42 protein-coding genes are annotated in these 46,523 nt (G+C 42.2%); 36 read left to right on the top strand and 6 right to left on the bottom strand.

Annotation, left to right across the window (positions count from 1 at the left end; all coding sequences use genetic code 11):
• Positions 1-527: 527 nt before the first annotated feature.
• From ACEQ1T_RS02880 to pssA, 18 genes are all read left to right on the top strand, one after another.
• The gene (locus tag ACEQ1T_RS02880; protein ID WP_370221658.1) at positions 528-1,220 is read left to right on the top strand and encodes a FadR/GntR family transcriptional regulator; all 693 of its coding nucleotides are present in this window, start codon (positions 528-530) and stop codon (positions 1,218-1,220) included.
• Positions 1,221-1,281: 61 nt separating this feature from the next.
• Positions 1,282-2,604: an FAD-binding oxidoreductase gene (locus tag ACEQ1T_RS02875; protein WP_370221660.1), complete on the top strand. Its 1,323-nt coding sequence runs from the start codon at positions 1,282-1,284 to the stop codon at positions 2,602-2,604.
• A complete protein-coding gene (locus ACEQ1T_RS02870) occupies positions 2,605-3,963 on the top strand; it encodes a (Fe-S)-binding protein (protein ID WP_370221657.1) in 1,359 nt (452 codons plus the stop codon).
• Positions 3,960-5,420 (top strand): FAD-linked oxidase C-terminal domain-containing protein, encoded by a 1,461-nt coding sequence (locus ACEQ1T_RS02865; RefSeq protein WP_370221656.1) that lies wholly within the window; start codon positions 3,960-3,962, stop codon positions 5,418-5,420. Before ACEQ1T_RS02870 ends, ACEQ1T_RS02865 begins: the two co-directional genes overlap by 4 nt.
• Positions 5,421-5,637: 217 nt before the next feature.
• A complete protein-coding gene (locus ACEQ1T_RS02860) occupies positions 5,638-7,815 on the top strand; it encodes a malate synthase G (protein WP_370221655.1) in 2,178 nt (725 codons plus the stop codon).
• Positions 7,816-7,895: 80 nt separating this feature from the next.
• Entirely contained in the window at positions 7,896-8,675 is a 780-nt protein-coding gene (locus tag ACEQ1T_RS02855; RefSeq protein ID WP_370221654.1) for a fumarylacetoacetate hydrolase family protein, read from the top strand.
• Between the two features lie 44 nt (positions 8,676-8,719).
• Positions 8,720-9,496: an IclR family transcriptional regulator gene (locus tag ACEQ1T_RS02850; RefSeq protein ID WP_370221652.1), complete on the top strand. Its 777-nt coding sequence runs from the start codon at positions 8,720-8,722 to the stop codon at positions 9,494-9,496.
• 255 nt (positions 9,497-9,751) lie between these two features.
• Positions 9,752-11,542, top strand: coding sequence for an L-lactate permease (locus tag ACEQ1T_RS02845; RefSeq protein ID WP_206843465.1), 1,791 nt, complete (start codon positions 9,752-9,754; stop codon positions 11,540-11,542).
• Between the two features lie 160 nt (positions 11,543-11,702).
• Positions 11,703-12,101 carry a GntR family transcriptional regulator gene (locus ACEQ1T_RS02840; protein ID WP_206843477.1) on the top strand — a complete coding sequence of 133 codons (399 nt, stop codon included), beginning with the start codon at positions 11,703-11,705 and terminating at the stop codon, positions 12,099-12,101.
• The gene (locus tag ACEQ1T_RS02835) at positions 12,085-12,981 is read left to right on the top strand and encodes an ABC transporter ATP-binding protein (RefSeq protein WP_370221651.1); all 897 of its coding nucleotides are present in this window, start codon (positions 12,085-12,087) and stop codon (positions 12,979-12,981) included. The genes ACEQ1T_RS02840 and ACEQ1T_RS02835 overlap by 17 nt, the downstream gene beginning before the upstream one ends.
• Complete coding sequence (locus tag ACEQ1T_RS02830) at positions 12,956-14,911, top strand: DUF6449 domain-containing protein (RefSeq protein ID WP_370221650.1); 1,956 nt, start codon at positions 12,956-12,958, stop codon at positions 14,909-14,911. Before ACEQ1T_RS02835 ends, ACEQ1T_RS02830 begins: the two co-directional genes overlap by 26 nt.
• Positions 14,912-14,944: 33 nt before the next feature.
• Positions 14,945-15,466: an RNA polymerase sigma factor gene (locus tag ACEQ1T_RS02825; protein WP_370221649.1), complete on the top strand. Its 522-nt coding sequence runs from the start codon at positions 14,945-14,947 to the stop codon at positions 15,464-15,466.
• A gap of 150 nt (positions 15,467-15,616) precedes the next feature.
• Entirely contained in the window at positions 15,617-16,384 is a 768-nt protein-coding gene (locus ACEQ1T_RS02820) for a 3-hydroxyacyl-CoA dehydrogenase (RefSeq protein WP_370221648.1), read from the top strand.
• Positions 16,385-16,684: 300 nt separating this feature from the next.
• Positions 16,685-17,830 (top strand): acyl-CoA dehydrogenase family protein, encoded by a 1,146-nt coding sequence (locus ACEQ1T_RS02815; protein WP_370221647.1) that lies wholly within the window; start codon positions 16,685-16,687, stop codon positions 17,828-17,830.
• 12 nt (positions 17,831-17,842) lie between these two features.
• Positions 17,843-18,994 (top strand): acetyl-CoA C-acyltransferase, encoded by a 1,152-nt coding sequence (locus tag ACEQ1T_RS02810; protein ID WP_370221645.1) that lies wholly within the window; start codon positions 17,843-17,845, stop codon positions 18,992-18,994.
• Positions 18,995-19,013: 19 nt separating this feature from the next.
• Complete coding sequence (locus ACEQ1T_RS02805; RefSeq protein ID WP_206843494.1) at positions 19,014-20,582, top strand: fatty acid--CoA ligase; 1,569 nt, start codon at positions 19,014-19,016, stop codon at positions 20,580-20,582.
• 20 nt (positions 20,583-20,602) lie between these two features.
• Positions 20,603-21,697 (top strand): CaiB/BaiF CoA transferase family protein, encoded by a 1,095-nt coding sequence (locus ACEQ1T_RS02800; protein ID WP_370221659.1) that lies wholly within the window; start codon positions 20,603-20,605, stop codon positions 21,695-21,697.
• A gap of 245 nt (positions 21,698-21,942) precedes the next feature.
• The gene (gene pssA / locus ACEQ1T_RS02795) at positions 21,943-22,638 is read left to right on the top strand and encodes a CDP-diacylglycerol--serine O-phosphatidyltransferase (RefSeq protein ID WP_206843495.1); all 696 of its coding nucleotides are present in this window, start codon (positions 21,943-21,945) and stop codon (positions 22,636-22,638) included.
• A 118-nt stretch (positions 22,639-22,756) separates the two neighbouring features.
• On the opposite strand, the gene ACEQ1T_RS02790 is transcribed toward pssA, so the two are convergent.
• A complete protein-coding gene (locus ACEQ1T_RS02790; protein WP_206843497.1) occupies positions 22,757-23,131 on the bottom strand; it encodes a nucleotide excision repair endonuclease in 375 nt (124 codons plus the stop codon).
• A 211-nt stretch (positions 23,132-23,342) separates the two neighbouring features.
• Positions 23,343-23,807: a hypothetical protein gene (locus tag ACEQ1T_RS02785; RefSeq protein WP_206843499.1), complete on the bottom strand. Its 465-nt coding sequence runs from the start codon at positions 23,805-23,807 to the stop codon at positions 23,343-23,345.
• Positions 23,808-24,328: 521 nt separating this feature from the next.
• Between ACEQ1T_RS02785 and ACEQ1T_RS02780 the strand changes: the two genes are divergently transcribed.
• The 7 genes from ACEQ1T_RS02780 (at position 24,329) to ACEQ1T_RS02750 (ending at position 32,469) form a co-directional block, all read left to right on the top strand.
• The gene (locus ACEQ1T_RS02780) at positions 24,329-25,099 is read left to right on the top strand and encodes an ABC transporter ATP-binding protein (RefSeq protein ID WP_206843501.1); all 771 of its coding nucleotides are present in this window, start codon (positions 24,329-24,331) and stop codon (positions 25,097-25,099) included.
• Between the two features lie 53 nt (positions 25,100-25,152).
• A complete protein-coding gene (locus tag ACEQ1T_RS02775) occupies positions 25,153-27,060 on the top strand; it encodes an AMP-binding protein (RefSeq protein WP_206843503.1) in 1,908 nt (635 codons plus the stop codon).
• Positions 27,060-27,944 (top strand): branched-chain amino acid ABC transporter permease, encoded by an 885-nt coding sequence (locus ACEQ1T_RS02770; protein WP_206843507.1) that lies wholly within the window; start codon positions 27,060-27,062, stop codon positions 27,942-27,944. Before ACEQ1T_RS02775 ends, ACEQ1T_RS02770 begins: the two co-directional genes overlap by 1 nt.
• Before the next feature lie 3 nt (positions 27,945-27,947).
• Complete coding sequence (locus tag ACEQ1T_RS02765; RefSeq protein ID WP_206843509.1) at positions 27,948-29,009, top strand: branched-chain amino acid ABC transporter permease; 1,062 nt, start codon at positions 27,948-27,950, stop codon at positions 29,007-29,009.
• A gap of 83 nt (positions 29,010-29,092) precedes the next feature.
• A complete protein-coding gene (locus ACEQ1T_RS02760; protein WP_206843511.1) occupies positions 29,093-30,271 on the top strand; it encodes an ABC transporter substrate-binding protein in 1,179 nt (392 codons plus the stop codon).
• Positions 30,272-30,508: 237 nt separating this feature from the next.
• Positions 30,509-31,297, top strand: a complete 789-nt coding sequence (locus ACEQ1T_RS02755; protein WP_009333564.1) for an ABC transporter ATP-binding protein — start codon at positions 30,509-30,511, stop codon at positions 31,295-31,297.
• Complete coding sequence (locus ACEQ1T_RS02750) at positions 31,297-32,469, top strand: phenylacetate--CoA ligase family protein (RefSeq protein WP_206843513.1); 1,173 nt, start codon at positions 31,297-31,299, stop codon at positions 32,467-32,469. Before ACEQ1T_RS02755 ends, ACEQ1T_RS02750 begins: the two co-directional genes overlap by 1 nt.
• A gap of 269 nt (positions 32,470-32,738) precedes the next feature.
• On the opposite strand, the gene ACEQ1T_RS02745 is transcribed toward ACEQ1T_RS02750, so the two are convergent.
• Together ACEQ1T_RS02745 and ACEQ1T_RS02740 are read right to left on the bottom strand one after the other, a co-directional pair.
• Positions 32,739-33,341, bottom strand: a complete 603-nt coding sequence (locus ACEQ1T_RS02745; RefSeq protein WP_370221644.1) for a class I SAM-dependent methyltransferase — start codon at positions 33,339-33,341, stop codon at positions 32,739-32,741.
• Positions 33,342-33,439: 98 nt separating this feature from the next.
• A complete protein-coding gene (locus ACEQ1T_RS02740; protein ID WP_206843516.1) occupies positions 33,440-34,240 on the bottom strand; it encodes a DUF169 domain-containing protein in 801 nt (266 codons plus the stop codon).
• Positions 34,241-34,412: 172 nt separating this feature from the next.
• Between ACEQ1T_RS02740 and ACEQ1T_RS02735 the strand changes: the two genes are divergently transcribed.
• The 7 genes from ACEQ1T_RS02735 (at position 34,413) to ACEQ1T_RS02705 (ending at position 41,299) form a co-directional block, all read left to right on the top strand.
• Positions 34,413-34,829, top strand: a complete 417-nt coding sequence (locus ACEQ1T_RS02735; RefSeq protein ID WP_206843518.1) for an SRPBCC domain-containing protein — start codon at positions 34,413-34,415, stop codon at positions 34,827-34,829.
• Positions 34,829-35,155, top strand: coding sequence for a helix-turn-helix transcriptional regulator (locus ACEQ1T_RS02730; protein WP_206843520.1), 327 nt, complete (start codon positions 34,829-34,831; stop codon positions 35,153-35,155). Before ACEQ1T_RS02735 ends, ACEQ1T_RS02730 begins: the two co-directional genes overlap by 1 nt.
• 118 nt (positions 35,156-35,273) lie before the next feature.
• A complete protein-coding gene (locus tag ACEQ1T_RS02725) occupies positions 35,274-36,644 on the top strand; it encodes an MATE family efflux transporter (RefSeq protein ID WP_370221643.1) in 1,371 nt (456 codons plus the stop codon).
• A gap of 180 nt (positions 36,645-36,824) precedes the next feature.
• A complete protein-coding gene (locus ACEQ1T_RS02720; protein ID WP_370221642.1) occupies positions 36,825-37,838 on the top strand; it encodes a hypothetical protein in 1,014 nt (337 codons plus the stop codon).
• A gap of 72 nt (positions 37,839-37,910) precedes the next feature.
• Complete coding sequence (locus ACEQ1T_RS02715) at positions 37,911-38,597, top strand: response regulator transcription factor (RefSeq protein ID WP_206843528.1); 687 nt, start codon at positions 37,911-37,913, stop codon at positions 38,595-38,597.
• Positions 38,581-40,002 carry an ATP-binding protein gene (locus tag ACEQ1T_RS02710; RefSeq protein ID WP_370221640.1) on the top strand — a complete coding sequence of 474 codons (1,422 nt, stop codon included), beginning with the start codon at positions 38,581-38,583 and terminating at the stop codon, positions 40,000-40,002. Before ACEQ1T_RS02715 ends, ACEQ1T_RS02710 begins: the two co-directional genes overlap by 17 nt.
• Positions 40,003-40,267: 265 nt before the next feature.
• Entirely contained in the window at positions 40,268-41,299 is a 1,032-nt protein-coding gene (locus tag ACEQ1T_RS02705) for an STAS domain-containing protein (RefSeq protein ID WP_370221639.1), read from the top strand.
• A gap of 53 nt (positions 41,300-41,352) precedes the next feature.
• On the opposite strand, the gene ACEQ1T_RS02700 is transcribed toward ACEQ1T_RS02705, so the two are convergent.
• Positions 41,353-41,985, bottom strand: coding sequence for a flavodoxin family protein (locus tag ACEQ1T_RS02700; RefSeq protein ID WP_211202651.1), 633 nt, complete (start codon positions 41,983-41,985; stop codon positions 41,353-41,355).
• A 130-nt stretch (positions 41,986-42,115) separates the two neighbouring features.
• Here ACEQ1T_RS02700 and ACEQ1T_RS02695 point away from each other — a divergent pair, with 130 nt between their 5' ends.
• The 3 genes from ACEQ1T_RS02695 (at position 42,116) to ACEQ1T_RS02685 (ending at position 44,057) form a co-directional block, all read left to right on the top strand.
• On the top strand, positions 42,116-42,517 hold the full coding sequence (locus ACEQ1T_RS02695) for a VOC family protein (protein WP_206843537.1): 402 nt from the start codon (positions 42,116-42,118) through the stop codon (positions 42,515-42,517).
• 288 nt (positions 42,518-42,805) lie between these two features.
• A complete protein-coding gene (locus ACEQ1T_RS02690) occupies positions 42,806-43,279 on the top strand; it encodes a GNAT family N-acetyltransferase (RefSeq protein WP_370221638.1) in 474 nt (157 codons plus the stop codon).
• Between the two features lie 100 nt (positions 43,280-43,379).
• Positions 43,380-44,057 (top strand): NAD(P)H-dependent oxidoreductase, encoded by a 678-nt coding sequence (locus ACEQ1T_RS02685; protein WP_370221637.1) that lies wholly within the window; start codon positions 43,380-43,382, stop codon positions 44,055-44,057.
• A 730-nt stretch (positions 44,058-44,787) separates the two neighbouring features.
• Here the strand turns inward: ACEQ1T_RS02685 and ACEQ1T_RS02680 are convergent.
• Positions 44,788-45,654: an alpha/beta hydrolase family protein gene (locus ACEQ1T_RS02680; RefSeq protein WP_370221636.1), complete on the bottom strand. Its 867-nt coding sequence runs from the start codon at positions 45,652-45,654 to the stop codon at positions 44,788-44,790.
• 364 nt (positions 45,655-46,018) lie between these two features.
• Here ACEQ1T_RS02680 and ACEQ1T_RS02675 point away from each other — a divergent pair.
• On the top strand, positions 46,019-46,523 hold a 505-nt coding region (locus tag ACEQ1T_RS02675), incomplete at its 3' end, for a methyltransferase domain-containing protein (RefSeq protein ID WP_372530232.1).

Here is a 46,523-nt window from a genome sequence, read left to right as displayed (position 1 = left end):
ACACGCTCGTCTACACTCTTTCCCTACACGACGCTCTTCCGATCTTTCATGGATATTCTCTACATCTGTCCGAATGAGCGATGTATTCGGACTCAATTTCACGGATATCCTCTATACCTGTCCGAATGAGCAATGTATTCGGACTTGTTTTCTCGGATTTCCTCTACACCTGTCCGAATGTGCATCGTATTCGGACTCAATTTCATGGATATCCTCTACATCTGTCCGAATGAGCACTGAATTCGGACTCAATTTCATGGATATTCTCTACATCTGTCCGAATGAGCACTGAATTCGGACTCAATTTCACGGATATCCTCTACACCTGTCCGAATGAGGAATGTATTCGGACTCAACCTCCCGGATTTCTTCTACATCTGTCCGAATGAACCCTATGTTCGGATCCTGATAGGAATTTTTAATAAATTCTAAATATTTTATTGATTATTACAATTTGCCGTGATTTAATAGGAAGTAACATATAACATATCAGATATGTGACGTCTGCAAGAAAGGAGGCAAGAGGATTGAATGTAAAAAAGATTTCAACGCGAAAAATTTCTGAAATTGCTGCAGAGCAAATTGAAGATATGATTGTCAAAGGATCCTTTAAGCCGGGAGAAAAACTGCCATCAGTGAGAGAATTATGCGAACTGTTTGGTGTCGGCCGATCAGCTGTCAGGGACGCTCTAACCTCACTGCAAGGCAAAGGAATTGTGCATGTAAAACAGGGAGAAGGCACATACATATCCCGATTTGATTCATCAAAGCTTTTTAAAAGTCCTCATTTGCATCCTGGCATTAAAGACATCCACGAGTTATTCCAGGCAAGAAAAATGGTTGAAACAGGTCTCGCTGAAATGGCAGCCGCAAATCGGTCGGAAGCACAGTTGGCTAAGATGAATAAGCTGATTTCCGATGCAGCCATCCATGGATGGGAGGAAGATTATCAGTTTCATATGGCGATTGCCCATGCAGCAGGCAATGATATACTTATCCAATTTGTGCAATTTATATCTGAAACATTGAAAAAATCCATGATCGATTTCCATCAATATCTTCAAACACGGGATGATATCGCCAAAAAGATTGAAGAGCAGCATCTGGGTATCTATTTGTCTATTAAAAATAAGCAGCCGGATCAGGCACATAAGAATATGATTGAACATTTAGAGCTGGTTGAGAAGCTTTTACAAATAAGTATCCTGCAGGAACAATAACGTTTTTTTGAAATTTATTAGAAACATTGTTTGTTATTACGAAACAAGCGGGGTGTATATGTTGATAGCAGCAGAATCGATAAGTACTTTAAAGACTTATTTTAGAGAAGACCAGATAAGTAAATATGAAGTTTCAAGCCGATTAGGCAACTCTGGGGAATTGCTTGTTTTACCGGAAACAGAAGATGAGATTGCAGCTGTACTTAAGCATGCAGATTTGAATGGTCTAACCATCAACATTATGGGCGGTGGCACAAAACGCGGATTCGGAGGCTTAAATGAAAAAGCAGATCTTCTTTTATCGCTTGAAAAATATACAGGGATTGTGGAACACACACCTGGTGATATGACAGTAACAGTAAGATCCGGTACTCGTTTTAAAGACCTTCAGGATTATCTGGCAAAGCATAATCAAAAAATATCTCTCGATCCTTTTTGGCCCCAAAATGCCACAATAGGCGGAGTCATTGCAGCAAATGAAAGCGGACCCAAAAGATTGGGCTATGGTTCAGCCCGTGATGCAGTCATTGGATTAAGGACAGTTTACCCAGATGGAAAGGTAATACGCTCCGGCGGCAGAGTTGTAAAAAATGTTGCCGGCTATGACATGAATAAACTGTTTATAGGATCGATGGGAACACTTGGTGTAATTTCTGAAATAACCTTAAAGCTTCGCCCAATTCCTAAATGTGAGAGTTTGGTTCTCGTTTCGTTCGCAACAGGAGATCTCGAGGAAATAAAGGCGTTTGCAGTAAAGGTTTTGGATTCTATGATTGAACCGGTTTCGCTTGAGCTGCTGAATCCGGCACTTTCAGATAAGCTTGCCGGAATAAATTCCTACACCGTTGCCATGAGTTTTGAAGATGTGGAGAGTTCAGTTCGTTATCAGGAAGTTTTTGTGGGAAATATGCTGCCGAAAGATGCGAAATTGAGTATAAGCTCTAAGGAAAACGCGGATTTGTTTTGGGACCGCTTTTATAGGCACATCCCTAATGGGGCACATAAAGAATTGCCAATCCAAACTGAAGCCTCCTTTAAAATTGGAACTGTAAATCTCGACGCGGTAAAAGTATTAAAGGAAACTGAACTGCTGCAGGATAAATTCAATGTGAAAATCGAATCACATGGAGGTCTGGGTCATGGATTGAGTCAAGTGACCATTAGAGGAGCAGAGCCAGATGTCGCCAATGCTGCTGTAAATGTAAGGCAGATCGCTGAAAAAGATGGAGGATACGCGATTGCAAAACACCTTCCATTTGAACTTCGGAAAAAAGTGGATGTATGGGGAAATAAACCTTCTTATTTCTTTTTGCTCCAGGGGATTAAAACAAAGGTCGACCCAAATAAAACATTAAGCCCAAACAGATTCATAGGAGGGATTTAAATGAGTGTCCGGGAACTCGATTTAAAGCAGGAACCGCCATGTACGTCGGGATTGGGAAACTATTTATGGAGTGATCCGCCAGATGAAAAGAAATGGGCTGACTGTGTCCATTGCGGAATGTGTCTGGAATCATGCCCGACATATGAACAGACAGGTCAGGAACAGCATTCTCCACGGGGGCGTGTGCACCTAATCAAATCTGTGGCTGAAGGGAAACTTCAAGTAAATGAGCAATTCATGGACCCTGTGTTTCAATGTCTGGATTGCCGCGCCTGTACAACTGCATGCCCGGCTGATGTCGATGTTGGCGGTTTGATTGAGGAAGCACGCGGCCAGATTCGGCAGGCAATGCCATTGACTGGTGTAAAAGGAGCCATCAGCAAGTTTTTTCTTCATGACCTTTTCCCTCACCAGAATCGCTTAAATACGCTAGGCGGCCTTCTGAAAGTCTATCAAAAAAGCGGCATGCAAAAAGCGGTCCGGAAAACCAAATTAATCAATATCATGCCGCAGCACCTTGTCGATATGGAATCCATCATGCCTGAGGTGAAAGAGCCTGTAAAAAAGAAATATAAAGACGTAAAAGTAATCAAAGCAAAAGGGGAGACAAAGCAGGAAGTTGCGATGCTGACCGGCTGTGTTATGGATGTTATGTTCAGTGATATTAACGAATCGACGATAAATGTACTGACCCGAAATGGAAATGATGTTGTCATTCCCCAAAGCCAAACATGCTGCGGTGCCCTGCATGTTCACGCGGGAGACCGTGATATGGGCAGGAAGCTGGCGAAGCAGAATATGGAAGCATTCAAAGACTTTGATAAAGTGATTGTTAATGCAGCCGGATGCGGGTGCATGATGAAGGAATACGCAGAATTATTTAAGGAAGACCCGGAACTGCATGCAAAAGCGGAAGAGTTCTCTAAAAAGGTTGAGGATATTTCAAAATTTCTTCATGATACAGGCTATGAAAAGCCAAAGGCTGAAATGAACACTAGAATAACTTACCATGATGCCTGCCATTTAGCGCATGGTCAGGGAATCCGCCAGCAGCCGCGCGATATTCTCCTTGATATTCCTGGTGTAGACATGGTCCACATGCCAAATTCCGACCGTTGCTGCGGGAGTGCAGGGATATACAATATTACCAATCCGGAAATGGCCAATGCGGTACTTGAAAGCAAAATGGAAAATGTTCCAGATGATGTGGAAATGATCTCAATGGGAAATCCCGGCTGCATGCTGCAAATGGCAATGGGAGTTCAAAAATACGGCAGGAATCAGAAAATTGTCCATACTGTCCAGCTTCTTGACTGGGCTTACCAAAAGGAAGACCGTGTGAAGGAGGGAAAAGAGTGAGAACGAAAGATCGGATTAAATCACAGGACAAACATATCTTAAATTTGGCTGAAATTGTGGGCGGTTCCCGTTCCATTCTTTACCAGAAGGAAGATCTTGTTGCTTATGACTGTGACGGCTTTACGATCCATAAGCACTTGCCCAATGCCGTCGTTTTTCCAAAGAATACACAAGAAGTGGCGGAAATTGTCAAGTACTGCTCGGAAAACAATCTCCCCTTTCTCGCCAGGGGGGCAGGTACTGGGCTGAGCGGCGGAGCCATACCTCTTAATGGAGAAATAATAATCAGTATGGTAAGGATGAAAAAACTTATTAGCGTTGATCTTGAAAATCGCCGCGCCGTAGTGGAGCCTGGATTTGTAAATCTGAAACTCACGAACTCAATATCCGATAAAGGCTATTATTACGCACCAGATCCATCCAGCCAATACTGCTGTACAATTGGCGGCAATGTTGCAGAAAATGCCGGAGGTGCCCATTGTCTGAAATACGGAGTTACTACAAACCATATTCTTGGACTTGAAGTGGTCATGCCTAATGGCGAGATAGTGGAAATTGGCAAAGACGGTATTCCCGATGCTCCCGGATATGATTTGCTGGGTCTGATCACAGGTTCTGAAGGGACCCTTGGAATTGTGACAAAAATAACTGTAAGGGTACTAAAAAACCCTGAAGGAAAGCAGACTGTCCTTGCCTACTTTGATCGGGTTGAAGATGGAAGCCAGGCAGTATCAGATATAATATCTGCGGGTATTGTGCCAGCAGCCCTTGAAATGATGGATAAGACTGCTATTGAAGGGGTGGAAGCTGCTGCTTTTCCGGTAGGCCATCCAAAAGATATAGAAGCAGTTCTTTTAATAGAAGTGGATGGAATTGCAGCGGGAATTGAGGAACAGATCGACCAAATCCTTGAGGTTTGCAGAAAGAGGAATGTCCGTGAAGTCCGTGCGGCCGGAAGTGAAGAGGAAAGAGCAAGATGGTGGGCGAACCGTAAGACAGGCTTTGGTGCCATGGGAGCCATTTCTCCTGATTATCTGGTTCAGGATGGGGTCATCCCTCGAAGCAAGCTGCCTGAAGTTTTGAGCAGGATCAACCAGATTAGCAGTGAATCGGGGTTGAGAATTGCTAATATTTTCCATGCGGGAGATGGAAACCTGCATCCTCTTGTCCTTTTTGACGCAAGGATACCAGGAGAATCAGAGAAAGCTCTTGAAGCTGGGAGCCAGTGCCTAAAAGTCTGCGCCGATGTTGGAGGTACCATAACTGGAGAACATGGTGTCGGCATAGAAAAGAGGGAAGAAATGCGATTTGTTTTCACAGAAGAAGAAATAGCTGCCCAGACAGAAATCCGGGAAGTCTTTAATCCTCATAATCTGCTGAATGCCGGAAAGCTGTTCCCATCGCCAGGCAGATGTGCTGAAATCAAAAAAGAGATGAAGGCCCAGGCAATTTCATAAGAAATGCCCAGCCTTAAATTAGAAGAAGGCTGGGCATTTACCGAATGTTGGAAAATTTTATCAAATCGCAGAATAAAGTTGTGTGAAAATTATTGAAAATTCACTTGGAAACATGCTATTATTTTTTTAAGAGAAAGTTAGAAACGCCGTTTTGTAATAAGAAACAATCGCATTAAACTTAAAATGGTAAAGCAGCAACCAAAGGAGGAAATGAATAATGGGGAACTATGTGAAAACAGGAAGCCTGCAAGTTGCAAGGGAGCTGTATGAATTTATTAATTCTGAGGCACTGCCGGGAAGCGGAGTGGATCAGGAACCATTTTGGTCAGGCTTGGAAGCGCTTATAAACGATCTGACGCCTAAAAATAAAGCATTGCTGGCGAAGCGGGATGAAATTCAGCATAAGCTGAACAATTGGCACAGAGAAAATCAAGATTTTGATTTTAATAGCTATAAGTCATTTTTAGAAGAGATCGGCTATCTTGAGCCAAGGGCCGAAGATTTTAACATTACTACAGAAAACGTGGATGATGAAGTAGCTGTGAAGGCTGGACCACAATTGGTCGTTCCAGTTAATAACGGGCGTTATGCGATCAATGCAGCGAATGCCCGTTGGGGAAGCTTATACGATGCACTTTACGGCACAGATGCAATCAGTGAAGAAAACGGGGCAAATAGAGATGGCGGGTATAATCCTGTAAGGGGAGAAAAGGTTATTGCGTTTGCCAGGGAATTCCTTGATCAAACCGCTCCTCTGTCAAGCGGTTCCCATAAAGATGCTGTTCAATATAAAGTGGAAGAAGATAAGCTGGCTGTTGTACTTAATAATGGCGAAATTGCAAATCTAAAAGAAGAAGCAAAGTTTGCCGGATACCAGGGAGAGAAGGATCAGCCTTCTGCGGTACTTCTAAAGAATAATGGCCTTTATTTTGAAATTCAAATTGACAGAGTCCACACGATTGGAAAAACGGATGATGCCGGAGTAAAGGATGTTTTGCTTGAAGCTGCAATTACTACAATTATGGATTGTGAAGATTCAGTAACAGCAGTTGATGCTGAAGATAAGGTCCTTGTGTACCGTAACTGGCTCGGATTAATGAAGGGTGACCTTTCCGCCAACTTTACGAAGGGCGCTAAATCAATGACACGTACATTAAACCCTGACCGTTCGTATGTTTCTCCAAATGGAAAGGAGTTCTCATTATCAGGACGCTCATTGATGTTTGTCAGGAATGTCGGACATTTAATGTCCATTAATGCGATTTTGGATGCAGACGGAAATGAAGTGCAGGAAGGTATCCTGGATACGGTAATTACCAGCCTGATTGGCAAGCATACATTACTTGGAAATGGCCCATATCAAAACTCATCAGAAGGTTCTATTTATATCGTTAAGCCAAAGATGCACGGTTCCAAGGAGGTTGCTTTTGCAAACGAGTTGTTTGACCGGACAGAAGATCTGCTCGGACTTGAGCGGAATACACTAAAAATTGGTGTAATGGATGAAGAGCGCCGTACATCTTTGAACCTGGCAGCCTGCATCCGTGAAGTAAAGGAGCGCATCGTCTTCATAAACACCGGATTCCTTGACCGGACTGGGGATGAGATGCATACTTCCATGGAAGCTGGCCCAATGATCCGCAAGAATGACATGAAGGCAACAGCCTGGCTAAAAGGCTATGAAAAATCCAATGTCAATACAGGCCTTGAAACAGGATTCCAGGGCCGTGCGCAAATTGGAAAAGGTATGTGGGCTATGCCTGATCTGATGGCTGCCATGATGGAGCAGAAGATCGGCCATCTGAACGCAGGAGCAAATACTGCCTGGGTACCGTCTCCAACTGCTGCCACTCTTCATGCTTTACACTATCATCAGGTGGAAGTTCAAAAGGTGCAAAACCAGCTGCTGGGAGAAATTTCGGACCTTCGTGATGAAATCCTGCAGATTCCGGTTGCTGAAAATCCGCAATGGAATCCGGAGGAAGTCCAAGAAGAACTGGATAACAACGCACAGGGTATCCTGGGATATGTTGTCCGCTGGGTTGAGCAGGGCATCGGCTGTTCTAAAGTTCCAGATATCAATAATATTGGATTAATGGAGGACCGTGCGACATTAAGGATATCAAGCCAGCATGTTGCGAATTGGCTCCACCATGGAATCTGCACGAAGGAGCAAGTGCTTGAGACACTGAAGAAAATGGCAAAGGTTGTAGATGAACAAAATAGTGGAGATCCCGCTTACCGCCCAATGGCTGCTGACTTCGATCAATCGGTTGCATTCCAGGCAGCATGTGACCTTGTTTTTGAGGGCTATGAACAGCCAAATGGCTATACAGAACCGATTTTGCACCGCCGCCGTCTTGAAGCGAAGTCCAAGTATGCTGTTAAGCAGTAGTAGTTTTAGAACAGGGCATGGATATGCCCTGTTTTTCTAAAGATCTGCAGACTTAAAGAAATCGAGGGGAGAAGGAAAAGATGAAATTTACTAGGTTTGAAGTTAATGGAGCAGTATATACAGGAGTCTCAGAGGGTGGCCAATTAAAAGAAATCAAAGGTGATATTTTCGGAGATTGGGAATATACTGGCCAGAGTTTTTCTCAGGATGCTGCTAAACAGCTTGCACCCTTGGTTCCAAATCAGATTATTGGAATTGGAGCTAACTATGTGTCAGTGAAATCAGATTTGCCTGAGACACTCCCGGAAATTCCTGTATTCTTCTATAAGCCTGTATCTTCTGTTATAGGGCCAGATGAGGATATTATCATTCCTGAAGGCATTGAAGAGGTGAAATTTGAATCCGAACTGGCAGTGGTCATTGGCAGAGAAGCTAAAAATGTAGCAGAGTCAGATGTGCTTGATTATGTTTTTGGCTATACAGTGGGGAATGATGTTACTGCACCTCAATTCTTCCATAATGATGGGCATTGGACTATTGGTAAATCCTTTGACACATTTACTCCGCTTGGTCCCGTAATTGAAACAGAACTGGATCCGTTTCAGGTTAAAGTGGAAGCAAAATTAAACGGCTCAGAGAAACAGAACAGCAGCACAGAGTTAATGATTATCCCGATCCGAAAAATGATTTCCTACCTGACTAATGTCATGACTCTGATGCCAGGAGACATAATCCTTACAGGAAGTCCTGTTGGAGCTGAGATGGTTAAGTCAGGCGATATTATCGAATGTGAGATCAAAGAGATTGGGACTCTGCGGAATACTTTTGCAGTGGCACGTGAAAGCGCAAAAACGGTATAATCTATCTGTAATCGATTAAGGTTTTTGCACCAGAGGTGAGTGTTGTGGAAAGAGAAAACATGGTCAAGTCCGTCAGCAGGGCACTGGATATTATTACATTGATCAGCCTGAAAAAAAGCGGTCTTGGCGTAACGGAAATTGCCAATCAGATTGATATCAATAAAAGCTCTGTTTATCGTATTCTTTCTACTCTTGTTCAGTACGGATTTATAGAACAGGATAGCGAGACCGGCAAGTACAAATTAGGGTATAAATTCCTGGAGATCAGTTCAAAACTGCTTGAATCAATCGATCTGCGTGCAGAGGCAAGACCTTTTTTGCAGGAGCTGGAAAATGAAACTAATGAAGTCATTCATTTGGTCGTTTACGATCAGGGAGAGGTTGTGTACATCGAGAAGCTTGAGGGCAATGAGACTCTAAGGATGCATTCTAAAGTCGGAAAACGTGCTCCAATGCATTGCACATCTGTCGGTAAAGCTATTCTGGCTCATCTGCCTTCAAGTGTTGTTGTTGATATCCTTGAAAGAAAAGGGATGCCGGTCCATACAGATAAAACCATTACGGATAAGGATGAATTTATGAAAGAACTGGGGCAGGTCAGGCAAAATGGCTATGCACTTGATCTTGAAGAAAATGAATACGGGATTACATGTGTTGCCGTTCCTATTTTTGACCACCTCGGCAAGGTCATTGCTGCAGTCAGTATTTCAGGCCCGACAATGAGAATGACAAGTGATCGTCTTGATGCATTAAAATCTATAATGGTAAGAACAGGACAAGGGATTTCCGTCCGGCTGGGACATGTCAGCCGAATAAGTTAGGTTTAGCCCAATATATCTTGATAAAAAGATATATTGGGCTAATTTTTTTGTATATACATACAAATATTTTTGTGTAAATACATAGATTAAATTTTCCAAATATTATTGAAATTATGAAAAATGTTTGTATAATAAAAATAAGCTTGGTTCATTGTTGTATAACAAAACAATTATAGTTATATAACATGTTTCGTAGTCCGCAACAAAGTGCAATTATTGTTCGCTATTACAAAACAAAAGGGGGAAAAGTAATTAATGAGTACTGGAATGTTAGCTTTATTATCATTATTGCCAATAATCGCAGTCGCAGTATTCCTTGTCGGACTGAGATGGCCGGCAAGTAAGGCTATGCCCATCTCGTACCTTGTAGCAGTTGTACTGGCGCTATTTGTCTGGAAGGTGTCGGGTGCAAAAGTAGCGGCTGCATCCATTAATGGCCTGGTTGTCGCCGGAACACTCCTATACATTATTTTTGGTGCAATTCTGCTTCTGAATACTCTGCAGGAAAGCGGCGGATTAAAGACCATACGCCAGGGATTTACCGATATCTCTCCTGACCGCAGAATTCAAGTGATTATCATTGCCTGGCTGTTTGGATCTTTCATTGAAGGCGCATCAGGGTTTGGGACTCCTGCAGCAGTAGCTGTACCGCTATTGGTTGGGCTGGGCTTCCCGGCGATGGCAGCTGTAATTGCCGGGATGGTCATTCAAAGCACACCAGTTTCATTCGGTGCAGTAGGTACTCCTATGCTCGTTGGTGTTCAGACCGGCTTATCTGGCAATGCGAGCCTTACAGATAATCTGCTTGGCCTGGTAACGCAAATTGCCGGACAAGTAGCTATTCTCCATATGATTGCAGGCACATTAATTCCTTTATTTGTGGTAGCTTTAATGACAAGATTCTTTGGCAAGAACAAATCATTTACAGATGGGATAAAAATTTGGAAGTTTGCACTGTTCGCATCTTTTGCCATGACAATCCCTTATGTAATTGTCGCAAATGTTCTTGGACCTGAATTCCCGTCTATGATTGGCGGATTAGCTGGTTTAGCAATTGTTGTTTTTGCAGCTAAAAAAGGTTTTCTTATGCCTCCTAAGGATCAGGTCTGGGATTTTGAAGAGAAATCCAAGTGGGATCCTGAGTGGACCGGCAAACTTGAAATCAAAGCAGTTGCTCATAAAAGCGGAAGCATGACCATGATGCGTGCCTGGACTCCTTATGTTTTAGTCGGTCTGTTTTTAGTATTGTCGAGATTGAAATCGCTTCCATTTTTAGGATGGCTTCAGTCGTGGACTGTTAAGTTTGAAAACATTTTTGATTCCGGCATCACCTCAAGTTTCCAGCCGCTGTATTTGCCGGGTACCATTTTTATTCTTGTATCCGTTATCACCTATTTTATTCATGGAATGAATTCCAGTTCATACAAAAAAGCCTGGGCAGATTCAGGAAAGACAACTGTAGCTGCTTCAACAGCTTTAATTTTCACAGTTCCGATGGTACAGGTTTTCATCAATACCGGCGGGGGAGATGCTGGCTATAATCAGATGCCGATCGAACTCGCAAATGGTGCCGCAGCTCTTGCTGGAGAATTCTGGCCATTCTTCGCAACGTTTATAGGAGGTATTGGTGCATTTATCGCAGGAAGTAATACTGTAAGTAATATGATGTTTTCTTTATTCCAATATGATGTTGGTTCGCAGATAGGAGTGGATGCAACCTGGATTGTAGCCCTTCAGGCAGTCGGCGGAGCAGCTGGAAACATGATATGTGTCCATAACGTGGTGGCTGCATCAGCTGTTGTTGGTCTTGTCGGAAAAGAAGGCGCTGTCATTCGTAAGACTCTGTTCCCATTCTTCTATTATGCATTGCTGGCTGGATCAGTCGGCTACTCGATTGTATGGTATTCGCAAAAAGGAATCTTCAATCTTGGTTCCTTCGTTGCGGTTGGCATCGCAGTCGCAGCTGTATATATCATCGCAACAAACAATAGACGTTCCAACATGATTTTGCCTCCGCCTCCGGTGAATGTGAAATCTGCTAAATAAGAATACTTATAACTGGTTTAGCCCTTTGGCTGAACCAGTTTTTTCTTTTTATAAATATTTTTATATTTCCTCTTCTCTTTTCCAATTACTTGTAATATAATCTTACTGTATTAACTGTACTATGAATGATAGTACACTGTATACAGATGGGAGGGTAAGTATGTTTGAATTGGACGTAAGGAGCCGAAAGCCTATATATGAACAGCTGGTTGAGCGGCTTAAAGAGCTGATCATCACCGAGGTCTTAGCAGCAGATGAACAGCTGCCTTCCGTTCGAACGCTGGCCCATCAGCTGACAATCAACCCCAATACGATTCAAAAAGCATACAGGGAACTTGAATCCCAGGGCTATATTTATTCTATAAAGGGGAAGGGCAGTTTTGTCAGTCCAGCGACTCCCAATCTGAACAGTGAAAAAATAGAAAAAGTGAGAAATGAGCTTTCAAAGCTTTTATCAGAAGCTATATATCTTGGAATCACAAGTGATGAATTATTTAAGATGATTCAGAAATTAGAAGCAGCTATAGGGGGTGGGATAGAAGATGATCAAAATCCGTAATGTACGTAAATCATTCGAGGAGATGGATGCTGTCGAAAATGTCTCCATCGAAGTCAATAAAGGGTCCATATACGGCTTGCTTGGGTCAAATGGAGCAGGGAAAACAACGCTCTTGAAGCTTTTGGCAGGCATCTATGCGGAGGATGAGGGGTCTGTTGCTATTGACGGCCAGCCGGTCTTCGAAAATCCGGTAATTAAAGAAAAGATCTTTTTTATTCAGGATCATCCCTATTTTCTTCCTCAATATACAGTTAAGCAAATGGCTCAATTTTATCAAAATATTTACAGCAGATGGGATGACGGCCGCTTTGTGGAACTTGCTGCAATTTTTGAAATGGACATACATAAAAAGATTCATAGATTTTCAAAAGGCATTCAAAGGCAGGCTGCTTTTATCCTTGCTTTGTCTGCCAGGCCGGAAGTTTTAATTTTGGATGAGCCTATGGATGGCCTGGACCCGGTTATGAGAAAAAAAGTGAAAAGCCTGCTTATAGACGAGGTTGCCGAAAGAGAAATGACCATTCTTATTTCCTCTCATAACCTGCGTGAAGTGGAAGATTTATGTGATTTTATTGGCATCATGCATAAAGGGCGTATGATCCTGGAAAAAGACCTGGATGACCTTAAAACAGATACACATAAGATTCAAGTGGCTTTTAAAGGATCTGTACCAGCCATTTTCGATCCGCTGAAAATTCTTCATAAAGAAAAAAGAGGCAGTATTATGATCTGCATTGTAAAGGGAGATGCGAAGGAAATATCGTCATATGTAGAACAATTTAAGCCAGTGATTTTTGATATGCTTCCCCTTACATTAGAGGAAATCTTCATTTATGAAATGGGGGACATTGGATATGCAGTCCAAAACATCCTTGGTTAGGAGGGAAATTCTAAAAACGATTTTCAGAAGTGTCGGCTGGGTTTCCATTGTATATTTTCTCGGTCTGTTCTTCGCTATTCCACTTGATATAATAATGAATTCTTCAGAGGAACAGCGGAAATTTCTGGACATTGACAATCTGTTTCAATACAACTTCCAGATCCAGTTTATTTTTAATATATCAGTGCCGGTGATCTTGTCTGTGTTCTTATTCAGATACACACAGGTAAAACAGTATAGCGATTTAATGCACAGCCTCCCAGTCAAGCGGGATTCCATTTTCCATCAGTATGCTTTATCAGGAATCATGCTATTAATTACGCCTGTTTTACTCATTGCTTTAATAGTCCTGATCCTTTACCAGCCCATGAATTTGCAGGAGTTCTATTCAATTGGGGAGATATTCAATTGGGTGGGCATCACCCTTTTATTTAATATTGTGATTTACCTGGCAGGAGTTTCTGTAGGAATGCTGACGGGATTATCCGCCGTTCAGGGTGCCTTAACGTATATTTTCCTCTTGCTCCCTGTAGGCATGATCATTTTAGTCTCTATTAATTTGCCATTCTATTTATTTGGCTATCCAGACCAATATTATATGGCAAGCAAATTTGAGAAGTTTTCTCCCTTAATTGCATTATCTCAGATGAACATGCGCACTCCCTCAAGCGCAGAGGCTGCTATTTATCTCTTGCTTATTTTGTCTCTGTATTGTCTTGGTTTGCAGATCTATAAAAGGAGAAGGATGGAGGCTGTCTCCCATGCCCTGGTTTTTCCGATTACAAAACCCATCTTTAAATATGGTGTAACTTTTTGCACGATGCTTTTAGGGGGGGGATATTTCGGTGAGATGCGCGGCGGCATGAGCTGGCTTATAGCTGGCTACGTGTTTGGAGCATTGATTGGATATGCGGCTGCCGAAATGGTTCTGCAAAAATCATGGCGTGTGACCATTAATGTGAAAGGATTGCTGGCATACACAGCTTTAATGGCGGCTTTATTCGTCTTATTCCAATTTGATTTTACTCAATATGAAAAAAGTGTACCACGGGGCAATGAAATTGAGCGGGTTCATTTTAGCGAGAGTTTTTACCTTTATAGTGATATCGATCATGAGGAACCCTTATATTTGAAAGAATACGAGAATATAGATTTGGTCAGAAGATTTCATGAGACGATTATAAAGGACGAAAACAGGCTTGCGCAGATTCCGGGCCGCGATTCAGTTTTTATCGTGTATGAACTGAAGAATGGCGAAAAGCTAATCCGTGATTACAGGATTAATAAAAAGGAATACCAGCCATTTCTTAAGCTGATTTATGAATCCGATGAATACAAAAAGGCTACCAATGAAATCTATCAGGTTTCAGCCGATGACACTACAAAGATAACGATTACTCCAACTGGACCTGTTAATAAACGGGCGGTCATTACAGACGATAAAGATCTAAAAGAGGCTATTGAGATATTGACGGAAGAAGTTGATTCTGCTTCCTTTGAAGAGCTCCAGGGAAGTGACGAGCCATATGCGCACATTGAGATTTTTTATAATGACAGCAATAAAGCATATATGCCTTGGTATCCTTCTTATGCAAGGTTTGAGGAATGGCTGGAAGAAAAGTCACTATTGAATGAAGCAAGAGTGAACAGCAATGATATCTCTTATGCTTTGGCTGCAAAAGCGAAGGATATCGATATCAATTTTGCAGCCGGGTACTCGTATGAAGAAGTTTTTGAAGAAATGAGAAATAGCAAATCTGCCGTCAAATTAACGGATAAGGAACAATTAGAAAGCAGCTTGAAAAATTCAGAAGGATTCATTGATGGAGACTATATTATTGCGTTCTATTTTGATGAGCAAAGGACAATTGATATTAAAAGCTTCACAGAAAAAACAGTTCCAGCCTTTATAAAAGAACGGCTCCAATAAAAGGTTAGAAACCTATAGGAGAGGGGGATTAAAGTGATTAAACCTTCAGTGGATATGAGAGAGATCTGCAGGCTATACAATAAACGGCTCTATCATATTGCTTATAATATAACAAGGGATCATTATCTTGCACAGGATGTTGTGCAGGAATCGCTGCTCAAAGCATATAAAAAAATGGACAGCATTGATGATCAGGAAAAGCTGGGGGCCTGGTTATCCTCGATTGCAACCAGAACTGCGATTGATTTTGTCCGAAAAGAAAGAAGGACAAATGAGAGAATACAGGATTCCGTTGATTTTGAAAACTGCATGGGAAATAAATATATTGATGCCGGGCTTGAAGCAGAAGTCAATTTGCTTGAGGAGCAGATATATGCTTATGTAGATTCCCTCTCCTATGAACAGAAAAGGGTTTTCCTGCTTAAAACAAAGCACGGGCTGAAAGAGAAAGAAATAGCGGACATTCTCCATCTCAACCCAAACACTGTCAAAACAAAATTGTATCGGGTTAGGCAGCACCTTAGAGAAATTCTTGGCGATCGGTATTTGGCATAGAAAAACAGCTTCTGAAATGGAGCTGTTTTTTTGTGCAATTACAGGGAATTGATAAATAATCAGCAGGAATTCGGCCACTCAGCAGGAAAATCTGCATTCCTAATGGAAATGTCTTCATAGAAAAACCTGATTAATAAAAGGAGGTTCACTATGGAAGTGAAAGATTGCAGGGCCTTTATCACTGGCGGTGCCTCAGGGCTTGGCGAGGCGACTGTGAGAAAAATAGCCGGCTGCGGCGGAAAAGTTCTTATTGCAGATTTGGCGGAGGATCGGGCAAGCCATCTTATCAAGGAACTGGGGGGAAATGTTCTTTTTTTGAAAACGGATGTAACAAAAGAAGAAGACGTAAAAAGAGCAGTGGCATTTGCATCTGAACAATTTGGCAGCTTTAATACTGCCGTTAACTGTGCCGGCATAGGAATTGCCGCCAAGCTGATTGGCCGAAAGGGAGTCCATACACTGGAGATATTCCAAAAGGTCATTACGATTAATCTGATCGGGACTTTTAACGTCATTCGGCTGGCTGCTGAACAAATGGCAAAGAATGAGCCAAATGAACAAGGTGAAAGGGGCGTCATTATTAACACGGCCTCCGTAGCAGCCTTTGAAGGACAAATTGGCCAGGCTGCATATAGTGCATCAAAGGGCGGTGTGGTTGGCATGACCTTGCCAATTGCCAGAGAGCTGGCGGGTTATGGAATTCGTGTTATGACAATTGCCCCCGGTTTGTTTAATACACCTATGTTTGATTCGCTGCCTGAAGTGGCAAGGAATTCCTTGGGGCAAATGGTGCCTTTTCCTTCAAGGCTGGGATATCCTGAGGAGTATGCCAGGCTGGCAGAGAGTATTTTAGTGAATCCGATGCTGAATGGAGAAACGATCCGTCTGGATGGCGGCATCCGTATGCAGCCAAAGTAATAAAGAGAGAGCTGTTCTTTATACAAAGGCAGTTTCCGCAAGGTTTGTTGCTTTTTGTATATTAATTAATTAGTTGATTGGAGAGAGCAGCCTGGAGCGTAAATCAACGGACAACAATGATAGGCGAAAAAAATTTATACGAAAAAAGACTTTACGAAAGACAGATATTTTAAAAAAATGAATTTTAAATGTTCTAAAAATATAGATAATTATTGTACAATATAATTGTAAGCCTTTACAAAGGCAGTGAATAATACTTTGTGTTATGTCAAAAAAATTTTAGATTCGGAGGATCATAATATGGCTGCTTCATACATACAGGAAGAGCATGAAATTTTTCGGGAATCTCTGCGTAAGTTTTTAGAGAAGGAAGCATATCCGTATTATGACAAATGGGAAGAGGACAGGATCATTCCCCGGGATTTTTGGCACAAGATGGGGGAGCAAGGTTTTTTATGCCCTGATATTGATGAAAAATATGGCGGAAGCAATGTTGATTGGGGCTTCTCAGTAGTCATTAATGAAGAACTTGAACGGGTTGGTTCAGGCATGGTGGGAATTGGGCTCCACAATGATATTGTTGTTCCTTACATTACTGCTTATGGAACAGATGAGCAAAAGGAAAGGTGGCTGCCAAAGTGTGCAGAAGGTGAAATCATTACTGCTATCGCAATGACTGAACCTGGCGCCGGATCTGATTTAGCCGGCATCAGAACGACAGCAAGGCTTGATGGGGACTATTACATAGTGAATGGTGAAAAGACCTTTATAACCAATGGAATTCATGCCGATTTAATCATCATAGCCTGTAAAACCAATCCCAATGCAGTTCCCAGGCATAAAGGAGTAAGCTTGCTTGCGATCGAGAGGGGAACAAAGGGGTTTTCAAGAGGAAGAAAATTAAACAAGGTTGGCCTTCACTGTCAGGATACGGCAGAGTTAATTTTTGAAGATTGCATGGTTCCGAAAGAAAATCTGATTGGAGAAGAAGGGAAAGGTTTTCTGTATTTGATGGATAAGCTGCAGCAGGAAAGACTTGTCGTTGCAATCGCTGCCCAGGTGGCTGCAGAGGAAATGCTTAATTTAACAATGAATTATGTTAAGAATCGCGAGGCATTCGGAAAACCGGTCAGCCAGTTTCAAAACACTCAATTTAAGATTGCCGAAATGGCAACAGATATTGAGATGGGAAGGTCGTTTCTTGATCAATTGATCACAGAGCATATGGCAGGGAAAGATGTAGTTACAAAGGTCTCCATGGCGAAATGGAAGCTTACTGAAAACGCCCGGAATATTGCCGCAGAATGCATGCAGCTTCATGGCGGCTATGGCTACATGGAAGAATACGAGATTGCGAGGAGATACAGGGATATACCAGTTGCCAGTATATATGCAGGTACAAATGAAATCATGAAAACTATTATTGCGAAGAACATGGGTTTATAAGGAGGAGTAAACATGCGTGAAGCTGTCATTGTCGAAGGTGTCAGAACACCAGTAGGAAGAAAAAACGGCTTTTTAAAAGATATCAGGGCGGATGATCTGGCTGCTGAAGCACTAAAGGCACTTGTCGGACGTGCAGGCATAGATCCGCATTTCATTGATGATGTCATTCTTGGATGTGTCTCGCAAATAGGCGAACAAACAGGGGATATTGCAAGGGTCGCAGCATTGATAGCCGGTTTTCCGATTGAAGTGCCGGGGACCACCATTGACCGTCAATGCGGCTCCAGCCAGCAGGCTGTTCATTTTGCAGCTCAGGCGATTTTGGCGGGAGATATGGATATTGTGATCGCAGGCGGTGTCGAAAGCATGTCCCGTGTCCCTATCGGCTCCAGTTATCAGGGTGCAGGATTCAGTGAAAAACTGACAGACAGACATGAAATCATTCACCAGGGTTTATCAGCTGAACGCATTGCTGAAAAATATGGTTTTACAAGAGAAGAACTTGATCACTATTCATTAGAGAGCCACCAAAAGGCTTTAAAAGCACAGGCGGAAAAGCGTTTTGAGAGAGAGATTGCACCCTTAGATGCGACATTGTCTGATGGGCAGCTTATGACGGTATCGGAGGACTCCGGCCCCAGAAAGGAAACTTCGCTGGAAGCACTAGGAAGCTTACGAACTGTTTTTAAAGAGAATGGAGTCATTCATGCAGGGAATTCAAGTCAAATCAGCGATGGGGCCGCTGCACTATTAATTATGTCACGGGATAAAGCAGAGGAGCTTGGAATGAAGCCAAGGTTCAGGATTCTTGCCCGTACAGCAGTTGGCTCTGATCCTACTTTAATGCTGACTGGACCGATACCGGCAACTGAGAAAGTGTTAAAGAAAGCTGGACTGGCTATTGAGAACATCGACGTGTTTGAAGTGAACGAAGCATTCGCTCCTGTTCCGCTCGCCTGGCTGAAAGAAACAGGAGCCGATCCCGCAAAGCTTAATCCAAACGGCGGAGCCATTGCACTCGGCCATCCTCTGGGGGGCAGCGGTGCACGGCTGATGGTTACCATGATGCATGAACTGGAAAGAACAGGGGGGCGCTATGGACTGCAGACCATGTGTGAAGGCCTTGGAATGGCGAATGCAACTATTATTGAACGATTAGACTGAAAAATGGGGAGGAATAAAAATGACTACTACTATTGGGAGAATTTTTGATTTAACTGCCGGAAAGTTTCCGAATAAAGAAGCCCTGTATGATGTCAGGAAAAATCTTCGTCTTACCTATAAGGAATGGAGTCTTGAGATCAATAAATTGGCGAATTCCTTAATGAATGACGGCGTCAGAAAGGGCGACAGGGTTTCAACCTACCTTTTTAATACAGAGGAACTTGCAACAGCATTCTTTGCATGTGCAAAAATCGGTGCCATTTTTAATCCCATCAACTTTAGGCTGATGTCAGAAGAAGTTGCTTATATCCTTCAGGATGCAGATCCAAAAGTAGTGTTATTTGAACAAATGCTGGAATCCGGCATTACCCCAATTGCTAAACGTTTTCCTCATACTGCCTTCTGGTTCATTGATGACAATGCACCCGGATATGCTTCATCCTATCGGGAAAAAGTGGATGCAGCATCGCACGACGAAATCGAAATAGAAATTGACGAAAATGACTTGTACGCGATTATGTACACGAGCGGTACCACTGGTAGACCAAAAGGAGTTGTACACAGGCATCGGGATATGGCTGAACAAAGTTTAATCGTAATAGGAGCCACAAAGCTTGAAAGCAGTGACAATGGTCTTGTGACTGCTCCAATGTTCCACTGTGCAGAGCTTCACTGTGCCTTTTTGCCGAGGGTGCATGTGGGGGCTAAAAATACCATCCTCCATCACTTTGATGCAAAAGAAGTATTACAGTTAATTTCAGATGAGAAGATTACAAAGTTTTTTGCAGCACCTACCATGTGGAATATGCTGCTGCAGGAAAACTTAAGCGATTATAATCTGGAAAGCCTGAAGCTGGGACTGTATGGAGCAGCTCCAATGGCGCCGGCACTTGTGTATGCATGCCGGGAAAAATTAGGCATCTCCCTTGTACAGGCATATGGAATGACCGAGATGGGGCCTGCTATTACGTTTTTATCTGAAGATGATCAGATCCGGAAAGCAGGGTCTGCAGGACAGGCATGTTTAAACCATGAAATAAGGATTGTAAGACCGAATGAAAATGGTCCATCTGATCCTGATGATATGGTGCCGGCAGGGGAAACAGGTGAAATCATTGTAAAAGGTCCATGCATGATGAATGGTTATTTCAATCGGGATGAGGCAAACAGCCTTGCCATGCATGGAGGCTGGTACCACTCTGGTGACATAGGATATCTGGATGATGAAGGCTATTTGTACGTTAAAGACAGAGTCGATGATATGATCATTAGCGGCGGAGAAAACATTTACCCCCGGGAAGTGGAAGATATTTTATATACGCATATTGGCGTACTGGATGTGGCAGTGATTGGCCAGCCTGATGACCGCTGGGGTGAGACGGTCACAGCATTTGTCGTAAAAAAAGATCCGGCACTATCTGAAAATGAGCTGGATGAACTTTGCAGGAATAGTGATGAACTCGCTAATTATAAGCGGCCAAGAAAATACGTATTCTGTGAAGCGCTGCCAAGGAATGCGAGCGGAAAGATACAGAAGTTTATGCTCCGCAAGCAGCTGGAGGATCTGTTCGCTGACGGAAAAATTTAGCCGGAAGAAAGGGATGCATGATGTTAAAAGGCATAAGAGTAATCGATTTTTCCAATTATCTTCCTGGTCCGTTTGCTTCCCAGAGGCTTGCAGAGCTTGGAGCTGAAGTGATTAAGGTTGAATCTTTGACGGGTGACCCCGCAAGGCAGCTGGATATTAAAATACAGGGTACAGGAGCAGTGTTTGCCGCCAACAACCGAGGTAAAAAAAGCATTACACTCAATCTGAAGAGTGAGGAAGGAAGAAGTGCAGCCCTAAAGCTGATTTCTGAAAGTCATGCCGTGCTGGAAAGCTTTCGGCCAGGAGTCATGAAAAAACTCGGACTTGATTATGAGACTGTAAAAAGACATAAACCTGCTATCGTTTATTGCTCCCTTACAGGCTACGGGGAGAATAAAGATTTTCAATATTTAGGCAGTCATGATTTGAACTATATGGCAGTAAGCGGCGCCCTTTCCCAGCTGAAGGACCGCAGCGGCCGTCCTGTTCACCCGTCCAATACAATAGCGGACTTTATGGGAGGAATGGCTGCGAGCGAAAGGATACTGGCAGCCCTGCTTTCCGGCAAAGGCGGGCATCACTCCATTTCCATTGCTGAAGTGATGGCTTCCATCATGGGAAACCATTTGCTGATTGAAAAAGAAACGGGTTATCCAAATGGACTTCCGGTACTAAGCGGGGAAATCGTCGCCTACTCCATTTATGAGACAAAGGATGCGCGGTTTGCTGCACTTGCTGCATTAGAGCCGAAGTTCTGGATAAACTTCTGCAGGAGTGCCGGCAGAGAGGATTGGATTGATTCCCATTTCTCCCGTGCCTCTGGCAATAATCCTGTATTTTTGGAGATGACCGAATTATTTAAAAGCAGGACATTAAAAGAGTGGACTGAATTCGGGCAAAGAGTTGATTGCTGCCTGACTCCGGTATTGGAGACGGGTGAATTAAAAGACTTTCCACTTTTTAGGAGGATTTATGAACGAGACGGGAATTACCCTTTCGTTAAAATGCATGGAGGAATGGACTCGGCAGTGGATGGCCCTCCAAAACTGGGAGAACATAATGAGGAAGTCTTAAACACTATTGCTGGAATGTCAGCAGAGAAATTAAATTTATGACAGAAAATTAAAGTATGTCCTGAAAGAATGAAGAGTCCCTAATCATGAAGATGATTAGGGACTCTTCATGTTTTATGCCTCAAAAATTGTGACACTTGCGAGATTAAGTCGAGTCACTCTTCCAAATGGATTTTAGCCTTTGAATATTCGAAAGAGAGGGGATGCTGCTGAGATTAAATGGTATAATGAAGGGGAATATATATTAAAATAAACTTTTTTCTATTTTTGGAGTGTGATGGTCACTAGTGCGTTTTATTAAAACAATCCCCAATATAGTCACTTTGGGTAATCTATATTGCGGTTTTCTTTCAATCGGAATGGCAGCCAATGGCGAATTTAAAAATGCAGCAATATTAATTTTAATCGGCATGATGCTTGATAGCATGGACGGCAGGCTGGCAAGAATGCTGAAAGCGGATAGTACGCTTGGAAAAGAACTTGATTCGCTGGCAGATATTGTTACATTTGGTGTTGCCCCTTCATTTTTGGTCTTTTATACATATTTTTTTCAATTTGGAATTCTTGGATTGATTGTTTCAGGTCTTTTTCCTTTATTCGGGGCATATCGGCTTGCCCGATTCAATATCAGTCCCCCAAAGTCCTCATTAAATTATTTTATAGGAGTTCCGATAACAGCAGCAGGAGGGATCATGGCCATACTGACCCTTTTTGGTGACCGTATTCCCAATATCATCACAACTGTTGTGTTTACTGCACTATGCTTTCTAATGGTAAGCAGAATTCGGATCCCCAGCTTTAAGGAAGTTCCTCTTCCAAAATACGGGACGATTGTTACCATTTTTCTAGGAAGTGTCCTGTACGTTATTTATAAGGGCTCCTATGGACCATTCCCCGATTTAATTTATATTGCGATTCCGCTATACATTGCATATTTGACCTACCGGTTCATTAAAGGTAAAAACAAAAAAGATATCGATTAAGTAGAAAAGAGAAAGCGCCTTGCCCACCTTCGGCACCTTGAGGGGGGCTGCTTGCGCAGGAAAGTTATCGAAGTTTAAAGTTATACTTTTTTACAAAAAAAAGGCCGGAATGGCCTTTTTATTTGTAAAATACTTTGTCTATATTATATTTTGCATGAAGGGTATTAATGATATAAGTCTCATAAATTTCGCGCTCCATGCTGTCTTCAACGTAAATGACTGCAATTTTATAGACATCATCACGATGATTTTTTATTGGGGAAACATTATCTTCAAAATGCTTTTTCACGCGCTGCCTTAATTTTCGTGCCTTCCCAGCAAAGAGCAGATCTTCATTCGCATCGAAGAACAGAATCATGCCGCCCTTGTCTCTTGGTATCTTATGATAATCTGTGAAACCATAGACACTGCTAAGGTCACTTTCTCCTGCCTGCCCCGTTTGCCTGCTTCTTGTAATGACGAGATTTGGCTCGGGAATTTCAATTTTTATCAATATCATCACTTCCTATTCTAAGATTAAAGAGTACCATAAATTTCATATGTAATCCACATTAAAAGCATCATGGGATTCTGCCTGGCCCCAGAAACCTAGTGAACTGCAGGTTGCCCTCCTATCTTCGGAACATTTAGAACTCGATCATCTAAAGATCATGCAAAACTTGCCGTGCTACATGTACTGCTGAAAAAATTTTTAAATGCTTGGATTATATAGAGTGTAATTGTTTTTGTCTTTCTTTTGTCATATTCAGCAGCACTTCATTATTAAGCGAGCGTGCCATTTTAAGGGTGAGGTCCAAAATCTTCTTGATTCCTTCCTTCTGGCCGTAATCAATAGCTACCCGATCACATTGAACTTCAGTATCTGTACAGATTATATTCTTTCCAGCCGGATAGGTAATATGTCCAATTTCATGCAAAATTATGGCTTCTTTTATTTCTCTGTCTGAACAGAACTTTTCATAATCATAGACGACAATAAACCATTCATAATGCGCATCCAGGGATCGATAAAACATAGTCAGGAGTCTGCAGTCAATATTCCAAAAGCTCAGCCAGTTTTCATCGTTTAGACCAAAGTTTTTTAAAACAGTATGTTTATCTTCTAATATGGCTATTTTTCTTTCTCGGCCGCAATAGGCTAAGGAAAGCTCTTCACACAAACAGATCAAGTCAGATTCTCCTTTTATTTAATTTCGAATTACTAGCATTGTTATGTAAGCGGCACTTTTTTAATCACCAGCCAATAAGAAATTAATGGATCTGTTGCAAACCTGCCATGCTGCAGTAAAATGCCAAAAAAGGGACAGCACATACATTTAAGGAAAATCTGAGAGAGGAAATGATTTAGTCGTGATTTAACTAGTAATCCAAAAGCGGGGCATCAGCAGCCTTCATAATGGGTGAAGCTGGACTAAGACCAAACTAAGCTGGGCACATTGTGTTCAGCTATTCTTCTTTCTATTTACATAAAGAGTGTGCATACTATTTACGACTTAGCTCATAGTGAAAAATACTTACACATAAGGAATTTGTCATATCAATATTCCCAATCACATAGAAATGAAAAATAGCTTAGCACTGAAAAATATTTTAAATATTAAAAGGAGAAAATAAACATGTAAAGAATATTTAAACTATTCATAATTTTATAAAAAATACTTTGCTTATCGAAATAAAGGGGGTTGAAAGATTGGGGATTTTAGAGATAAAAGATGCTACTTTAAGGTTTGGAGGTGTAGTAGCTCTCGATCATGTCTCATATGAAGTGCAGGAAGGAGAGATTTTTTCGCTTATTGGGCCAAATGGGGCAGGGAAGACAAGTATGCTGAATTGCATTAGCGGACTATACAAGCCTTCATCTGGTTCCATCCACTTCAAAGGGGAAGATATTACCCGCTATAAACCTCACAAAAGAGCCAGTATGGGTATTGCCCGGGCATTCCAGAACATCGAACTTTTTCCGCATTTATCTGTTTTGGACAATCTGATGCTTGGCAGGCATGTCAGAATGAAAACCGGGCTTCTTGCAGGAGGATTTTATTGGGGAAAGGCGCAAAGAGAGGAAATTGAACATCGGAAAAAAGTTGAGCAGGTAATCGATTTTCTTGAAATTGAGGATATCCGCAATACTCCCGTGGGAACTCTTTCGTATGGATTGCAGAAAAGGGTCGAAACCGGCAGGGCTCTGGCACTGGAACCTGACATCCTTCTTCTGGATGAGCCGATGGCAGGCATGAATAGTGAAGAAAAAGAGGACATGGCCAGATACATTATCGACATTCATGAAGAAATGAATACAACCATTATATTAATTGAACACGACATGGGAGTTGTTATGGATTTATCCGATCACATTGCAGTTCTTGATTTCGGGAAACTGATTGGCTACGGGACGCCCGAAGAGATTCAGAATAATCCTAGAGTCATAGAAGCTTATCTGGGAGAAGAGAATGCCGTATAACAGATAATTCGGCTAAAAGTTAGTTTTATTTTTTAGGAGGGGGGAGCGATTCTATGAGCATGACATTTACGCAGCTGCTGATTGAAAGGGCTTACACAAAAGGGTCACAAGTTGCTTTAAGAGAAAAAGAATTTGGAATTTGGAATGAAATCACGTATGAAGCGTTCTTGGAGAAAGTTATGAATTTCAGCTTGGGGTTGGCATCTTTAGGTCTGAAAAGGGAGGATAAGCTAGCCATTATTGGCGATAACAGACCTGAATGGGTAATCAGTGAGCTTGCTGTGCAAAGCTTGGGCGGCATTTCAGTCGGAATCTATCAGGAATCCTTACCTGCTGAACTTAGTTACATCATTGATAATTGTGACGCAACTATAATAGTAGCAGAAGATCAGGAGCAAGTGGATAAGCTTCTGGAAATTAAAGACTCCATTCCTAAAGTCAGAACGATTATTTATTATGATTCACGGGGCATGAGAAGTTACCGGGAGGATTTTCTTTTTGAATTTGAAGAGGTTCTGCAAATGGGACGGGTTTATCACACTGAGCAGCCTGATTTATTTGCACAGGAAGTTGATAAAGGTTCTGCAGATGACGTGGCTATTTTATCATATACTTCAGGAACGACAGGCAATCCGAAAGGAACGATGCTTACTTACAGGAATCTGATAGACATGGCTAAAAACCTATCAGACATCGATCCGCTGACTGATAAGGATGAATATGTATCATTCCTTCCGCTTGCCTGGATCGGGGAACAAATGATGACCTTTGCTATGGGCTTATACAATGGGATGACGATTAATTTCCCTGAAGAGCCGGCAACCGTATTGGAAGACCTTCGGGAAATTGGGCCACAGGTTATGTTTTCACCTCCAAGAATATATGAAGATATGGTATCTCGCTTTCAGGTCAGAATTCAGGACAGCGGCTGGCTAAAAAGAAAGATATATAATTTGTGCAAGCCGATAGGCGAGAAGGCAGCCAAAGCACATTTTGAAAACAAACCTGTCAGCACTGGAACGAAGGTTCTCTATAGAATTGCTGATTATCTGATGTTCAGTGCGATTCGCGATCATTTCGGACTCCTGAAGATCAAGCGCGCTTATACCGGAGGTGCCCCTTTAGGCCCAGATGTATTTGAGTTCTTCCACAGCATAGGAGTCAATGTGAAAAGCATTTATGGGCAGACAGAAGTTTCAGGCATATCTATTGTGCACAGGGACGGAGACATTAAGCTGGACAGTGTTGGAATTCCTATTCCTGGAACAGAAGTGAAAATTTCTGATGAAGGAGAAATTCTGATCAAAAGCTCAAGCGTCTGCAAAGGGTACTATAAAAACGAGAAAAGTACAATCGAAACCATTCAGGATGGCTGGCTACATACAGGGGATGCAGGGAGGCTGGATGAAGATGGGCATTTGTATATCATTGACCGTATTAAAGATGTCATTCGCCTTGATACAGGTGAGATGTTCTCCCCGCAATTTATCGAAAATAAGCTGAAATTCAGTTCGTTCATACAGGAAGCGGTAGCAATCGGGAAGGATCGCCCATATGTGGTTGCCATGATCAATATCGATATGAAAAATGTAGGGCGCTGGGCAGAGAAAAATCAAATCAGCTATACAACTTATACCGATTTATCATCCAAACCGGAAGTGCTGGAACTGATCGAAAAACAGGTGCAGGAAATCAATCAGACCCTGCCTGAAAAAGCCCGGGTGAAAAAATTCGTTCTTCTTTATAAAGAACTGGATGCAGATGATGAAGAGCTTACAAGAACAAAGAAAGTCCGCAGGCAGTTTGTTGCTAGAAAATATCAGGCCTTAATCGATGGTCTTTATACAGAGGACAAAAAAATACGGGTCAATGGCACGATCAAGTATCGTGATGGCATGGAACAAACCATCCAAACAACGCTTCAAGTCATTTTTTTGGATGAAGGAGAGGGGGCAGCTTAATGACTTTTTTCTTGCAGATGCTCGTAACAGGAATAGTTGTAGGAAGTGTTTATGCACTTGTGGCACTGGGTTTTGTGCTTATTTATAAATCCAGTGACGCCATCAACTTTGCACAAGGAGAGTTCCTTTTAATTGGAACGTATGTATGTTTAACGCTTATTACAGCCTACAACATTCCGTTTATTGCAGCCCTTTTAATTGCGCTTATGTTCAGTGCCGTTTTAGGATTTGTCATTGAACGTATTGTTCTGCGTCCGTTTATTGGAGAGCCGGTCATATCGATGATAATGGCGACGATCGGTTTATCGAGTGTTCTTGCTGGGATTGTCCATATTATTTGGGGACATGAAACACGTGTGTTTCCAAAAATCTTCTCAGAACAGCCGATTAATCTTGGTGAGATTGTCATTGCACCTGTCTATTTATGGTCACTTTTAATCGTTGTGGCTATGCTTATCATTTTCACCCTCTTTTTCAAATATTCGAAGCTGGGAATTGCGATGAGGGCAACCGCAGATGATCAGCAGGCGGCTATGTCAATGGGTATCAGCGTTAAGATGATTTTCGCAGTTGCCTGGGCAATTGCTGCAATTGTTTCTGCGGTTGGTGGCATCCTTCTCGGGAACATAAATGGTGTTAATGCATCCCTTTCAGCGATCGGCTTAAAAGTACTTCCGGTTGCCATCTTAGGAGGACTTGACAGTATCCCCGGGGCCATCATCGGGGGACTGATCATCGGCATTCTTGAGAGCTTGACTGGCGGATATCTTGATCCATTGGTTGGTGGCGGTCTGAAAGAGGTTATGCCGTTTGTCATCCTCGTATTTATCCTTATGTTCAAGCCATATGGTTTGTTCGGAAAAAAAGAAATCGAGAGGGTGTAACCGATGAGAAATCCTTTTGTAATGGATTGTGGAGAATTCCATGTAAATTATAAACAAGATATGGCCATCTGGAAAATCTCCAGAGTAAGGATGCGGGTATTCATTCTTCTGGCAATATTTGCAGTCTTTCCGATGTTTGCATCCGATTATATCATTGGACTGGCAACGCTTTGCGGAATTGCCGCGATTGGTGCGATTGGCCTGAACATCCTGACGGGCTTTACGGGCCAGATTTCCATAGGGGTAGGCGCGTTTCTCGGAGTAGGCGGATATACGTCGGCCATTCTGACAGCCAAGCTTGGATTAAGCTTTTGGATTGCCATGCCGACAGCCGGCATTGTGACGGCGATTGTAGGCGGACTATTCGGATTGCCTTCCTTAAGGCTAAAAGGATTATATTTAGCCATTGCGACACTGGCAGCACAGGTAATCATTTTGTTTATTATTTCCCGCTGGGATGCGCTGACAGGCGGAACAGCCGGAATGGTTCTATCAAGGCCTGAACTTGGCAGTTTTGTCTTTTACAGTGAGCGGAGCTATTATTATTTGATGTTTGCAGTGCTGATTATTACGGCCACCTTCACCCTGAACCTCTTCCGGTCGCGGGTCGGCAGGGCATTCATAGCAGTACGTGACCGTGATGTAGCAGCAGAAGTGATGGGAATCGATCTGTTTAAGTATAAAGTATTGGCATTTATTGTGAGTTCCTTCTTCGTTGGCATTGCCGGAGCTTTACTGGGCCACTATACCATGGTTGTAAGTCCAGAGCTATACAGCATTACAGTGTCCATCGAATACTTAGCAATCATACTGGTCGGCGGATTAGGGAGTGTATTCGGGTCGATCTACGGAGCTGTTTTCATTACATTGCTTCCAGTTGTTCTAAGATCAGGTGTAGAAATGATGAGCGGGGTTTTTCCAGACTTATCTGCAGTCTTAATAGGTATGAAAGAGGTAGTATTTGGCCTAGTGATTATCTTATTCCTGATTTATGAACCGCAGGGACTCGCGAAAATATGGAAAAATATTAAAGACTACTTTAAACTATGGCCATTTTCTTATTAATTCCCGGGTAATAATTTCTGAAAATTTTGAAAGTAAAACTTTCAAATTTTTATAAAAAAGAGGTAAAAATGAGGGGGAACATTATGAAGAAGGTTTGGAAAGGTTTATTGGCAGCAACATTAATGGCTGGAATGCTGGCTGGCTGTTCAGGAGGCAGCGAGGAAGCATCGGGTGACAAGAAAGGCACAGTCAAAATCGGCGGTATCTTTGACCTTACGGGCGGTACCGGGGATGTTGGAACACCATATGCAGAGGGTGAAAAAGCATTTTTTGAATCCATTGCAGGAAAGGAGATCAATGGATATAAGCTCGAATTAATCGGTGATGACTATGCTTATAAAATTCCTGAAGCCCAAAAACTTTATCAGAAATTGAAATCAAAAGATAAAGTATCGGCCATTTTAGGATGGGGGACAGGTGACACAGAAGCGCTTCGCCAGCAGGTGGCAGCTGACAAACTTCCATTCATCTCGGCTTCATACTCAGAGAATCTAAAAAATATTGACGAAAGCCCATATAACTTCCTGGCCGCAGCTTCATACTCAGATCAGGCAAGATCCGTACTGAAATGGATAAAAGACAATCACACTGGCGGCACACCTACTGTAGCATTAATATACAACGATACGGCTTTTGGAAAATCCCCAATTGAAGATGCCAAGAATTATGCAAAGGAAAATGGCATTGAAATTGTTGATGAGCAAATAGTTGACCTGAAAACACTTGATGCAACCTCCCAATTACTGAACATGGAAAAGAAAAATCCTGATTATGCGATTATCAACCAAACTTGGGGGGCAACCGCAACGATTCTAAAAGATGCTAAAAAGCTTGGCCTTGATACACAATTCATCGGTTTAAACTGGGCTGCAGGTGAAGGTTTGCTTCCAATTGCGGGTGATGCGGCTGAAGGATTTATCGGGGTTGTCACACATGCATTCCCTTATGAAGATCTTCCTGGAATGGAAGAAATCAAGAAGTTCGTAGAAAGCAAGGGTGAAAAGCTGGAAGACAAGAACCAGAAATTTATCCAGGGATGGGTTTCCGCCAAAATTATGGTTGAAGGCCTAAAACTTGCTGAAGACCCGACTTCAGGTGAAGGAATCCGTGCCGGCCTGGAGAAAATCTCAAATCTGGATCTTGGCGGTCTAGCCGCTCCAGTTACTTTTTCACCTGACAATCATGCTGGCACCAACCAAATTCGATTGGCAGAAGTGAAGAACGGGCAGTTTGAAGTGTTCACTGATTATATCGGCTACTAAAATGATGGGGGCGAGGTTTTTTACCCGCCTCCTGTTAACTTTTACAGGCTTGGAATATCGCTAAATTGTGAACAATGCAAATAAATTCGAAATTTGGCAAACAAGCGCTTGGCATTCGCAAATAAATCTCAGGTTTTGCAAACAAACCTGGAAAACCAGCAAACAACAAATAATTCAGAACTTGACCTTGGAACGAATAAATAGAGAAAGAGTTAATAAAGCTGGGAGGACAGATGTATGCTGACAATTAACAATGTCGAAGTGATGTACGATAAGGTCATCCTTGTACTAAAGGGGATGTCGATGGTGGTGCCGAAAGGGAAAATAGTTGCTTTGCTCGGCAGCAATGGCGCAGGGAAAACCACCACCCTTAAAGCCATTTCCGGACTGTTGAAGAGTGAGAATGGTGAAGTGACAGACGGATTTATCGAGTTGTATGGGGAGCGCATTGATGTTAGCGATGCTGAAACCATCGTAAAGAAAGGGATTTTTCAGTGCATGGAAGGAAGGCGCGTGTTCAAGCACCTTTCTGTGGAAGATAACCTGATTGCGGGTGCACATACCAGGAAAGACCGGAAGAATATTAAAAGTGATATTCAAAAAGTTTATCATTACTTTCCAAAGCTTGAAATGCTGAAGCACAGGCAGGCCGGATATCTGTCAGGAGGAGAGCAGCAAATGCTGGCCATTGGCAGGGGGATTATGGCAAAGCCAAAGGTGCTGCTTCTCGATGAGCCTTCATTGGGACTGGCCCCGCTATTGGTAAAAGAGATCTTCGGGATCATCAAAAAAATCAATGAAGAAGAGGGTACCACGATATTGGTAGTTGAGCAAAATGCCAATGTTGCCTTATCGATTGCCGATTATGGATACATCATGGAAAACGGCCGGATTGTAATGGATGGAACGGTGGACCGGCTCCTTTCCAATCAGGATGTGCGTGAATTTTACCTTGGTATGGGAGATAAGGGACGGAAAAGCTATAAAGATATTAAATCTTATAAAAGAAGAAAGAGGTGGCTGTAGTGGAAAAGCTGAAGGAAGTGATTCAGCATGCATATGACAGTGCCAAAGGATTTAAAAGTCAGCTTGAAGAGGCACGCATTTCTCCAAGTGACATTCTATCTCTCAAGGATTTACAAAAAATTCCCGTGCTTAAAAAAGATCGATTGCCGGAATTGCAATCAGCAGACCAGCCCTTCGGAAGCCTTGCAGCTGTAAAGCCAAATGAGATGGCACGGATTTTTATGTCACCAGGTCCAATTTATGATCCGCAAACCACTGAGAAGGATTTTTGGCGTTTTTCAGAAGCTCTCAGGACAGCCGGGTTTAACAGTGATGATATTGTACAGAATACATTTTCCTATCATCTTTCACCGGCAGGCTTTATGTTTGACTCGGCACTTCGTGAATTAGGTGCAACTGTAATTCCGGCCGGAACCGGGAATCGGGAGCTGCAGATCCAGATCATGAAGGATGTCCTGGTAACCGGCTATGTGGGAACTCCGAGCTTCTTTAACCTTTTGCTCGATGCCATTGAAGAGAAAGGATGGAAGATTGGTAACGAAATAGCGATTAACAAAGTATTCTTCACTGCTGAAATGCTGACTGAACAAATGCGGAAAAGGTGTGAAGACAATGGGATTTCGGTATATGAAGGCTATGGAACTGCCGATTGCGGGTGCATTGCTTTTGAAGACAAGCAGGGCCCTGGCCTGAGAATAACTGATTCTGCCATTGTACAAATCTGTGAACCGCAGACTGGGTGGGAGGTTTCAGATGGAGAAGGTGAAGTGGTTGTCACTCTATTTGATAAAAGCTACCCGCTCATCCGCTTTGGCACTGGCGACCTCTCCCGCTGGGTTAAAGGGTACGGGGGAAAACGGATTGCAGGAGTGCTGGGGCGTGTTAGTGATGGAGTAAAGGTTAAAGGAATGTTTGTACGAGAAAAACAGCTTGCACAGGTTTTGAATGAAGCAGGGTATTCAGTTTTTCAGGCTTTTGTCACAAATGAGAACGGGCAGGATCAGCTTACTATTTTCGTAGAATCTGAGCAAGGGTTGGACTCTGAGCTTTCATCAAAAATTCAGGACGTGATCAGGGTCAAGCCAATCCTGGAATTAACAGCGGCAGGCTCAATTAAGAAGGATGATAAGAAGCTGGTGGATAACCGGAACTACGAATTAAAAAAGGTGTAGTAAAAGGAGGCTGATTGAATCGGCCTTCTTTTTTGTGGAGAACTGAATTTGTACTCTGAAAAAAGCCGAAAGAGATCATGATTTTAAAATGGGAAATAATCTTTCGCATTAACGCCAAAAATGTGGTGTGGAGGAGGAAAATGGTAGTTAACCAGCCGGATTAACGCGTAAAAAGGTAAGAGGGAGAAAAACCGCAGCTAATCAGCTGCTATCAACAAAAATAGAGTTGCAATCCCCAAATAATCACAATTGGTGCCGCTTATAAAAAATCAACGACTGCCATCGCTATTCTCACATTCCACTACTAGAAACAATCCTTTATAATAGGAAGTCACGTTTGTAACCTTCATGCCGGAATCCTGTATAGCCAGAAGTGTATCACGGTTTAGATGGCAGCCGTCACAAATTCGTTTCCATAGAGGGGTTAAGGCTTCCTGGGCAAATGCCAGAGCGGGCTGCTCCATTTTTACGTGTTCAAAGAATAGTATTTTTGCCTTTGGCTTACAGACTCGTCTGATCTCCGCGAGTGCTTTGTCAGGGTTTGGTATCGTGCAGAAAACAAGAGTGGCAACTGCTGAATCAAATGTTTTGTCCGCAAATTCAAGATTTTCAGCAGACTGCCGGTGGATATGGATAGGAACACCAGCCGCATTCTTGCGTGGAATAGATTTTTCAATCATTGCCTGACTTGGTTCAATGGCAGCGACCAGAGCCGCATTTTTGTATAATGGGAAGTTGATGCCTGTGCCGGCGCCAACTTCAAGTACCCGGCCGTCCGCCATGGAAAGAATTTCACTTCTGATTTTCCGGAATTTTCTTATTTCAAGAGGCTGCATGGCCAAATCATATAGGGATGGGAATAAGCTGCTCAAAATTTTCACTCTTTTCTTAATAGCTGTCTTTTTCTATTTTACCCTTTTCCGAAAATGAAACAAGCTGGTACCTCTCTTAGGGCACCAGCATCAATAAATCAAGGGAGGCTGTCGAACATTTCGTTCAGCTTTTCATATGTGTCCGGATACTTTGCCTCATACTGAAGGTAGGTTGGGACAGGGTAGCGCACACCGCCTTTGTGGGTCTGCTTTAATCCCTCAGCAAATTCATCTGACATTGAAAAAGGAATAGTAAAGGCCATTTCGTGATCATGTGTCTGCCCGAAAACCCTATCACCATAGCATGGCAGTATCACCTGTGGCTTACCCGTTTTTATGGTCTTAATAACGATATCGGCACAGTCAGCTCTAGCTGTAAATGTGGATGTAATTTCACCGCCCGTATGATAGAGGGCAGCAGCAACCATTCTCATGACTTGGGCTGAATTCCCATAAACAGTGATTACTTCCGGTTCAAATGCTGCTCTCCCCAGAGGAGCCATTAAAATAGTTCCCGCTTCCTCCTTTGAAAACTTAGGAACGGCCGCTTCGGTTAAGGCACCAAGGTCACAGGTTTTTGTATACATGCCATCTGTTAAGCTTCCTTTTGAGTAATAGTCCAGTTCCACTTCAAATCCAAAAGCGATTTTGGCAATTGGGCATGATAAGTCTTCCTTGCCCATGGCAATGGACCAGCCATATCTTCTTGACATGGTCACACCCTGGCAGATGCTGAATGTTTTGCCAAAGTCTCTTGCCGGACGTTTTACCCTGTCAGGCAGTTCCTCCCCTTTTTTTAAAACTCTTATAGCCAGCGGAAAAGTATCGGGTCGCACATATGTAAGAATCGCAGTTTCCAGATCAGAAAGTTTTTGGGCTTGAATCGTTTCCTGCATCATAATCCCTCCTTTAGTTATTAGAATAATTCTGTAAATTATATGGATTAACCTGCATATTTAGGCTTAATTTTAGGAAACATCATAATATTCCAGTTGACATAAAACCAAAAGGTTGTATATGATTTAAATGAAACCAAAAGGTTGTACTTTATAATTAAAGGAGAGTATGTATATGGAAACACTTCAGGATATTAAACAGACAGTTATACTTAATGCACCGATTGAAAAAGTTTGGAAGACAGTTTCTACATCTGAAGGGATTGAAGCCTGGTTTATGCCAAATGATTTTAAGGCTGAGCTGGGCTATGAATTTCATATTCAGTCCCCATTTGGTCCGTCCCCGTGTAAGGTCACAGAACTGGATGAACCTAATCGGCTTTCTTTTAAATGGGATACAGATGGCTGGTTTGTATCTTTTCTATTGAAAGATTTGGGCGGCAAAACTGAATTTACGCTTATACATGGCGGCTGGAAACAGGCAGATGAACTAGTTGAGAAAGCTCAAGCTGAGAGTGCGGTTATCCGTGAAAGAATGTCTCAGGGATGGACTGGAATTCTTGCGAAGCTTGGCAAGGTTGTTGAGGAATAATGGGTGCTTCTGCCAGGAAACATGATGTGTTTCAGGCAATCGCCGATCCAACGAGGAGAGAAGTATTGAGGCTGCTGGCCGAAAAAGAACGCCCGATCTCAGAGATAAGCGCTCATTTTCCCATAAGCCGGACTGCCATATCAAAACATCTTCATATCCTTTCTGAAGCTGAGTTAGTAAAAGGGAAAAAGGCAGGCAGAGAAAGAATCTACCATCTCCAGCCTGAGCCGCTGACAGAATTGAAGCAATGGCTGTCCTATTATGAACAATTCTGGAATAATAAGCTGCAAAAACTTAAATATATAGTTGAAGAAGAAAATGAGTGATGTCCTGGAAAAAGAGCTTCTGCAGCTCTTTTTTCTTTTGTATAAAAGTAAGGTCTTTATTCTTAAAGATATAATATAATGATATTTGTGTTTACTATTTTGAGAAGGAGTCCTTAGGATGTATCAGACGTTTACTTTACAGGAGAAGATCAGGCAAATTACCATCATGCTGATTCCTATACTAATCACGCAGCTTGGCATGTTTGCAATGGTCTTTTTTAATACGATCATGTCGGGAAGATATAATGCTTCAGACCTTGCTGGTGTAGCGATAGGCTCATCCATTTGGAATCCTGTTTTTACCGGGCTCAGCGGAATTTTAATGGCTGTTTCTCCAATTGCTGCTCAAGCGTTTGGAGAGAAAAAGAACAAAGAAGTTTCTGCTATCGTGAAAAATGGAATATTTCTTGGCTTTGTTATTGCCTTTGCCGTCATCCTGTTGGGTTCATTTTTGCTTGACCCGCTGCTTGGGAGCATGAATCTTACTGATGCTGTGGAAACAACGGCTCGGGGCTATCTTGTGGGACTCAGCTTTGGAATCATTCCTTTATTCATATTTAATGTTTTAAGATCTTTCATATATGCACTCGGCAAAACGAGAGTTGTAATGGTGATTTTGTTTTGTTCGCTTCCAATCAATTTCTTTCTGAATTATGTCCTGATATTTGGCTATTGGGGATTTCCTGAATTGGGAGGAGCAGGAGGAGGGTATGCAACTTCTATCACTTATTGGTTCATCCTTGTCATGACTGCTTTTATTATAAAAACGAAGGAGCCTTTTTCGAGTTATACGATATTCAGCGGGCTTCATGATTTTTCATGGGATAAAGGTAAAGAAATCTTAAAGATTGGAGTACCCATGGGATTGTCAATCTTTTTTGAAACAAGTATGTTTGCCGTGGTGATCATCTTAATCAGCAGGTTCAATGTGACAACTATTGCGGCCTATCAGTCCGCCTTAAACATTGTTTCTTTCCTGTATATGATCCCGATCAGCATTTCTATGGCGCAGACAGTGTTAGTCGGATTTGAAGTGGGGGCAGGCAGGTATAAGGATGCAAAAGCCTACAGCTGGCTTGGCATCTATTTAGCCGTATTGATTGCCTTGTTTACTGGGCTGCTGGTTGTTTTCTTCCGCTATAAAGTTGCAGGTTTTTATTCTACTGATAGCGCTGTTATTACCTTAACTGCCCATTTTCTAATTTACGCCCTGTTTTTCCAGATTTCCGATGCCATCCAAGCTACTGCACAAGCTGCATTAAGAGGATATAAAGATGTGAATATTTCTTTTGTTATCACATTGGTTGCCTATTGGCTGATCTGTCTGCCTGCTGGCTACGTCCTTGCACATCATACCAGCCTTGGGGCTACTGGATATTGGCTTGGCCTTACGTTCGGGCTTCTTGCTGCAGGTGTTTGTCTTTCAATGAGGCTCATCTTTATCCAGAAGAAGAGATTTATCAATGAAGAAATAAGGGAAGCAGGCTAAAAAACCGTCTGGCCGATTAATGCGGCATTGAACTGCACCCCATTTGTTAGGCACAACTAACAAATGGAGGTGCAGTTTTTTATTAGTAAGTTTTTTTGACATCTTTCTGACATATTGCACCGATATAGTAAAGTCGAGGTTAAGAATGCTTGGCCTTGAAAATGATCAGGAGGTATAGTAATGAAAAAAACAATCATTGGTTTTAGCCTTGCCGGTTTATTACTGGCAGGGGGGTATGCAACAACATCTTTTGCCGCAGATACAGATGCTTCTGCAGAAAAAGGCGGGTTAAGCTGGAAATTTAAAAGCAAGGGGCCTGGCCATCAAGGCAGGGGGGGTACTAATGACTCTGAATCTATCCTTCAAAGGGCTGAAGAGCTCGATATTAAAACAGAAGGAAAAGATGCTGAAACATTAATTGGGGAAATCAGGGAAGCAGAAATTCTGAAAGAAGCGAAGGAGCTTGGGATTAAAACAGAAGGGAAAGACACTGAAGACCTTAAGGAAGAAGTATTGCTTACTAAGCTGAAAAAGGAAGCAGCAGAATTGGGCATCAAGACAGAAGGAAAAAATGCAGAAGCTCTCCATGAAGAAATCGGTACAGCAAAGCTGAAAGAGAAGGCAAAAGAACTGGGAGTATCGACTGAAGACAAAGATTTGGAGACTCTAAAGAAGGATATACAGACTGCTTCCGTAAAAAAGCAGGCAAAGGAGTTTGGAATTTCTGCTGATGGAAAAGATTTGCAGATCTTATCTGAAGAGATATTTACAGCATCAGTAAAAAAAGAGGCTGAAAAGCTGGGAATCTCCATAGAAGGCAAAGATATCAGGGAAGCTGCACAAGAGGTCTTTTCCGTGAAGGTCAAGAAAGAAGCGAAGGAACTGGGCATATCTATAGATGGGAAATTCATTCAGCAAATCGCCAAAGAGGTTAGGGAGAAAAAAGTGGCAGACCTCGCTAAGGACTTGGGTATTCCCACCAATGACAAATCAACAGCAGACCTAATAGAGGAAATAGAAGAAAAAGACAGTGCTAAATTACAGGACGTTCTTGGAGAAACATTTATGGGGATCAAAGGATTTGGCAAAAAGGAAATGAGAGGCAGTTATGGGCATGGCAAAGATGGCAGCATGAAACAGCGGGTATCTAAAGAAGATCTTACTGATACAAGTACAGATTCAGGCTCTTTGTAATAAGTTTTAAAAATCCCCGTGTACAAATTCGGGGATTTTTCTGTATAGTTAATTTATTGGAGGAAGGTAAAAATGAAAAAAATCCTTGTAGCAGAAGATGAATTAGCTATTTCCAAGGTTTTAAGCGCCTATTTGCAGCGGGAAGGATTTGAAGTTCTAACAGCATATGACGGCACCAATGCCCTTGAGCAATTTTTCAATCACTCACCTCAGCTTGTGATCCTGGATATTATGATGCCTGGCATGGATGGCTGGGGTGTACTCGAAAAAATACGTGAAAAAAGCGCATGTCCTGTCATCATGCTTACAGCGCTGGGGGATATCGATTACAAGTTGAAGGGCTTGAATACAGGTGCAGATGATTATATTTCAAAGCCATTTATTGGGGATGAGGTTGTTGCACGTGTGAATGCCGTTTTACGGCGATCAGCAAATATGTACACGGATGATCAAATAAAGCAATATGGAAGCTTAACGATAAATTTTGATGCGCATACCATTTTCCTGAATGGCAAGGAAGTAAGTTTGACTCCTCGGGATTTATCTTTGCTGCTGTTTTTGGCTGAAAGGCCAAACAGAACTTTCACCAGGGATCAGTTGATTGAACATGTCTGGGGAATGGATTATGACGGAAGCGACCGTGCTGTCGATTTGGCCGTAAAAAGGATACGGCAGGCATTAACGGACTGGCCGGAAACAGAAGGTGAAATAAGGACGCTCAGAGGAATGGGGTACCAATTCCATGTTTATGAAAAGTAATAAAAGAACAACACTGCTCCGCTATTGGACAACCCGCTATCTTTTTACACTTGTCATCGGACTTATCATACTGGCAGCGGGATCTATGTGGTGGATCAGGCAGACAACTCTTGAAAACCGGCTGAATTTGCTGCAGTATGTTGCTGATGAAACAGCGGGGCGTGTCGTACAGCAGGACGGCGGCATCGAATTCGATCCTTTTTTTAACAGAATGCTTGAGGAAAGAGCGAAGCTCCTGGAATTTAAATTTGATCCCCAGGTTTTTATAAGTGATTTAAATGGACAAATTTTATATAAGAAAACTGGACGTATGCAGAGGAATAACCAGGCTGGTCCTAATCTCGGTACTTTGCCTGCAGATTTGCTTGAGAACCAGAAGAATGTCCAAAAACTGGATACACAGGATGGGCAGGCCGTGTATGCGGTCAAGTCGGTAATATCATTCGACAATAACCAGGTTGGATGGGTCGTGGTGGTCCAAAGCGCAGATGATTTGACGAACGTAAATCAGGAATATTCCCTGTTATTTATCATGCTCACAGGATTGGGATTGCTTGGATGGAGCGTCATTTATTTTCTTTCGAGGAAAATTTCGCGGCCTATTCAGGAAGTAGCTCAGGCTGCCTCGAAAGTCAGCGAAGGAGACTATAAAATCGACCTGAAAGCCAGGGCCAATGAGGAAGAGATTCATAATTTAATCATATCGTTTAAAGAAATGACAGAGCGGCTAATGCACCTAGAAAAACTAAGGGCAGAATTGCTGGCTGGTGTCACACACGATTTGAAAACACCTGTCACATCTATAAGCGGCCTAATTCAGGCAGTGCGTGACGATGTTGTAAGCGGTGAAGAAAAAGAGGAATTTCTTGATATTTCCTTAAAAGAAGTAAGCCGTTTGCAGAAAATGATTGAGGATTTACTCGATTTCAATTCATTATCGGCTGGTGCCTTTTCAATCAGGCCTGAAATCTGTGATATGAATAAGCTCTTGAATGATATTGTGAGGCAATGGGCTTTATCACAGAAAGGCCATTTTCACTATAGTGTGAAAGTGCCCGCTGAAACCATTTGCAGATCAACAGACCCGTACCGTCTTCAGCAGGTTATGATTAATTTATTGAATAATGCTTATCATGCCATTGATGAAGATGGCAGCATTACTGTTATTTTAACTGAAAGATTTATTGAGGTTCATGATAACGGATCAGGAATAGCCGCAGAGGAGCAGCCTTATATTTTTGAGCGTTTTTACAGGGGGGAACAGAAGAAGCTGAAAGTAAGAGGGCTTGGCTTGGGGCTTCCTTTCAGCAAACTGCTGGCTAATGCTCTGAACGCAAATTTATTTTTAAAAGAAAGTTCGGCAAAAGGCAGTACATTTACGATTAAGTGGGAAGAAGAAGGGTAGGTATAAGCGGGGAAGACTTGCTTGCCTATCCTTTTTTGGAGGTGAATAAAAACTTTGCATGATGAGATGCGGAAGGTTGAATGGATTTTGGGCTCGCAGGCGGCAAATTTCAGCAGCTATTTTTCATGGCCTTTTTTCATATTTAATAAGAATTTAACGGCAGCATATACATTTTTGACTCCGAAATAATCTGGAGGGTAGAATAATAATGTTCTTTAAATAGATGACTAGACAGTAATGAATGTTTTAAATGAGGGGGCATTCGATGGAGACTAACTCTTCCAAGTATGAAATAAATGTAAATGGATCTTTATTCGATTGGGATTTGGATGATGCAACTTTTAGATTTGAGAATGACGAAGTAGTGGTATTTTGGGTTAACACAGCTTTCAAGACACTGCTGGACTCCATTGAAGAAATCTCTGGTGAAAAGTCGGCCGAGCTTGTGATGGAAACAGCTGGATACCGTACAGGGAAAATTGTCAGCAAATTTTATTTGGAATCGAATAAAGAAAAAGAAGACATTATCAATCATCTGCCCAATATTTATCTAACTGCCGGATGGGGAAAAACAGACATTGTTTCCTTCTGTCTTGAAGAAAAGAAAGCCATTGTACGTGTAAACAGCGGCTGGGAATATAAGATTAATATGGCTCAAAAGAAAAAAACAGAAGGTGCTTTTTTGCCTGGACATTGGGCAGGGGTGTTAAGCGGCCTGTTTGAAACAAATATGTGGTATAAGGTGAGACATAGCCAGGTCCAGGGGGATCCGTATTCCGAATATGAATTTTTTATATCCGAAATTACACCTTCCCAGAATATCAGTGCAATGATAAAGGCGCGGACTCAAAGCGCCCAGAAAGAGCTGGAAAAGGAAATTACTGAGCAGACCAGAGTATTATCTGAAATCATTAAAGAGATTTCTTCTCCTATTATACCTGTGATCGACTCCATTTTGGTCATCCCTTTGGTTGGAAGATATGAAGAGCTGCGGGCAGAGGAATTGCTGAACAGAACATTACTGAATCTTCCCAGATATAAAGCTGAGTATTTAATACTGGACTTAACTGCATTAAAGGGTGTAGATCAATATACTCTGGATTTCCTTAAGAAATTTGTCAGGGCTGCTTCCCTTTTGGGCAGCAGCTGCATATTCGTCGGGATTTCACCGGATCTCAGCCTCCAAATAATCGAGAGCGGTAATAAGCAAACACAAATTCCATGTTTTTCTATTCTGCAGCAGGGTATCAACTACGCATTAGATCAATTGGGAATGGAGATTTCTCCTAAAAAATAAAGAGTAAAAACCAGCATTTAGGGCCAATGCTGGTTTTTTACTTCTTATTAATGTTACTGGCCTTTGACGATATTTCCTTCCGCAGGTATAGGATGAGCTTTTAACATTCTGGCAAAATGGATTAAATTGTAGGCCATTATTTTGGCATGCTGTCTTGTAAAGTCATTTTCATAGCCCTTAGCTTCAATGAAGGATGGGCCGGGACCAGCCTCTCCAACCCAATAGGTGTCAACGTTTGGCGGTATGGTGAATCCCATATGGGAGAGTGAATATAGCACAGAACGGGAAACTTGTTTGGCCCCATCTTCATTGCCAGTCACCACAACGCCGCCAACCTTGTTGTAATAAATATACTGGCCTTTTTCATTGGTCAGACTGCTTCCCCCATATAATCTTTCGATAACTTGAGTGGTGATGCTGCTCTGCTCGCCAAGCCATATGGGAGAACCAAGGATAAGGATATCTGCCTCTTCCACCTTCTTAAAAATATCCGGCCATTCATCCTCCTGATCCACAGCTTCAGAAGTAATGCCGTAACCAATCTTAAAGTCTGCAGCTGTAATAACCTCTGTTTCCACTTCCGTTTCATCAAAAAATTTAATAACCTCATCTATAAGTGCACCGGTATTGGAGGGTTCACTGCTCTTTTTTAGCGTACAGTTTAACACCAAAGCATTAATTGGCATGTTTAATCAACTCCCTTTCTATTATCCAATACTCTTAATTCCCTTTACTTTCATTCAAAAACAATAAAATAAAGGAAATGTGATGATTTTAACGAATTACATAATTTGGCATGAGATTGGAGGGGCTGAAATGATCTATGAAATGACGGTTCAATTCCGGGTTCTGGATATGAAAAAGGGTCTGTGGTGGTATGAAACTCTGTTTAATAAAAAGCCTGATTGCATTCCGCATGAAGGATTTGCAGAGTGGGAACTCATTACAGGGTGCTGGCTTCAGATAGCTGAGGGTACCCCCAGTATAGGAAGCGGTCCAATTAGGCTGGGCGTGCCTGATCTTGAACAGGAACGTGAAAGACTAATCACAGAATTAAAAATAACACCATTTGATATTCATACAAGGAAAGAAGTCCCTGTTAAGTGGGCTACATTTTCGGATCCATGGGGAAATAGAATTGGATATTTTGAATATATCGATAAGCATGAAAAGGAAAATCAAATAATAAAAGCAATTAAAAATACACTGGGGAGATGACTGCTATGGATCATCATTTTATAGAGAGAGAGGAAGGCTTTACCCTTCATTATCTGGAATGGATACCTGCATTCTAGAATGACAGCCTTCCAGTAATATGCATTCATGGGAACCTTTCAAATGGAAGAATGTTCAGGTGGATAGGAGAACTTTCTCAAGGAAGATGGGGAATACCAAGACGGGTCATTTCTATTGATTTAAGAGGACATTCCGTTTTTGATCCAAAAAAACAAACAGAAAGTATTTTCAAAGATTATTTTGCCAGCTTGACATAAAAAGGAGGACGTAATGAAGATTCGAAGTATTGGCCATTCAGAGCCCCCTCCTATGAATCTGCTATTATTGGCAGATCCTTCAATTGAATTTATTGAGGATTATCTAAATCGAGGGAAAACATATATTGCAGAACTTAACGGAGCAGCAGTCGGCGTTTATATCCTTCTTGCCACAAGGCCAGGAACCTGTGAGATTGTTAATATTGCCGTTAGTGAAAAATACCAGGGAGAGGGCATCGGCAGACAGCTTCTTCAGCATGCAATTGAGCATGCTTTTCAAGGTGGAAATAAGACCCTTGAAATTGGTACGGGGAATTCCAGTATTAGACAGCTGGCTCTTTACCAAAAATGCGGTTTTAGAATCACTGGGGTCGATAAAGATTTTTTTGTGCGGCATTACAAAGAAGATATCCATGAAAATGGAATTCATTGCCGGGACATGATCAGACTGTCTATGGATTTACAAAGACAGTCCCCAAATGACTAGGAACGATGGTGAAAAGGGCAGACTAAAAGCTGATTTCATGAATGTTATGCTGTAATGTGTTACGTTAAAATTAGAACAGTCAGAAAAGGAGTGTTTGGGTTTGCGTGAAAAGGAAACTTTAAAGGAAGACATTCTGAATGCCTATCAATTCAGGCATGCGACAAAGGAGTTTGACCCAAATAAAGAAATCCCCGTAGAAGATTTTCAATTTATATTGGAGACAGGCCGTCTGTCACCAAGTTCATTTGGTTTTGAACCGTGGCGTTTTGTGGTTGTTCAGAACCAGGAGCTCCGTGAGAAAATTAAGAATGCCTCCTGGGGAGCATTCGGTAAACTGCCTGAAGCAAGCCACTTTGTTTTAGTTCTGGCAAGAACGAAAAAAGATACTAAATATGATTCCCAGTATTTGCAGGATCACTTTAGAAATACCCTGGGTATGCCGGAAGAAATGATGGAAAAATATTTACAGCGGATTGAGGAATTCCAGAAGTCTGATTTTGATCTTCTGGAAGGAGACCGCCCTCTTTTTGATTGGGCCTGCAAGCAAAGCTACATCGCACTTGGGAATATGATGACCGCTGCTGCGCAAATTGGCATAGATTCCTGCCCTATTGAAGGCTTTGACATTGAAAAAATGAATAAGCTGCTTGGCGAGGAAGGTTTGCTTGAAGAAGGAAGCTTCGGTCTGTCAGTAATGTGTGCATTTGGGTACAGGGTGAAAGACCCAAGGCCGAAAACACGCAGACCATTCGATGATATTGTAAAGTGGATTGATTAGGAAAAGAGCTTTGACTCTTTTCCTTTTTTATTGTTTAAAAAAGGAAATTGAAATTCCAGCTAGAAAACTAATAAGTAATCAAACGCTCCTAATTAAGAAAGGAAATTATTTATGAAGATAACAAAAGAAAGATTTGAGAATACAGGCAGATGGATAAAAAGGAATGCAAGGCCTCTTGAATCTGCTTTATGGTCATACCATTTTGAGGATCGTAATGATGAAGGGGTAATAAAATGTATTGAAGCTTTTCAGAATGAAGATGGAGGATTCGGCCATGGCATTGAACCTGATTTCTGGTCACCTTACTCGTCACCGATGGCTTCCTGGACGGCCGGACAAATTTTGATGGAAATTGGAGCAAAACCCGGGTTAAATGTTGTACAAAAACTAGTGAATTATTTGGAACACAGCTATATGCATGAGAAGAAAATTTGGCCATCAGTGATGCCTTCAAACAACGACTACCCCCATGCTCCTTGGTGGCATTGGACCGAGGGGGTTCAGGAAACTTGGTCTTATAATCCAAGTGCAGAGCTTGCCGGGTTCTTATTGCATTGGTCACTGCCTGGAAGCAGTGCTGCTGAAATAGGATGGGAAACCGTAAAGAATGCAGTTGCATATTTAATGGAAGCTGATGAGATGGATAGACATGAACTCAATAACTTTCAGCAGTTGATAAAGTTAATGTCTAAGCAGGAAACTGAATTTGATTCCCGAATTAATTACTCTCTCAAGCATACGACTGAAAAAGTGAATACTCTTGCATACAAAGCTGCCGGGAAGAACAAAGGAGATTGGGGATTAGGCTATACAGCCACTCCATTGGATTTTGCTGAGCATGCTCAAGTAACCTTGCAGTTGCCATGGCGACATGTCCACCTTGTGAGTAGCCGCTAATGAACAGTTTACCTGAGTCATCTACGTTCACATAATCGCTGTCATTGGCACGTTTTTGTCTAGCAATGATTTCGCGTGCGCTATCTAATGCATCAGCCATATCAGTTGCTTGCTGCTCTGCGACAAGATACGGATGATAATCAAGTTTTGAGTCATCGTAACCTGCATAGTTTGGTGCGACCACGATATAGCCTTGTGCAGCAAAGTTTGCGGCAATCAATGTCGACTCACCAACCGCTGGATTCTGAGTGTTGGCCACTTGGGTAAAGTCATAGTCTTTATCGGTCGTTGTGCCATGAGCGTAAAGCAAAATAGGTCGGTCACCTTGGCAGTCAGCACTATCACCACTTGGTAACATCAGAGCTGCGGTCGCATTGGTGCGCTCGCCTGCCGCACCAACCGTCGGATAACTGACTTTTTCGATTTTTATATCACATTTAGCAGCAGGGGTGGCGGTGCCATTTAGGCCAAACTGGCCATCTATTTGCGCGGTACTAAATGAGCTGATACTCTCAACTGACGTATCATTACGAACAATGATATCGTTATCATCGTCGCCGCACCCAACCAGCAGTAAACTACTGGCAATAGCAACTGACAGTAGGCAGCGTGACATCGTGGGTTTATGGTTGGTAATAGACATTGAGTGAGAAGCATCGGTAGATAACTTAGTGTTAGTACCTGTGGTAGATTTGATCATTATTGCTGTCCTTAGCAGTGGTGAATCAGACGTTGCTGAGACTCCTTGGCAGTATATGCGTCCATTTTGATAGGTTTTTTGTCATTTGTGCTTATTAAGTAGCTGGGTACGATATCCGCCAAACTACTATTGTTTCTTAAACCTTACTATTTATACCGCAAAATATTATGAAAAGCTACTGGAAAACATGTACTTAATCGCGCTCTTTAAACGATGTAAAACTGCTTATCGCCATTAAACCAGTTCTAGCTTCGCTTTGCGCTTTATTGTACGATGTCCCAAAATACAATCCCAATACAGATAACCCTTTATGCAAACCTCTAATCAAAATATGTCATTGTCCGACAATCAACCGATAGATTCTGTGGAAAAAACCACAGCACCAGAAGACACACGCACTGATCGTAGCTTCGATAGCATTGCTGATCATTTCGAAAAAAAGGTCTACGGCGGCTTAAAAGGAGAGATTAGACTGGCGGTACTTCGACGTGATATTTTTGAATACAGTGCGCAGATGAGTGAAGCGCTTGGGCGACCGTTACGCATCCTAGATGTGGGTGCAGGGCTTGCACAAATTACCATAGAGCTTGCTGCTCAAGGTCATAGCGTGGTCATCAATGATATCTCAGAAAATATGCTCGAAAAAGCAAAAGCAAACGCTGAGCAAATTGATCAAGAGCTAGATATCACGTGGTACGTTTGTCCATACCAAGCGCTTGCAAAAAAATTGGTTAAAGAAGTCGATAAATTTGATTTGATTATGTCGCATGCACTGCTTGAATGGTTGGCAGAGCCCGCTGCCGTGATGAGATCGGAAGAGCACACGTCTGAACTCCAGTCACCTACCAGTATCTCGTATGCCGTCTTCT

Origin of the sequence: Cytobacillus sp. (assembly GCF_964223445.1) — a bacterium.
GTDB lineage: Bacteria > Bacillota > Bacilli > Bacillales > Cytobacillaceae > Cytobacillus.
This window is presented reverse-complemented; position numbering and strand designations above follow the sequence as displayed.

Coding starts and splice junctions, on each gene's coding strand:
- ACEQ1T_RS02870 (WP_370221657.1), top strand. CDS start 2,605: ATGAGTGTCCGGGAACTCGATTTAAAGCAGGAACCGCCATGTACGTCG.
- ACEQ1T_RS02860 (WP_370221655.1), top strand. CDS start 5,638: ATGGGGAACTATGTGAAAACAGGAAGCCTGCAAGTTGCAAGGGAGCTG.
- ACEQ1T_RS02855 (WP_370221654.1), top strand. CDS start 7,896: ATGAAATTTACTAGGTTTGAAGTTAATGGAGCAGTATATACAGGAGTC.
- ACEQ1T_RS02845 (WP_206843465.1), top strand. CDS start 9,752: ATGAGTACTGGAATGTTAGCTTTATTATCATTATTGCCAATAATCGCA.
- ACEQ1T_RS02840 (WP_206843477.1), top strand. CDS start 11,703: ATGTTTGAATTGGACGTAAGGAGCCGAAAGCCTATATATGAACAGCTG.
- ACEQ1T_RS02835 (WP_370221651.1), top strand. CDS start 12,085: ATGATCAAAATCCGTAATGTACGTAAATCATTCGAGGAGATGGATGCT.
- ACEQ1T_RS02830 (WP_370221650.1), top strand. CDS start 12,956: ATGCAGTCCAAAACATCCTTGGTTAGGAGGGAAATTCTAAAAACGATT.
- ACEQ1T_RS02820 (WP_370221648.1), top strand. CDS start 15,617: ATGGAAGTGAAAGATTGCAGGGCCTTTATCACTGGCGGTGCCTCAGGG.
- ACEQ1T_RS02815 (WP_370221647.1), top strand. CDS start 16,685: ATGGCTGCTTCATACATACAGGAAGAGCATGAAATTTTTCGGGAATCT.
- ACEQ1T_RS02810 (WP_370221645.1), top strand. CDS start 17,843: ATGCGTGAAGCTGTCATTGTCGAAGGTGTCAGAACACCAGTAGGAAGA.
- ACEQ1T_RS02805 (WP_206843494.1), top strand. CDS start 19,014: ATGACTACTACTATTGGGAGAATTTTTGATTTAACTGCCGGAAAGTTT.
- ACEQ1T_RS02800 (WP_370221659.1), top strand. CDS start 20,603: ATGTTAAAAGGCATAAGAGTAATCGATTTTTCCAATTATCTTCCTGGT.
- ACEQ1T_RS02775 (WP_206843503.1), top strand. CDS start 25,153: ATGAGCATGACATTTACGCAGCTGCTGATTGAAAGGGCTTACACAAAA.
- ACEQ1T_RS02770 (WP_206843507.1), top strand. CDS start 27,060: ATGACTTTTTTCTTGCAGATGCTCGTAACAGGAATAGTTGTAGGAAGT.
- ACEQ1T_RS02765 (WP_206843509.1), top strand. CDS start 27,948: ATGAGAAATCCTTTTGTAATGGATTGTGGAGAATTCCATGTAAATTAT.
- ACEQ1T_RS02760 (WP_206843511.1), top strand. CDS start 29,093: ATGAAGAAGGTTTGGAAAGGTTTATTGGCAGCAACATTAATGGCTGGA.
- ACEQ1T_RS02755 (WP_009333564.1), top strand. CDS start 30,509: ATGCTGACAATTAACAATGTCGAAGTGATGTACGATAAGGTCATCCTT.
- ACEQ1T_RS02740 (WP_206843516.1), bottom strand. CDS start 34,240: ATGATGCAGGAAACGATTCAAGCCCAAAAACTTTCTGATCTGGAAACT.
- ACEQ1T_RS02735 (WP_206843518.1), top strand. CDS start 34,413: ATGGAAACACTTCAGGATATTAAACAGACAGTTATACTTAATGCACCG.
- ACEQ1T_RS02730 (WP_206843520.1), top strand. CDS start 34,829: ATGGGTGCTTCTGCCAGGAAACATGATGTGTTTCAGGCAATCGCCGAT.
- ACEQ1T_RS02725 (WP_370221643.1), top strand. CDS start 35,274: ATGTATCAGACGTTTACTTTACAGGAGAAGATCAGGCAAATTACCATC.
- ACEQ1T_RS02720 (WP_370221642.1), top strand. CDS start 36,825: ATGAAAAAAACAATCATTGGTTTTAGCCTTGCCGGTTTATTACTGGCA.
- ACEQ1T_RS02715 (WP_206843528.1), top strand. CDS start 37,911: ATGAAAAAAATCCTTGTAGCAGAAGATGAATTAGCTATTTCCAAGGTT.
- ACEQ1T_RS02710 (WP_370221640.1), top strand. CDS start 38,581: ATGTTTATGAAAAGTAATAAAAGAACAACACTGCTCCGCTATTGGACA.
- ACEQ1T_RS02705 (WP_370221639.1), top strand. CDS start 40,268: ATGGAGACTAACTCTTCCAAGTATGAAATAAATGTAAATGGATCTTTA.
- ACEQ1T_RS02700 (WP_211202651.1), bottom strand. CDS start 41,985: ATGCCAATTAATGCTTTGGTGTTAAACTGTACGCTAAAAAAGAGCAGT.
- ACEQ1T_RS02695 (WP_206843537.1), top strand. CDS start 42,116: ATGATCTATGAAATGACGGTTCAATTCCGGGTTCTGGATATGAAAAAG.
- ACEQ1T_RS02690 (WP_370221638.1), top strand. CDS start 42,806: ATGAAGATTCGAAGTATTGGCCATTCAGAGCCCCCTCCTATGAATCTG.
- ACEQ1T_RS02680 (WP_370221636.1), bottom strand. CDS start 45,654: ATGATCAAATCTACCACAGGTACTAACACTAAGTTATCTACCGATGCT.